This is a genomic window from Fructobacillus ficulneus, from assembly GCF_001047075.2.
GTDB classification, from domain to species: domain Bacteria; phylum Bacillota; class Bacilli; order Lactobacillales; family Lactobacillaceae; genus Fructobacillus; species Fructobacillus ficulneus.
On record NZ_DF967986.1, the window covers coordinates 142,445 to 198,969 of the forward strand.

The following is a 56,525-nucleotide window of genomic DNA, read 5'->3' on the forward strand; positions in this document are numbered from 1 at the left end:
AAAATTAACAGTCGGATTAGCTTGTGCTGAAGTATCAGCAGTGAAGTAATTTAACTTATGGTGATTTGTCATTGATGCCACTAAAGAGCTTGGGAATGACACAACTTTGTTATTAAAGCTTTGAACGGCATTGTTATAGACCTTGCGCTCGTAGGTTACGCGATTATTGACCCCTTCGAGTTGAACCATTAATGTTTGAATTTGATCAGATGACTTTAAATCAGGATAGTTTTCGTTAATCGTTGAAACCATCAAATTGAAAGCCTTATCTTGGCTTTGCATTGCAGCCGTTTTTTGATCTTGATCATTAGCATTGGCATAGCTTTGCTTGGCCTGGTTGTACTGAGTTCGCGCGTCGGCAATTTTACCGTAGATGGCTGATTCTTGTCCTTGAGCACCCTTAACGGCATTGACTAAGTTGGGAATTAAATCCGCACGGTTTTGCAAAGCTGTTTGAATGCCACCGGTAGCAGCATCAACATCTTGCTCTTTGCGTGAAAGGCCATTGGCAGAAGAAATGAAGCCAGCAACTAAAATAATTAGGACGAGGGCAATGGCTCCGCTCACTTGCCAAGCTCGTTTTTTATAAAAGGGAATTGGTTCGTTGATAATTGTCATTGTGGTTATCCTTTACTATTAGTAATGCTATTCTAACGGGAAATTACTGGTCTGACAAGGTAAGTCTTAGAAATCGGACCCACCACCACCAAAGTCACCGCCGCCACCAAAGTCGTCACCACCAAAATCATCACCGCTAAAATCGGACCCGCCGAAGTCACCGCCACCGAAATCATCATGGTCATAATAATCATTGTCGTGGTAACGCGGCCCTGAAAAAAGATCCGATAAAAGCCAGCCGGTGAAAAACCACCCTAAGCCAGATCCTTGGCGACGATTTTGATTTTGGTCTTGATAGGTAAAGCTGTTAGAACCGTCACCGGTTGATTCTTGGTAAGAACGGCGCTTCATTGATCGCCAGACCAGGAAGATAAACAACAAGAGAACTAACAATAAAGTACCACTGATGATGTCACTAGCCGTGCTAGAAGATTGTCCTTGCTTCTGTGCTGTCGTCGGCAAAGTTTGGGATACCTCCTTAAAGAGGCTTTGTAGCCCTTGGTTAATTTGGTTAGGGTCAGAAGACTTTAAGGCTGTTTGGTTGGCCTTTAACAATTGATAAATCTTACCATCAGGTAGGGAGGATTCCGCTCCTGTGCCAGTTACCACTCGGACGTTATTTTGCCCGTTATTTTTAGCAAAAACAATGATGACGCCGTTATCTTCACCTTTTTTACCAGCATGCCAAACCGATCGCAGGGTCAAATCATTGGTGAAATCGCGAATGGATTGGCCATCAGTGTTATTAACTGTTAGGACAGCAACCTGTGGCTGTTCCTTCGTGTTTTTAAAATTTTGCTCTTGCTTTAAAATTAAATCCTTTGTTTGGGACGTAAGGATCTTAGCTGAGTCGGTTACCACAAAATTAGAGCTTGGTTTGATTGTGTTGGGATTTTCAGCGTGGGCAATTTTGAAATTAATGCCTGCTGTGAAGGCAAAGAAGACAGTAATTGCGATTAAAACGGATTGAATTTTAATTTTTTTCATAGGGGCAATTCCTTTAAACCTCTGACCTGATGAGAGTTTCGTTGTTTATGGTGTATGGAACCTTAGTTATTACCAGTGCTGCTTTGCTGAGAGCGGTCTAAGGTTGGCCGTTTATCACGAGAATTATTGAGGATTAATTCGTTAATTAAGTTCACTACATCAGGGTTTTCAGGAAGGTTGGAATGCTGAGCATTTTCTCCGGACACAGTGGTCTGGGTATATTTGGCAACACTCTTTTGGAAAACATACTTACCTGATAAGACAGACTGAACAGGTACGATACCATCATCGGTATAGTCCTCGGAACCGGCTACTGAGTAGACGACTAAGTCACTTGGTAGGTTGTCAGAATTATTAATCATATCGGTCAGCATTGTTGTGCGCTTTGTTGTTGATGTTTCTGAAAAATTAAAGGGTGAACCAAGTGTCATGAGGGTCTTAATGTGGAAGTTGGTTGAATTGTAATAATTCTCAAGGTAATGTGTCCAAATCAATCCACCGTTAGAATGACCAACTGCTGAGAAGTTTCGGAAATAGTACTTTTTTTGTAAGCTAGTCATTACCTTGGAAAGGCTTTCGCCATCGGCCTTAATCGTTGGATAGTTATCCTGGTTTCTTTCAAAACCAACAACGATGAAGGGACGACGGTTTTCACTTGAAAGGTGACCAGAATAACTTAAGGTACCGTCTTCCTTCACTAGGACCTTTAGAACAGAATGGACGTTCTTGCCTCGTTCTTTAGCATTAATGGTAGCAAAGAGGTCATCAAAACGATTGACCGAAGCACTTGAGCCGGGAACGAAAATCACGGGATCGATTTTAGACCGTTGAATTGCTCGGTCATTATGGTGTTCAGACTGCATCCAGGAATGGGCAGAAAAAGCAGTGACAATGGTGATAAAAATGGCTAAGATGAAAATGAATTTTGAGCTTTTAGCCATGATTTTCCTCCTGTGCTAAGAGACTTTTGACAAAGGGCCAGTAGATGCAGATTGCTCCTAATAAGACGATAAATGAAACGAGCAATGACCGCCATGGTGTTTGGCTCGCCAAGAAGCCAAGGAGTAGATGAGGTGATCCGTTGGGAACGGAGAAAACAACTGGTCGAATGAAACCAACTTTAATGGCGACACTGGCAGCTAGAGACCCCCAAAGGGAACTCAAAATCATTGGAACGAGTGTTAATGGACGGAAGAAAAGGGGCAAGCCGTATGCCATGATTTGATTATTATCAAAGAGGGTTGGGATGAGAGTCCACAAGCCAATGCGACGATTTTCTTTGTTACGAGATAACAAGAGAAGAAGAGCGAGGGCTAGCGTGGCCCCAACACCACCAATTAAGGCAGATGATGTTATAACAGAATAAATGTTTTGCGGCTGTGGTAAGGTTGCCATAACCGATTGATATACAGAATTTAAATTAGCATTAACTTGAGCCAAATCTGTTGCGCCAGTCGTTAAATCAAGAGGAATACTGATGCCAAGAACAAATAGAATTGGTGTTAAAACGGCTACGATGGCAAGACTATAGAAGTGAGCGAAAAAATCAGAAGAGAAAAAAGTCGTATAGGTTCCCTGTGAGAGGATGAAGGGCATGTTAGCATGTAGGTATGTGACCGCAATACTGATAAGAGCGGCCCAAATTAGATAACCAAATCCCATGTCAGGTAAGTGATTTTTAGTTATTTTGGTTAAGCCAAGATAAGATAAGTTAACTAGGTAAGCAATTAGCAAAGCTAGACCCATATGCAATGTGAGTTGACCTTGGTTCGAGACTGTTAAAAAGGCCTGCATCAAAACCAAGCCAAAGTTTACGGTTACGGGCAACAAAGTGTCGCGGTCATTATCGAGGTGTTCACCAAGGTATTTTTTTGTCCAAATAGCCACGACAAAGGTCACAACTAAGTAATCTAAGATGTTCGTAATTCCCTGGGTCAGGAATGGAGTCCTCAACGCCTTGGAATGATAACGAAATAGAACAGTTGTGAAAAAAGCATCTGGTGCTAAAAAGAGTTTACTAAAGAGTCGCCAATAGGTGTCAATAATCACTAGAGGTAAAACTTGTTTAAATGAAAGAAAAAGATTTTTAATTGGCGATAAAGATAGCCAAGCGTGATCTAAGCGTTGAAGTTTGTGAAAAACCTTCGTTGCCATGTTAATATTCCTCCTAATACTGCCGAAAACCGGCAGATTACTGAAAAAAAGATATTGTGCTATAATAGTAAAAGTGTTTTACTATACTCTGTTAGTAATATGCCAACAATTATAACACTAACCGAATAAATTTGGGGGCACCACGCAATGTTCAAGCGGTTCATAACCAGGCCTTGGGTAACGTTTATCGTTAAAACCTTGGTCTACTTTTTAATCATTTTAGCCTTGATTTATCTGTACGGCTATTCCGGGGTAACCGGAGGCCACTTCATTTATAACGAATTCTAATATAAGAGGAAGCGACAAATGATTGACAACATTATTACTTATATCGATAACTACGCAGCACAAAATCCCGATAAGTTAGCCTATGATGAGATGGGTAAGCTTAATACTTACGGTGATTTAAAAACCTATTCCGATTCATTGGCTGCTTTTTTGGATGAGCAAGATTTGCCCGAAAAAGCTCCAATCATGGTCTTTGGTGGTCACCAATTTGAAATGGTTGCAGCCTTTATGGGGGCTTTGAAGTCCGGTCACGCCTATGTGCCAGTTGATAAGGACTCAGCCAAGGATCGAATTGACAATATTCTAGAAATTGGTCAACCAGCAGCGGTGATTGCTTTAGATGAATTGCCAATGGCAATTGATTCAGTTCCCGTTTTCCAGGGAGCTGAATTAGACCAAATTTTTAAGGCCAATCGTTCTTACGAAATGACCCATGCGGTTGAAGGTGACGATAATTACTACATTATCTTTACTTCTGGAACAACTGGAAAGCCTAAGGGTGTCCAAATCTCACATAACAATGCCCTTTCATATTTGAACTGGTATTACTCTGATGACTTTAAGTTGGAAGAAAATCAAAACGTTTTGGCCCAAGTCCCTTACTCATTTGATGTTTCCGTAATGGCTTGGGGTGGTGCACTGTTGTCTGGTGGGGTGATGAAAGCCTTACCAAAGGTAGTAGCCGATGACTTTAAGCAGTTGTTTGCCGCTTTGCCAACCTTTGATTTGAACTTGTGGGTTTCAACGCCATCATTTGCAAACGTGGCATTGCTAAGTCCTGATTTTACAGGTGAAAATTATCCTAACCTTAAAAAGTTTGTTTTCTGTGGAGAAGTTTTGACTTCAACAACTTCAAAGAAGTTGCGCGAACGCTTCCCTAATGCAGAAATTTACAACACTTATGGTCCAACCGAAGCGACAGTTGCCGTTTCTGGTTTGCAAATCACCGACGAAGTTTTGGCTAAGTACGATAAGCTTCCAATCGGTTACATGAAGGCAGATATGACTGCTACAATAATGGACCCCGATGGTTTGGCTTTGCCACAAGGCGAAGCTGGTGAATTGGTCTTGTCAGGGCCAGCCGTATCAAAGGGTTACTTGAACAATCCTGAAAAGACTGCTGCAGCCTTCTTGGATGTTGCTGGTCAACCGGGTTACCGAACAGGTGACTTAGGCTTCATGGATGAAGACGGTCTTTTGCACTACAAGGGTCGTGCCGACTTCCAAATTAAGCTTCATGGTTTCCGAATCGAATTGGAAGAAGTTGCTCAACACTTGCAACAATCACAATGGGTCGAACAAGCTGCGGCTGTTCCACGTTATGATGCCGATGGTGAAGTGAAGCAAATGTTGGCTATCGTTGTGCCAAAAGAAAATGATTTTGAAAAGCCAATGGACTTAACGAATGCCATTAAGGCCGACTTAAAGGACATTATCATGGATTACATGATGCCATCACGATTTATTTATCGTGATGCAATGCCTTTGACGCCAAATGGGAAAGTCAACCTCAAGGGCTTGATTGCTGAGGTGAACGGTAATGCCTAATCTCCAACCATATGCTGATCCAACTTATTTTATCTACCTGTTGGTTGCTTTGGTGCCGTTAGCGATTGGTTTGTACTTTGGGAAGCGAATCGTTTGGTATGAAATTTTAGTTTCATTAGCATTTATCTTTTTAATTTTTGATACTGGTCACTATGTTAAACAGGGAATTGCCATTCTGGTTTACAGTATTTGGCAATTCTTGTTAGTTTCTGGATATTCAGCTTATCGTAAAAAAGCCAATGCGGCTTGGGTCTTTTATTTGATGGTGATTTTGTCCATCTTACCAATTACGATGGTTCGCCTTGGTGCAATTGGAATTTACAAACCAGAATTCACATTGCTTGGCTTCCTGGGAATTTCTTATTTGACCTTCCGGTCAACGGGAATGATTATTGAGACTCGTGATGGTGCCATTAAAGAATTTAAACCAGTTATGTTCTTGCGGTTTATGCTCTTTATGCCAACGTTGTCATCAGGTCCAATTGATCGTTATACTCGATTTGCTAAAGATGCTAGTTCTGTCCCAGAACGAGCTAAATACTTAGACTTATTGAACCAAGCTGTCAAATCTTTGTTCCTAGGTTTTGTTTACAAGTTCATCTTGTCTTACTACTTTGGTCAAATTATTTACCCATTCTTCCAACATTTGGCACTCAATGATAATCATCACGGCTTTTCTTGGTGGTTGATTGGGGTTGCCTACTCATATGGAATGTATTTGTTCTTTGACTTTGCGGGTTACTCACGTTTTGCCTTAGCGACATCGTACATTATGGGAATTGATTCACCAATTAACTTTAACCAACCATACAAGGCGAAAAACATTAAAGACTTCTGGAACCGTTGGCACATGTCATTGTCATTTTGGTTCCGAGACTTTGTCTTTATGCGCTTTGTCTTCTTGATGTTGAAGAAGAAGTGGATTAAGAACCGTAACACAGTTTCAACTCTTGGCTATTTTGTTAACATGATGGTCATGGGGCTTTGGCACGGACTAACTTGGTATTACATTGTCTATGCCCTGATGCATGCATCGGGAATGGCAGTCAATGATGCCTGGTTACGCTTCAAAAAGAAGCACCGTGATCAAATTCCACATAATAAATTTACGGAATGGTTTGCCATTGTTGTGACTTTCCACTTCGTGATGCTAACATTTTTGGTTTTCTGTGGTTTCCTAGATACCTTCTGGTTCCACAGCTAATAAAGGAGAAATATAATGGACGTAAAAGCAGGCGTATTAGAAGTTTTGAACAATATCATTGGCGAAGACTTGTCTTCACAAATGGATGAAGATTTATTTGACTCTGGTTTGTTGGACTCAATGGCAACAGTTGAATTGTTGTTGGATTTGGAAGGAAAGTTTGGTATTCAAGCTCCTGTTTCAGAATTCAACCGTGAAGACTGGAACACAGCTAACAAAATCATCGCTAAAGTTGAATCATTGATGGGATAAAACCTCATGACGGATAAGAAAAAATTATGGCAGATCTTTGGTCCAGTGCTGGTGGCCCTGGCACTTGTCGGCCTGGTCTTTTTTCTGCCTTTTTCGCTGGGTAACTACAACCAGCAAGACTTAAAACAAGCATCGGTTTCATTTTCTGCAAACATCGTTAAGGGTGAGGCAGTTAAGAATGCGGCCTTTAACGATAAAAAAGTAAATTATATTCCATTCTTTGGTTCATCAGAACTTTCACGAATTGACTCACTACACCCATCTGTTTTGGCGGAAAAGTACAAGCGTTCATACCGTCCGTTTATGTTGGGAAAAGCCGGTTCGGAAACGATGATTCATTTCTTAGATATGCAAGAAATGCCAAAGTCTCTTAATCACAAAAAGGCTGTCTTCGTAATTTCACCACAGTGGTTTACGAAAACAGGATCAACTGCAGCTTTTTCAGTTTTCTACTCACCTTTGCAGGTGGTGGACTGGTTGTTGAATATGGATCAACCAAGTCAAACTGACCAATTCATGGCCCAGTCATTGTTGAAGCAAAGTTTGGTACGTGATAAGCCAATGTTTAACCGGATGTTGCATAATGTCGAGGATGGCAATGGCCCAAGTAAGGCCGATAAGTCAGCTTTGCGTTTGCAACGACGAGCATTGGTCCGTCAAGATGAACTCTTTTCAAACGTTAAGGCAGTTAATAACTATAGCCGCGTTTTGAAAGCGGCTAAGTCTTTGCCAAATCAATACAACCATCAAACGTTGGATCAATTAGGATATAACGAAGGGGCGGCTAACACTAAGTCGAACCGTTTCCACATCAAGAACTCTTTCTATAACACACGTGTTAAGGCTGAAGTGAAGTCATTGAAGAACTCTCAGGTTGACTATGATTATCGTCAGTCTGTGGAATATTCATATCTTCAAACGGTTTTGGCTAACTTTGCTAAGGAACATACGGATGTAGAATTTGTTATTACTCCGGTTAACCAGCGCTGGGCAAAGTATACTGGCTTGTCAGATACGATGTACTACCAAGCAGTTGACAAAATTAAGTACCAACTTCAAAGCCAAGGATTTAATAATATTGCTGACTTGTCTCACCGTGGTGGTGAACAATACTTCATGCAAGATACGATTCACCTTGGTTGGCGTGGTTGGTTGGCCCTTGATCAGTATTTGAACCCATTCTTGTCAGGTTCATACAAGGATAACGATTATACGATTAATAACCGTTTCTTGTCTGAAGATTGGCAAAACTTCAAACCGCAGGACCAAGCACCACAAACATTTTCATAAGAAGTAACTGGTTAGCGACATTCTGTGTCGCTAACCAGTTTTTTTGTTAAAATAAAGCTATGATAATCGGAATTGGTAATGACATGGAATCGATTAGCCGAATTGAAGGAGTTTTAAAACGGCGACCTAATTTCTTGTCAACAATCTTAACCCCAGCTGAAATGGCAGCAGCTGAAGAACGAACAGGTAGGCACTACCTGGAATTTGTGGCGGGTCGATTTTCGGCCAAAGAGGCGTATTCCAAAGCTCTTGGGACTGGAATTGGCAAGACTGTCTCATGGAAAAATATGACTTTACTCAATAACAAGGCAGGCCAGCCATTGATGCGTGTTGATGGTCAAAAAAATCGCATACTTGTTGCGATTACTCACAGTGGTGACTTTGTTAGCACAATTGTGGTAATTGAAAAGAAGCCTTGGTACCAGCGCGTCTTCAGAACTTTTATTTAAAGAAAAGAGAAGTAAGATGGTTAAAAATGATTTGTTTTTTAAACGCGGTGCAGCCTTTTTTCGGTCGGAATCGGCCCTAGTACATAATGCTAAAACTATCATGGAACACGCCCATGCTACACGGCTAATTGCAGTTATTAAGGCAAACGCCTACGGCCACGGTGCGGTTTGGGCGGCTAATGTTTTGTCAAAAAAATTAGCAGTTCATGATTTTGCAGTGGCGACTTTAGATGAGGGAATCACAGTACGTGAACAGTTATCAAGCCAACAAAATCAAATTTTATTATTAGGTGTTCAAAATCCGGCAATGGCTGATGTAATGGCCCAGCATGAATTATCAGTGGCAGTGGGATCGATGGACTGGCTTTTAACGGCTAAAAATCAGCTAGATCAAGTAGATAGCATTCAGCCACTAAAAATACACTTAGCCATCGATACAGGTATGGGACGAATGGGTGCTCGAACTAAGGAAGACTTATCTTCAATGTACGAGTTTGTATTGTCTGATTCAAAGTTTGAATTTGCCGGAGTCTTTACGCATTTTGCGACTGCAGATGATAATAACCAGGCTTATTATGATCAACAAAAGGCTGATTTCTTGGGAATGGTTAAGTCAGTTGGAATAGACGAAAGATATTGGCATTTAGCTAATTCCGGGTCGGCTCTTTACCATCAAAATGAAATTTATACGGACACGATTCGTGTCGGTGCGGCCCTTTACGGGTTTAATTCGGCTCACCCAGATAGGGAGACGATGGTTCCATTGCAGCCAGTGGGGGCTTTCCAGGGAAAGATTTGGTCGGTTCACAAACTATTGGCAGGACAAGCAGTTTCATATGGAGCGACATATGTTGCCTCTGAAGACCAGTGGATTGGAACAGTTCCGGTTGGCTATGCAGATGGCTATCACCGGAACCTTTCTGGAATGACAGTTTTAATCAATGGTCAGAGGCAAAAAGTTTTGGGAAGAGTTACAATGGACCAAATCATTGTTTCTTTGCCTGGACCGGTTGCACTGAATACTAATGTGACCCTATTCGGCACTGACGGCCAAGAAAAGATTAGTCTTGAGACTTTGGCTGACTACGGACAGACCATTCCACATGAAATCTTGACAGAAATTGGAACGAGAATTCCTAGAGTTGATGTAGAATAAGGTCAGCAAGAAATTAAGTAGTAAAACGGGCGATATTGCCCATACATAAGAGGATAAACATGACAGCAGATTACGAAAACGTTCGCCGCGGCGATGTTTTTTATGCCGACTTAAAACAAGGAATCGGTTCAGAACAATCCGGTTTAAGACCAGTTTTGGTTGTTCAAAATGATATTGGCAATCAAAATGCACCGACAACTATTGTTGTTGCAATCACTTCGAAGCTAGCTAAGCCAAAGTTACCAACACATATTGTCTTACCAGCTGAAGTGAGTGGAATTAAGCGTGATTCCATCATCCTAGCAGAACAAATTCGGACAATTGATAAGCATCGTCTGCGTGATCGGATTGCCCACATAGATCAGCATTCTGCTCTTTTAAAGGGTGTTGCTAAGGCATTGAAGATCAGTGTTGGCTTAGGATAAAATTGATGATTAGCTTTAATATGTCCTTAATCTGTTGTTGCTAAAGTAATCGTATTGATACACTGAGTAAAAAAGACGATGCGTCTAAAGGAGAAGGTAAATGGCCAAAGCAATTAAAATTTTATTAATTGAAGATGATCAAAACCTGGCTGATAATATCGTCGGTTTTTTGGAAGATTTTGCTGATGTAACAGCTGTCACTGACGGTTTAGATGGTGAATACGAAGGGAAAGAAGTCCCTTATGATTTGATTATTTCTGATTTAATGCTTCCGGGTGAAAACGGTTTAGAGATTATTAAACATTTGCGTGAAGATAAGGTTGATACACCAGTTTTAATACTGACAGCTAAAGCTTCATTAGATGATAAAATTGAAGGCTTTAACGTTGGAGCAGATGACTATTTGACTAAGCCCTTTCACCGTGAAGAACTCTTGGTTCGTGTCAAGGCTCTTTTGCGTCGAACTGGCGTTTATTCGGAAGATAATACCATCACAGTTGGTGAACTCACGATTAACTTAGAAAATCGTGGCGTTCAAGTCCACGGTCAAAGTGTTAAGTTGGTTGGTAAAGAGTTTGATATTTTAACCTACTTGGGACAAAATAAAAACATCATTGTGACCCGTGATCAAATTTTTGACCGAGTATGGGGAATCGATTCAGATACAACGATCAACGTTGTTAATATTTATTTGAATAATTTACGACGGAAACTGGAATCCGTTGGGCAGGGAGGATTAATTAAGACACTCCGTAACATCGGCTTTATTCTTGAGGTGCCGGATGCCAAGACTGATTAATCGTAAACAACAAATTGATAATTTTTCGACCTTAGCCCTTGGTTTATTAGTAATTTTCGGTTTTTTAGCTGGAGTTATTTTTTGGGTTTATACCTTTACTATCTACAACAGTTCAGACCGCGTTATCAATCAATACGTTGAGTACTACCAACAAAATAATTGGCTTAATGATAACGGCTTAAAAATTCAAAAAAGTTCAAATGGCGGTGATTTTCGTCGAATGCCTGAAGATTATCGAGGTAACTTTGTTTATTTTGATGACAAGGGAAAACAAATTGAAAATGCTAATCCCAATAACGGGTCTAAGACTGTTGTCACTCGGCGATTAGGGGTGAAATTTGATAAGAGCGACTTGGACATTGCACCACGAACCATTCATGTTAATAAAACCTATCTGCGGGTAGTTGCAGTAAAGTTCAAAGCCAATACTGTTCTTGTACCGGATGGTCAGGGGTTGAAACCGGCGACTTATGGCTACGTCTATGTCGATGTAACGGATACGGTTTTGAATTTGAAAAAGTTCCAAGATGTGATGTTATGGTCCTTTGTATCAGCGTTCATTTTCGCGCTGTTCTTTGCCTTTTTCATTGCTCGTCAAAGTATGAAGCCAATCTTAAAGGCTTGGGACCAACAGCAGGACTTTGTCAATAATGCCGCTCACGAATTAAGGACGCCAATGTCAGTTATTCAGGGGAAGCTGGAAACAATGTTAACGAAGCCTGCAGACTCAATTCGAGATCAGTCCGAAGCAATTATATTGTCACTGTCCGAAGTTCGTCGGCTAAATTCGTTAACGAACAATATGTTAACTCTGGCAAAAACAGGGTCAAACATGACTACGATTGAAAAAGAAAAAACGGATTTGAACAAATTTTTGCCCCAAATCATGTCACCATATATTGAAATGGGTGAAATTTCAGATAAGAACGTCCAAATCAAAAATCTTGTTAAACAACCTGTTTTTCTTGACCAAAAACGTATTCATCAATTGTTAGTTTTGCTAATGGATAATGCCCTGAAGTATTCTGATGAGGGAGCTAGTGTCTTAGTGACGGCCGTTGTCGAAAAACGCCGGTTAATATTATCCGTAGCGGACACGGGCCGTGGCATTTCTGCCGATGCAAAAAAGCATATCTTTGACCGTTTTTATCGTGAGGATAAGACCGGAAACCGTGAAACTGGTGGAACTGGCCTTGGGCTGTCAATTGCTGAGTGGATAGTCGCTGCTCATAATGGTAAGATTACCGTAAGTGACAATGAACCACACGGAACAATTTTTAAGATTTCTTTGCCATTGTAGGTTTTGAAGACTAAAAATACAGTAGGAAGGTAAAGCGACAAATGATTTTTAGAAGAAGGCATGCCTTAGCAATTATCATGGCCATGGCTTTTACAATTGGAGCTATCCTTGTTTGGGCTGGGTCATTACCAAATTCGTGGTATCAGGACAAACTGTCACAAGCCACACATACTAATGCAGCTGGGACAGCAACTGTTGCGGCGACAGCCTATAAAAGTTCTGACCAAGCGATTGCGGCCTATAATCAAGTGAAAGATTCTGTTGTTACAGTTCAGAACTTGCAAAAGTCAGCCTCATTGGATGATGGGGTTTCTGCTTTTGATAATCAAAACAAAGATAAGCAACAAACTGATTATCAAACGGCTTCTCAAGGTTCGGGAGTTGTTGTTAAGATTAATAATGGCACTGCAAATGTCGTGACTAATAATCACGTCATTGAGGGGTCTGATAGTATTCAAGTCGTTGATGCTAATGGCCAAAAAGCAGAGGCAAAAGTGATTAAGGTTGATGCTGCTAAAGATTTAGCGCTGATTCAGGTTAAATCAACAGCCTTTAAGCAGGTTGCTAAATTTGCAGATAGTAGCACTCTTAAATCCGGACAACAAATTATGGCGCTTGGTTCCCCACTAGGAACGGCCTATGCATCAACTATGACAAAGGGGATAATTTCTGCCCCAAGTCGTAACTTGACGGCTGCTCAAACCAATAACCAAAGTATTCAAGTTATTCAAACGGATGCTGCCATTAACCCAGGTAATTCGGGTGGCGCATTGATTAACCTAGACGGTGAAGTGGTTGGAATCAGTTCGGCAAAGATTTCGGCTAGTGCTGCCGATACGACGATTGAGGGAATGGGTTTTGCCATTCCATCTAATACCGTGGCAGCCTTTCTTAAATAAAATCAAATGAAAAGACGAGCTATTCAGCTCGCCTTTTTTGTTAGAATGTAATTAGGATTTACTTTAAGGTATTGGCATACCAATCTTCAACTTGCTTTGGAGCCAAACGTTCTCCATGGCCAATTTGGTCTACTTTTTCACCATCAATAAATAGGACAAATGATGGAATGCCACGAAGACCATACTTTTTAGCAACTTCTAAGTTGTCATCGCGGTTGGCATCAATCCAACCAGCACTTTTAGTAACTTCGTCTTTGATGTTTTGCACAAATGGCTTGATAACTTTGCAGTCACCACACCAGTCTGCTGACAAGAACATGAGCTGTCGGCCGGGTTGGTCAATAAAGCTTTGAATCTCTTCATCTGTGTGTTTTTCTTCGTGGTACATGATTGACCTCCAATCTTTTGACTTAGTATAGCATATTCGACTCAAAAATAAAATTGGACTAGTTGTAATTTTAGGACAGTAAAGGATAAAAGATAATGACATTGATTCATAATTTCTACAAAGATTACCAACCAATCGTCTCACAAGAACGAATAAAGTCAGAAGCATTATTTCAACAAGGCGAACCAGCTGGACGACGGGTCTCTTATCAATCATTGGTAAACCACAGCCAGGACCAAGAAGGATTTAAGACCTTGGTTGAATATGCTGATGAGATGCAAAAGCAAAGTCAACAACCCGTGCTCTTTCATTTACGGGCTGGGGATGTTACCCCCACTAATTTAGTTCAAACAATGACGATGTTTAGAGAACACGGACTAGAAAACTTACTAATTATTTCTGGTGATCAGATGCGGCTGGCAGATGGTTATTCATCAGCCATCTCATTATTAGAGGCAGTTCAGGTGGCTGAGATTACTGGTTTTGATTTGGCAGCGACGCTCGACGTCAACCAGGTCAAGACGCAGGGATTAAAGGCAGTTGTTCAACAGGCGTTAGCCAAGGAGGGGGCCGGGGCAAAAGTTCTGATAACGCAGGTCTTTTTCCACATTGAAGACTTCTTACTTGTTCAAGATGCACTCCGAGAAGCCCAGTCGAAAGTATCATTAGTAGCGGGTATTATGGAGAACCCGAATCCGAAACAACTGGCTTGGGTAAAAAATGTTTTACACGGTGAGGTACCAGAGGAATGGTTACAAGATCCTGTCCAGGAGACGAACCGCTTAGTTGCGGCTTTAACAGCCCATCAAGCCGCGGGAATTCATTACTTCGCTCAACCGAAAAATTAAAAACGTGAGCATAAGTGACCAATTCGCTCGACAAATTTGTTACTTATGCTATTTTTCTTTTTTTATTAGGTCTTTCGGTGTACAATTGATTGATTATTACAGACGACGGAGAACACTTATGTTACGAAATTTGAAGCGGATTTTAATTGGTAAACCGCTGAAAACACTGGAAGCATCTGACCAAGCCTTATCAAAATCAAAGGCACTGGCTTTGCTGTCTTCTGATGCTCTTTCTTCAGTAGCTTACGGGACGGAGTCGATTACGGCCGTTTTGTTGGCTGGTGGGGCAGTAGCCCTCTGGTTACAGCTACCGATTGCATTGTTAATATTATTCTTATTGGCTGCGATTGTTTTGTCATACCGGCAAATCATCCATGCCTATCCAAATGGTGGAGGGGCCTACACGGTGGCTAGCACCAATTGGGGGCCCAAGGTTGGCTTGGTAGCTGGGGGATCACTCTTAGTTGACTATATGCTAACGGTGGCTGTTTCGGCTTCCGCTGCTGCTGATGCCATTACTGCGGCCGTCCCATCATTACTATCGTTGGCTGTTCCAATTTCTATTATCATTATTTGTATTTTGACCACGATGAACCTGCGCGGATTGCGTGAATCAGCCAACTTCTTGATGGTGCCCGTTTACTTCTTTATCGTGGTGATGGCAATTACGGTCTTTTACGGTCTCTATCAAGCGGCGACTGGTGCGATTCCGATGCACGCAGCAGCTAAAATCGGAACTGATTTTTCAGGCTTGACGATCATCTTCTTCTTGCGGGCCTTTTCATCTGGTTCATCTTCATTGACCGGAGTGGAAGCAATTTCCAATGCCGTACCAAACTTTAAGGCACCAAAGGAGAAGCACGCCGCCAGTACCTTGACGATGATGGCTTTGATTTTAGCAACTTTCTTTATGGGGATTACTTTCCTTTCTTATTGGTATGGAATTCGACCAAACGGCCATTCAACAGTCTTGTCGCAAATTGCCGCAATTACTTATGGTGGTCATGGCTTTTTCTTTTACCTCGTCCAAGTTGCGACTGCTTTGATTTTGGCTGTGGCTGCTAATACCGGCTTTTCCGCCTTTCCCGTTTTGGCCGTTAACTTGGCCAAGGATAAGTACTTACCACACCTCTTTATGGACCAAGGTGATCGGTTGGGCTATTCCAATGGAATTTTGTCGCTTTCAATGGGAGCTATCATTTTAACGATGATTTTCCATGGCTCGACGGATGCTTTGATTCCTTTATATGCTGTTGGTGTCTTCGTACCTTTTACCTTGTCACAATCAGGGATGATTATTCACTGGTCTCGTTTACGACCAAAGTTTTGGTGGGCCAAGGCCACGATTAACTTTATTGGGGCCTTTATGTCTGCTAGCTTGGTGGTAGTTTTGTTTGCTACCCGTTTGGCTCACGTCTGGCCTTACTTGATTATTATGCCAATCGTCATTACGATTTTCTTGAAAATTAAGCAGCACTATACGTCCATTTCCAAGCAGCTTCGCTTGCAAGCTTTGGATAAGGTTGATCATGAACGACAACGCTATGAAGGGTCAACAGCGATTGTTTTGGTATCTAACCTGACCCAGGTGACGGCCGAAGCGATTGATTACGCCGATTCGATTGCCGACCAGGTCGTGGCGATGCACGTTTCCTTTGATATTAATCCAGAAAAGGAAGCAAAGATTGCTAAGCAATTTGCCGACAATTTCCCGGATGTGCGCTACGTTGATGTTCATTCGGCTTATCGATCAATCGCTAAGCCAGTGATTGGTTTTGTCACTAAGGTCTCCAAGCAGTCTGAAAAAATTAACTACTCAACGACGGTTATTTTGCCTCAGTTCGTACCGAAGAAGCCTTGGCAGCATATTCTGCATAACCAATCTTCTCTGAGGTTGAAGGCCGCCTTGTCGGCGATGGATAACATCTCAATTTCAACTTACTATTACCATTTATCAGAATAAGTAAAAAGCGTCGACCTCATAGAGGTCGGCGCTTTTGATTTGTCATTATAAATTTAGAAGGTTTCGGCGGGAATTTGGTCAAGTTTGCCTTGCCAGTCAACTTCCGGATACTTGCGCGCCAGAGTTGTTGCCAGAACGCGCTTAGCTAAGTTGCCGTTACGAGTAAAGACGGGGCCGTGGAAGTATGAACCGAAGACGTTGTGGTAAATCACACCCTCGGTCTTGTCCATACCGTTGTTCCCTTGACCGGTCGTCACGTTACCAAGGGCCTTTTCATCCTTACCAAGGAAGGTTCGACCTTGATGGTTTTCAAAGCCGTGGTATTCTTCACCAGTCTCGTTGTTTTTGATAACGATATCACCGGTCAAGCGGCTACCCTTGAGTGTCTTGACTTCTTCGGCGGTCATGTTGGTGGTGTAGTGGTCCATCACCCCGATGCCGTCGACCTTTGATCCGTCGGCCATTTCCATGTAGTGGCCTAACAATTGGAAACCACCACAGACGGCGAGAAGGGGACCGTCGTTTTCGATGTAAGTCTTGAGGTTGTCAGCCTTGGCCTTTAAGTCATGAGCCACGATGGTCTCTTCATAATCTTGACCACCGCCGAAAAGGACGAAGTCATACTTTTCAGGGTCGAAGTCATCACCGAGGGAAACCAGCTGGTCGTCGATTTCCACACCGATTTGCTTGGCGTAGTAGCGGAGAGCGATGATGTTACCGTAATCGCCATAAGTGTTCATTAAGTCACCATATAGGTGGGCTAGGTTCAATTGATAGTCAGCCATTAATATTCCTCCTTAATGTAACCTTTATTCTTCAAGACAGCGCGAATTTGGAGCATGGCGGTATAGGTCGCTGCCAGGTAAACCTTTTTAGTTGGGGCTTCTTCAATCGCCTTTAAGATATCTTCCGTCTTTTGATAAGTTCCGGCCAAATCAAAGCCAGCCATCTTCAAACGAACGGTGACATCCTTGTAGCGTTGACCGCCGGTGGAAATGGATTGGAGGTTTGAGTCGTGCAATCGTTCAAATTCGGCATCCCAAATCCAAGAAGTATCAATCCCATCCGCGTAGTTAGCGTTGAGCATGGTAATCAAGGTAAAGGGATTCTTCTCCGTTTGCATCATGTCGATGACGGAGTTAGTACCAACCGGATTTTTAATCAACAAGATGGTAACAGCCTTATCACCAACCTTAATGGTTTCTTGGCGGCCAAAGACCTGCTTGTCTTCTTCAAAAGCGGTTTTGATTTGCTCGGGGCTAACACCAAAGACTCGGCCAACTGTATAAGCAGTTAGGGCGTTATAGATGTTGTAGAGGCCACCGATACTAATTTGGAAGGGATGACCATCGATTGAAAAGCTTGATGACGTTGGGGTCAATTCACCCAAGTCAGTCACGGCGTAATCCAACTTGGGGCGTTTGAAGCCGTCTGTTGTTGAGAAGTATTGGCCGAGGTTGGCGTAGGTGATGAAGTTATAGTGCAGAACGGAGTTGTCTGTAGGTGACAGGATTCCATCGGTGTTAGTTGGGGCCTTGAGGTCCTGGTAGTCGGCCGGTTGAACGTGGTCAAAGCCGTAGTAAATGCGGTCGTTGTCATAGCGACCACGGGCGAAGATTGGTGAGTCGGCATTGGTAATGACCTTAGCGTCTGGTGCGACATTAATGCCGTCAATAATCTTGTCGTAGGTGCTGTAGATTTCACCATAGCGGTCGAGTTGGTCGCGGAAGAGGTTCGTTAAGACAAAGTACTTGGGTTCGATTGCTTTAGCAAGGCCTAAGACATTGGCTTCATCAACCTCCAAGACGGCGACGGGTTTCTTACCATTTGGTGAAGGCTTAACTTTGGTAGTTAGGAGTGTGCCTACAATCCCTTGGACCATGTTTGATCCGGAAGGGTTAGTGACCACTGAATACCCACCGGCCTTCAAAACTCGGGTGATCAGGGCGGTGGTCAGGGTTTTTCCATTGGTTCCCGTGACAATCACCAAATCAAATTCTTTTTCGATGGTGTGTAAAACTTCCGGGTCGATACGGACGGCTAATTTGCCGGGTAAAGAAGTTCCTCCGCGTTTTAAGACTGAGCGTAGGATAAAGTGACTACTTTGGGCCGTTAATTTGGCCAAATGACTTTTTAATGACATAAAAAAGTCCCCCTTTTTCTAAACCCCTATTTTACCATGTGTTTTGTTAATTTTCCCTAAAATGGTCTAGGTAGTCGAGTTATAGGTTAAAAATTGTTATAATAAACTTAACTCAACCAAGGAATAAAGTGAGGCAAAGAAGTGGCACAACTGTACTTTGAATACGGCGCAATGGGCTCAGGTAAATCAATCGAGATTTTAAAAGTTGCTCATAATTACGAAACTCAAGGCAAAAAGGTCTTGTTGCTAACCCCATTGATTGACGACCGCGATGGCGTGGGGGTAATTGCCTCACGAATTGGTTTGAAAAGACCGGCCACAGTGGTCAGTGAAACTGATAATTTATTTACGATGATTGAAACTGCTAAAAATGAAAAGCTAGCAGCAATTTTAGTCGATGAAGCTCAGTTTTTAACAAAAGACCAAGTTGATCAGTTAGCCCAGGTTGTTGATGACCTGAATTTGCCAGTCATGACCTTCGGTTTGAAGCAAGATGCTTTTAACCATCTCTTTGTCGGCTCACAGCGGTTGTTAGAAATTGCTGATAAATTAGAAGAAATGAAAACAATCTGTTCATTTTGCGGGAAAAAAGCGATAACCCAATTGCGGATTGCGAACGGCCAACCCCAGTACACGGGTGCCCAGGTGCAAATTGGCGGGGATGAATCTTACCTGCCAACGTGCCGGTACCACTGGCACCACCCAATTTTAACTATGATACCACAGCCTTAAGGAGACATTATGGATCCAATTTTTTCACAACTACAAGCGGTTGTTGACCGTTATGACGAACTTAACCAGATGCTGGCTGATCCAGATGTGATGGGAGATTCCAGACATTATATGGAACTCTCAAAGGAAGCCGGTGGTATTCGTGAAACGGTGGAAACCTTTAAACATTACCAGCAAGTTGTTGACGGCTTGTTAGAGGCAGAAGAACTTTTGGGTGATGCCGAAATGGGTGATTTGGCCAAGGAAGACGTTGCTGCTCTGCGCCCAGAAAAGGCGGCCCTTGAGGACCAACTGAAAGTTTTGATGTTACCAACGGATAAAAATGATGATAAGAATATCATTATGGAAATTCGTGGGGCAGCCGGTGGGGATGAATCTTCCCTCTTTGCTGCGGACTTATTAAACATGTACCGTCGTTATGCCGAAAATCAAGGCTGGTCATTGCAAATTGTTGATGAAACCACGACTGAAGTCGGTGGGTACAAAGAAGTCGTCGTGATGATTGTCGGCAATAACGTCTTCTCCAAATTAAAGTTTGAATCGGGGGCTCACCGGGTTCAGCGAGTACCGTCTACTGAAACACAGGGACGGGTTCATACTTCGACTGCAACTGTGGGGGTCATGCCTGAATTTGAAGAAGTCGATGCCGATAGTTTGATTGATCCAAAGGATGTTCGTGAAGATGTTTACCGGTCTTCTGGGGCTGGGGGTCAGCACGTTAACAAGACCTCATCAGCCATCCGCTTGACCCACGAACCAACTGGCATCACGGTCGCCATGCAAGACGAACGGTCTCAGCAACAAAACCGGGCTCGAGCGTGGAAAATTTTGAATGCCCGTGTTTACGACCATTTTGCTCAAGAAAACGAGGCCGAATACGCGCAACAACGGAAAACGGCTGTTGGGTCTGGGGCCCGATCAGAACGGATTAGGACCTATAACTATCCGCAAAACCGGGTGACTGATCATCGAATTGGTCTGACCTTGAATAAGCTGGACCGGATTATCGCTGGAGACTTGGGTGAAATTATTGACGCTTTGGTTTTGGCCGAACAAACAGCCAAGTTGGCTGATTTAACTGATTAATTATGGTAAACACTAATCAAGGAAAACGCCCGTCACAAAATAATGGCCGACCAGGAATTAAGATTTCTTTGCTGGAAGCACGGAAGTGGGCCATTAGCGAATTAACAACCGCTGGCTTTGAAATAGAAGAAGCGACGGATAATGTTGATTTCTTATTGACCGGGGCCTTAAACGTTAATTACGGCATGTTGCGGGCTAATTTGTCCCGGCAAATGCATCCCTGGTTGGCCGAACGTTGGCCAACTTGGATTGCTGGTCTGCTAAAGTCGGTGCCTGCCCAGTACCTTTTGGGCCAAGCCCCCTTCTACGGTGAGGAATTCTATGTTGATGACCGGGTTTTGATTCCGCGGCCGGAGACGGAATTATTGGTGGAATGGATTCTGTCAGATTTAAAAAATGAAGCTGCAGCTAACCATCACGAACTTGGGCCAACAGTCCTAGACATTGGCACTGGATCTGGAGCGATTATCTTGACCTTGGCCAAGCAGTGGCCCAACCTACGCGGAATCGGGGCCGACTTATCTCAGGATGCCTTGGTAGTTGCTCAAAAGAACCGCGACAAGTTTGATTTGGCGGGTCGAGTTGGTTTGGTTGAATCAGACCTCTTTACTGCCCTTGAAGGACAACGGTTTGACGTGATTGTTTCCAACCCACCTTATATTCGTCCTGATGCCCAGTCTGAAATGGATGTGTCCGTTCAGACCTATGAGCCTGAAATGGCCCTGTACGCAGATGACAACGGCCTGGCCCTGTACAAACAAATGGCCCAGGGATTGGCTGACCACCTTAATCCGGGTGGGGGAGCCTACTTTGAAATTGGTTATGACCAGGGACCAGCCCTGGTGGCCGTTTTCCAAGCGGCTCTTCCGGATGCAGACGTAACATTAAAACAAGACCTAGCTGGTTTAGATCGAATGATTCAGGTACGATTAAAAAATGAAAACAACTGATTTAAAAAATACACCAAGTGATATTAGCCAAGCGGCTGACCTAATTAAGGACGGCGAAGTCGTGGCCTTCCCGACGGAAACAGTTTATGGTTTAGGCGCTGATGCAACTAATGATGAAGCGGTTCAAGCCGTCTTTACCGCTAAGGGTCGACCAGCCGATAATCCATTGATTATGACGGTTGGTGACGCCAGTCAAATTGAGCCCTATGTCCAAGTCAACCATGCTGCCCGGCAATTGATGAATACTTTTTGGCCGGGATCATTGACGATGATTCTGCCCATTAAGCCAGATATGGTTTCAATGCTGGTAACCGGTGGTTTACAAACGGCAGCGGTTCGGATGCCGGCTAATGATGCCACTCGGGCCATGATTCGTCAGGCTGGAGTGCCAATTGTGGGCCCGTCGGCTAACCTATCTGGTAAACCATCACCCACCACCGCTGCTCACGTTCACCACGATATGGACGGTAAAATTGCGGCAGTTTTGGATGATGGGCCAACTCAAGTCGGAGTTGAATCCACGGTCCTTGATTTGACGGCAGACCAACCGACCATTTTGCGGACGGGGGCGATTTTGCCGAAGATGATTAGTGTTGTCTTAGGTAAGCCGGTCATTGATGGAACCAGTGAAAAAGCTTTGGCTGCAGACCAAGTGCCCAAGGCACCTGGAATGAAGTATCGGCATTATGCACCTGATAAGGAAGTTGTCATCTTTGATCCATTAGATTGGCAGGACCTGCAAGGTCAACTTCAAGTAGGGGATGCTGTGATGGCTCAGGACCAACTTTTAGGGAATCTCGGAAATCAAGTGCCATCGTGGTCATTAGGAACGGATTTAACCTCGGCTAGTGAAAACCTATTTGCTGGGTTACGGTACTTTGACGACCAGGAAGCCACTGTTAAGATTTATGTCCAGGCGATGCCAGATATCGATTTGGGTCGAGCATATAATAACCGACTCGGTAAGGCCAGCGCTGGTCAGCATTTTACGTTGTAATAAAAGAGATTAACCTTGCTATTTTGTAAGCGCTTTGATAAACTAAATTTGAATAAAAGACTTTTCCAAAAGGAGAATTATTATGGCAGAAACACAAGAGTTTAACATCATTTCCGAAACAGGGATTCATGCCCGTCCAGCAACACTTTTGGTTCAGGCAGCTTCTAAGTTTGTTTCAGAAGTTACCTTGTCATACCAAGGTAAAGAAGTTAACTTGAAGTCAATCATGGGTGTTATGTCACTTGGTGTCGGTCATGGTGCTGACGTAACGATCAAGGCCGATGGTGATGATGCCAAAGAAGCTTTGGCCGCTGTTGCTAAGGTGATGAAGGATGAAGGATTGGCTAAGTAAAGCTGATTTTCGTCAATGTGATTAAATTTTATTTTTCTAGTCGCTTATTGCGGCTTTTTTTGTTTAAAACAAGAATATTTTCTAGTAAAATGTAAGAAAAAGGAACCGGTTGGAGACTGTTTGTCAGGACTTGACCATTCATTGGGGGTTTTATGAAAATTTTATTGATTGATACAAGTAACCAACCCTTGTTTGTGGGTCTAGCTGACGGTGATGAAATCGTGGAAAGTTTTGCCACTGACAAAGTTAAGAATCATTCGATTGATTTGTTACCGGCGATTAAAAATGCTTTAGCCAGCCAAGGGTGGACGTTACAAGATTTGGATCGAATTGCGATTGCCAAAGGGCCCGGTTCATTTACTGGATTACGAATTGGCGTGACGGTCGGAAAAGTCTTGGCTGATACTTTGCAAAAGCCATTAGTGGCCATTTCATCTTTACATAGTCTTGCTAAACAAGTCCAAACTGCCAAAGACCAAAAACTGGTAGTTGCAGAAAACGCAGAACTGAACCAACATCCTTGTCAGCTTAATCAAAATACTGTTATTTTAGCCCTCTTTGATGCTCGCAATAATAATGTCTTTGCGGGGGCATATCTAGCGGACACAACAGTCTTGGCTGATGGCCATTATCCTCTTGAAGAGGTTTTGGACTTGGTAAACCAAGTTGCTGAGCCGGTTGTTGTAGTTGGCGATGGGGCACATTTTACCGATCAGATTAACGAAGCCTTAGCCAACCAAGCGGTCACAATTTTGGATCATAATCAATCGTTGCCAAATGGCCGAGGCCTCTTGGACTTGGCGAAAGAAGCAGAAGTGGTTAGCAATATTGCTGATTTGACGCCTTCTTACTTACGGAAAACTCAAGCCGAGCTAAATTGGGAACAAAATCATCAAGAGGGGCAGGATAAACCCTATGTTTTTGAAGTTTAAAAAAAATAAAAAAGAACCATTAGTTGCTCAAACCTTGATTGATTTTCCTAGTGAAGTATTTGTGGCTGGGGGAGAAGAATTAAATTTAAGAGAAGCAACAATCGCTGATATACCAGGTTTAGTTGCGATTGAGGAAGCTGTTTATAATGGTTATGCCCCTTGGATTTCGCGCGATTTTTACCATGAATTGACACAGGAAAAGGACCGCCTTTATTTAGTCGCACAGAAAAAAGACCAAGTTATCGCCTTTATCGCCTTAGTCAGGCGAGACCTAGCGGCTGATTTACATATTGCTAATTTGGCCGTCTTACCGATTTGGCAAGGGCGGTCAATTGGCTCATATTTGATTAACACGGCGAAGGCAATTGCTCGTGAAGTTGGTCTGGGCTCAATTTCCCTCGAAGCACGACGGTCCAATGATGGCGCTTTGTCCCTTTATGATCGGCAAGGATTTATGGTAGTCGATGTGATTGCCAACTATTATGTTGATAATCGGGAAGATGCGATTTCGATGGTGTTAGACCTTGAACATTAGACATGCGACAATTGAAGATGCTGAAAATATTCATCGATTAGCCGTGGCGGCTTTTGGTCAAGATCAGGTGCCACTCGCGTTGATTAACCAGCAACTGCAGGCGGGTCGAGTTGTTTATTTGATGGCCGATGATTTGTCTGCCTTCCTTTCATACCGCACGGTGATTGACGAGACCGATATGGCCTTTATTGCGGTCAGTCCTGACCATCAAGGTCAAGGAGCTGGCCAACAACTATTGTCAGCTTTTTTTGCTGAGGTCCAGCCAGGTAAAATCTTTTTAGAAGTTGCTGAAAATAACCACGTTGCCCGGCATCTGTATGAAAAGAACGGTTTTCAAATTTATGCCAGGCGTGAAAATTACTATCATGACGGTCAAACCGCCATTTTAATGGAGAAAATACTATGACGACCTTAATCGCCTTTGAATCGAGTGCCGATGAAACTTCAGTGGCCATTGTGAAAGATGGTCGGACAGTCTTGAGTAATGCTGTTGCCACTCAAATTAACTCTCACCAACGCTTTGGTGGCATTGTTCCCGAAGTTGCCTCACGCCATCACTTGGAATGGATTACGAAAACATTGGATATTGCTTTGGCCGATGCCGATATTGCGGTTGAAGATATCGATGCCGTGGCGGTGACCTATGGACCGGGCTTAGTTGGTTCATTACTAGTTGGTTTGATGGGTGCTAAGACTTTTGCTTTAGCCCATGATTTGCCTTTGATTCCAGTTAATCATTTAGCCGGCCATATCGCGGCTGCTAACTTTAATCAGCCAATTATCTATCCGGCCCTGGCTTTGATGGTATCCGGGGGACACACCGAATTAGTCCTGATGAACCATGCCAATGATTTTCAAATTTTGGGTGAAACTTTTGATGATGCTGCTGGGGAATCATATGATAAGGTTGGTCGACTTTTAGATTTACCATATCCTGCTGGAAAGGCAATCGATGAGATGGCTCAAAAAGGCCAAGTAACGATTGCTTTTCCTCAGGCAATGGCTAAAGAAGCTGGTTATAATTTTTCATTTTCAGGTCTGAAGTCCGCAGTGATTAACCAAGTTCATAATGCTGAACAACGTGATGAAACGATTAATCCAGAAGATTTGGCTGCGTCTTTCCAAGCGGCGGTCATCAAGGCCTTGGTAGAACGGACGGGGCGGGCCTTACGTGATTTTCCCGTGAAATCATTTGTCTTAGCAGGTGGGGTTGCCGCAAACTCCGGTTTGCGATCGGCCTTAGCAGAATTGCTGGAAGACTTTCCAGAGACTGAATTTATTCCTGTCCCTAAGCAATATACGGGCGACAATGCTGCCATGATTGGGGCAGCTGGCTATTGGAATTTTCAGGATGGCATCTTTGCTGATTTGGACCTCAATACTAACCCGGGCTTAGACTTTCCCTTAGCTAATCTTGATTGATTTATTTTGTTGATTTTGTGAAAACTGAGCGAATTAACTAGTAAACCCTAAAACTATGCTATAATAAAAATAATTTAATTCACAAGGCGAATGGAGAAGTTATGGACGAACAAGCGAAAATTCCTAGAGCAACCGCTAAGCGGTTGCCAATTTATTACCGTTATTTAACTTTTTTAAACGATGCTGGCACTAATCGGATTTCTTCAGCTGAATTGGCGGAAGCAACGAAGTTTGATGCGGCAACTATTCGCCGTGATTTTTCTTACTTTGGTGCTTTGGGTAAACGAGGCTATGGCTATGATGTTGAAGCTCTCCTCGAATTTTTCGCCAAGGTCCTAGACCAAAATTCATTGATTAATGTTGCTTTGATTGGTGTTGGTCATCTTGGTCAAGCTCTCTTAAACTTTAATTTTCATCAATCATCAAACATGCGGATTGCTGCAGCTTTTGATATTAATGAAAACCGCGGCCGCATCCTTTCTGGTGTGCCAATTTATGATATGAGTGAACTGGAAGAACAAATTAAAGCCCAACGGATTAACATTGCTATCTTGACGGTTCCCCAAGAAGTTGCACAAGAGATTACGGATACGCTGGTAGCTGCTGGAGTGAAGGGGATTATGAACTTCACGCCGTTGCGTGTTTCTGTGCCAAAGGGTGTTCGCGTTCAAAATGTTGATTTGACGAATGAACTGCAGACTTTGGTTTACTTTATTCAAAATTACGCTTCGATTACGACGGGAAAGTGAAACGATGACGGTCCTAGATTTAACTGATACACAACAGGTTGAAAGATACCAAGATTTTGTCAAAACCAATCCTCGTGGCCAAGTTACCCAAGATCCACTATGGGGTGATTTGAAAGCCAATTGGGGCCATTTGTACCTTTACCATGAAGATGAAGCAGGTCGAATTGATGCGGCCATGGCGCTATTGACGATTGAGGCCGTACCAGGTAAACTCTTGGCCTATTGTCCCAAGGGACCGGTTGTTGACCCGCAACGAATTGACCTGGTTAAGGCCATGGTTCAGGAAGCTTTGGAAAACTTACCAGAAAATGTTTTCTTAGTGCGAATGGATCCGGAAGTTCTTTATAGTCAAGAACTTGACCAAGCCTACAAAACAGCCGGATTTGTGACACGAAACGTGCAGATTGAAAACATGCACGGCAATATTCAACCCCGTAAAAACGTGGTTCTTTACTATGATGGCCGCGGTGATGGGGCAGAGCCAATTACCGATGAAGCTTCTTTGATGAAACACTTTAAGAGTGACTATCGTAACCAGGTTCGTCGAGCCATTAAGGATGGCGTTACGGTAACTAGTGGTCAAAGTAAGGAAGACATCGATGCTTTCTTTGCGACTTATACGATGATGGCTCAGGCTCAAGGAATTACCCACCGTCCGATTGACTACTTCTATCGAATGCAAGAACTATGGGCTGGTTCTGACTATTTCCGCGTCTTTTTAGCCCATTATGACGGCCAAGTGATTGCGGCCGGAATTGGTTTTGCCTACGGCGAAAAGATTTGGTATATGTACGCTGGGTCAAACCGACAGTACGCTAAGCACTATGGGCCTTATTTGGTTCAATGGGAAATGCTCAAGTGGGGCTTGTCAATGAATAAGGTTGCCTACGACTTTGGTGGCGTTGGTGATTTTGACCATAGTGATGGTTTGTATAAGTTTAAACACGGCTTTGCCTACCATGACCCCCACGTTGAATATATTGGGGAATTGGATTGGGTTGTTGACCAATCCGGTTATGAAAAATATTTAGAACAATTTGCCTAGTCGACAAGAGTAGCCACTAGCAGTTGCTGGTCGACTAGCAAGGAGACATTGAAAGGCAGTGCATGACGATTAAAATGATTGCTTCAGATATGGACGGAACGTTTTTATCTGGGGAAGACTCTTATAATGAAGAACGGTTTGCCAAAGATTTGGCACAGTTAAAAGAAAAAGGAATTCGCTTCGTGGCGGCTTCAGGCCGACAAGTAGCAAATTTGAAAAAATTATTTGAACCAATGAAAGCCCATGGACTTTTTGATCAAATTGATTTTGTTAGTTCCAATGGTTCGGTCGTGACAGCGGCAGGACAAGAATTATATGCTGTTTATTTATCAGCGGACCAAATTCGGAAAGTAATTGACTGGAATGCCCTAAACCCAAAATCAGCGGATAACGTGATTGTGCTGGCGGGTGTTAATGGAACCTATATTTCCAACCATGTTAGTCCTGAATTTAAAGATATGTTGTCAATGTTTTATCCCAACGTGACTCAAGTTGAAAAACTTCTCGAAATTGATGACAAGATTTTAGGCGTTTCCTTTGTTTGGCCACACGAAGAGGTCCAGGAACATGTTGCTGAAATTGAAAAGCTTTTTGGTCACGAAATTCATGTGACGGGTTCTGGCTTTGGTTCAGTTGATGTTTTGCCAAAGAATGTTGATAAGGCTGCTGCCTTAGAAGTCTTGCAGGATTACTATAATGTTGGTGACCACGAACTAATGGTTTTTGGTGATAATACAAACGATTTAGAGATGCTGACTAAGTACGATAATGCTTATTTGATGCCGAATGCGTCAAAAATTATGCATGAGGCCAATGCTCACCATCAGTTAGCAGTGAAGGCAAATGTTAATGACGGCGTTCTAGCAACTATCGAAGAAAAATTTGACCTAAACTAAAAGGAACGACTCGGTTGAGTCGTTCCTTTTAGTTTGTTTCCTTAGTAGGCATTCCGAAGCGGTTAACGATGATGGCGAAGATGACACCAACGAAAGTATCGAGAATCCGTAAGAAAACATAATCGATGGTTGCATCCATAGGAATGTTTAAGGCAATTAGTAAGAGGGCTGCCAGGCCACCGATGATTCCCTGACTGCAATTCATCATGTTCAAAATCACGATGGTACCGATGACACAGAGGGGAATGACGAAAGTTGCCGTCCACGAATTGTGGTGGGTTGTTTCGCGCAAGATGTAGTAGAGCAATGAAAAAAATCCGCCGACACTGTTCGAAGCTAGTCGGATTTTAGCAAAGTGCAAAGTGTTGTCCCAACTCTCCCGCAGTGCAAAGACTGCGGCAATTGCGGGAACTGAAGCTGAACGGTCAGTAAAATGATAGGCCATTAAGATCAACATCACGACAATGGCAGTTTTCACCGTCCGCATGCCAACGTGGATCTGTAATTTTTTCATGATGAACTCCTGTTTTCTTATTCCTATTAAGAGTATCATAGAAAGTAAAGATTACACATAATTGTAATAAAAAAGTGAGGAAAAAATGATTAAAAATGAAGTCTTGAATCAGTTGCACGATCACCAGTCAGTTCGGTCCTTTACAGACCAACCAGTAACCGATGAAGAGGTTGAAAGCATTTTTTCTGCCGCCTTTGCGGGACCAAACATGCAAAACTTCCAGCCGGTAACTTTTATTGAAATCACTGACCAGGATTTGAAAAAAAGAGTGACCGAGAAGGTTCACATGAAGTATATTGAGTCAGCTACCCGGTACTTCGTAGTAGCGGTGGATTGGCACAAGGTTCTATTGAACCAAGATGCTGAAACTCGTAAGGTTATTGAAAATCGGATTGAACATTACCAATACCTTGAAGGCGGCATTGTCTCTGCTTCCATTGCTTTGGGACGGGCCCAAGTCGCGGCCGAATCAATGGGCATTGGTTCAGTAACGATGGCTGGAGCTATGGGAGCCTTTGAACTCTATGAAGAGGAATTAGACCTTCCAAAGTATGTTAAGCCCATCATGGGCTTCTCATTGGGGTATCCGGCTCAACTGCCAGGAGTTAGACCAAAGCTTCCATTGGAAGGATCCATTATGACTGATAAGTATGATGATGACCAAATGAAGGCTGCTATTCGTGATTACGATCACACGATGACGGAGTACTTTGCAGGGCGTGATATTGATAGCAATTGGACTAAGCACAACGCTGACCTCTTTAACAAAATTCCGGCTAACCCGGCCTTATCACAGTATCCTAAGGATAAGGGCTTTAATTTGAAATAAGGATTTTCATCACCTAAATCGTCTTGATTGCGAATGGCAATCGGGGCGATTTTTAATTTGTTAAATTTTAAAATAGTTGACATCGGGTATGAAAATGCTATACTAAAGTCAGATTAGCACTCTTGCTATATGAGTGCTAAAAACAGAAAAACGGAGGTAATGTTTCATGTTAAAGCCCTTAGGAGACCGAGTAATTGTTCGCGTCGCTGCGCAAGGTGAAAAAGAAATTGGTGGAATTGTTTTGGCCGCTAATACTCAAGAAAAGCCATTGACTGGTGAAGTTGTTGCGACAGGGTCGGGACGGATCACAGATGCTGGTCAAACCTTGGAATTAACGGTTAAAACTGGCGATCAGGTTTTGTTTGATAAGTTTGCTGGCCAAGAATTGTCTTACCAAGGACAAGACTACTTAGCCCTACATGAAAAAGACATTATTGCGATTGTTGACTAAGCAAAGGAATTAACTTTGTTTTGTCGGTTAAATATTATTAAAATTATGATCAAAGGAGTTTTGGAATGGCCAAGGAATTAAAGTTTGCTGAAGATGCTCGCGCTAAGATGAAGGTCGGTGTCGACAAATTGGCTGATACAGTTAAGACAACGATTGGACCTAAGGGTCGCAATGTTGTCTTGGAAGAATCATATGGATCACCTACGATTACCAATGATGGGGTCACAATTGCCAAGGCAATTGAATTAGAAGATCATTTTGAAAACATGGGTGCCAAGTTGGTTGCCGAAGTGGCCTCAAAGACTAACGATATCGCCGGTGATGGAACCACAACTGCCACTGTTTTGACCCAAGCGATTGTTGGTGAAGGCTTGAAGAACGTTACGGCCGGTGCCAACCCAGTTGGTATTCGTACTGGAATTGAAAAGGCCACTGCTGCCGCAGTTGCTAAGCTGCACGAAATGTCCCACACGGTTTCAACTAAGGATGAAATTGCTCAAATCGCTTCAATCTCAGCCGCCAACGAAGAGGTAGGGGAGCTGATTGCTGAAGCAATGGAAAAGGTCGGTAATGACGGCGTTATTACCATTGAAGAATCAAAGGGGATTGAAACAACCTTGAACGTTGTTGAAGGAATGCAATTTGACCGTGGCTACATGTCACAGTACATGGTGACCGACAACGAAAAGATGGAAGCCAACCTCGATAATCCTTATATCTTGATTACAGATAAGAAAATTGGTAATATCCAGGATATCTTGCCGGTCTTGCAACAAGTGGTTGAACAAGGTCGGTCAATGTTGATTATTGCCGATGACATTACTGGGGAAGCTTTACCAACATTAGTTTTGAACAACATGCGCGGTACCTTCAACGTTGTGGCTGTTAAGGCTCCTGGCTTTGGTGACCGCCGCAAGGCCATGTTGGAAGATATTGCCATCTTAACGGGTGGAACGGTGATTACCGACGACCTTGGTTTGAACTTGAAGGACATGACCATTGATCAATTGGGTCAAGCTAACAAGGTTAATATTTCAAAGGATAACACAACGATTGTCGAAGGCGCTGGGGATAAGGCTGCGGTTCAAGACCGAGTTGATTTGATTAAGCAACAAATTGCTGACACGACTTCTGACTTTGACAAGGAAAAGTTGCAAGAACGTTTGGCCAAGATGGCTGGTGGCGTGGCTGTGATTAGTGTTGGTGCCGCAACTGAAACCGAATTGAAGGAACGCAAGTACCGGATTGAAGATGCCTTGAACGCTACTCGTGCTGCCGTTGAAGAAGGGTTCGTTGCCGGTGGTGGAACGGCCCTGGTTAACGCCATGACTGCTGCTGCCACTGTTGAAGCAACTGGGGATGTGGCAACTGGTGTGAAGACAGTTGTTGCTGCCCTGGAAGCACCTGTTCGTCAAATCGCTGAAAACGCTGGTTTGGAAGGCTCAGTGATTGTTAACAAGTTGAAGGAACAGCCTGAGGGCGTTGGTTATAACGCTAAGAGTGATGAATGGGTTGATATGATTCAAGCTGGAATCGTTGATCCAACTAAGGTAACCCGGTCAGCTTTGCAAAATGCTGCTTCTGTTTCTGCTTTGCTCTTAACAACCGAAGCGGTTGTGGCAGAATTGCCAAAGGAAGATAACAGCATGGCAGGGGCGGGTGCACCTGGTATGCCGGGAATGATGTAAATCACTGGTAAAATAATGTTTTAAAAAAATAGAGGTAGTCCAATTTGGGATTACTTCTTTTTTGGTTGTGCTAAAATAAGAGCATGGAGGCTTGATATGACATTTTATAGCGTTGATTACCTATCCAAACAAAACACTTTAACAAATACGATTGTGACCTTACTACTGGCTCTTACTTTTGTTCTATTGGCAGCGGGATTAGTGGCCACTTTTCGTCACCGGTTCAATACCCGGTACCGGGATTTGACCATCATTGCTTTTTTGATGTTTTTATTTTTTGCCGGAGTTCAGTTCACGAATTTACAAAGTACGAATACTAAGAATGCCCAACAAACACAGATGAGTAATTTTGTGAAATCTTATGTTCGTAACGAAAAAATTAAAAATGACGGTGTGTCCTTCAATTCGACTTCCCTTGTTGATGGCATGATTGCTAAAGAGGGTAGCAAGTATTATCAAATAGGTTTGGCCAAGGATGGTCAGTCCTACTCACGGACGCAAGTTTACTTGATTAACGCGAAGGTCGAGGTCAAAGAATGAGTATCTATTATCCAATTATCTTAAAATTAGGAATTGGTCTCTTAGCCCTAATTGTTCAAATTAATATTTCCGGGAAGGGGAATTTGGCGCCATCAAATGCCTTGGACCAAGTTCAAAATTATGTCTTGGGTGGTATTATTGGTGGAACGATTTATTCAGAGACGATTACCGTTTTTCAGTTTATTTTGGTCTTAATCATTTGGACCTTCTTAGTAATGTTGCTTAAATTTTTAAAGGAACATAACCATATCGCTAAAAAAATCATTGATGGAACACCTTCGATTGTGATTGAACGCGGAAAGGTTAATGTTGATGCGGTTGTGATGGCTGGTCAATCCGCCTCTGATTTAATGTTTAAGCTCCGTGAACAGGATATTTATGATATTTCCAAAGTTAAGCGTGGCGTCCTGGAACAAAACGGACAGCTAACAGTAATTGAGTACGGCGATCAAAATCCAAAGTACCCCATTATTTATGATGGTCAAGCCAACATGGATGTCTTGGATGCGATTGACCAAGATGAAGATTGGTTGGAAGACCAGGTTGTGGCTGCCGGTTACTCAGGCGTTTATGACATTTTCATTGGTGAGTACATCCAGGGAGAAATTCGCTTAACCCCGTATAATCAAAATTCAAGTAACAAGCGGGGCAAATAGCCCCAGAAGGGACACCTCTTGCAAGTAGAAAAAATCGTGAATCGTTTACGGGCGAGCAATATCTGGCAATTTTTAATGCCGGTCTTACTTGGCCCAGCATATTCGTGGTGGCGGTACCACCGGTTTTCATTTGTGAACAGTCTGGCTTTGGTGATAGCTGTAATCCTTTTAAAGGTTATCTGGACTTGGATTTGGACTAAAAAATCTATTGCTGACCGGCCCTTGACTCAGATTAACTGGTTGATTGATTTATTACTACCATACCTGTTAGTAGTCATCCAAATTTGGTTGAATACTGGCTTTCAAATTACTGGTGGGTTCTTGGTCGTTTGGTTTGGTGTTGCTTGGCCAATGATGTTACTGGCTTTAGCTATCCACCTAGCACCGGATGTCCGAAAATTCCGTTCTGAGGATTATAATTCCGAGGAAATGGGTCAGGTTCAAAGGCGGGCCGTGATTACACGACCGGTGTTCTTGGCTCTACCGGTTTTGGCCTATGGTGAAATCCTATTGTTGACTCTTTCTGGCTATATGCCACTACTAGCTTGGTCTTTAGTGGTCTTATTCCCACTGGTATTTGCACAGGCACTGGCAGTCGGGCTAGAATCTGATTTAGATAAATCGGCTGATTTGCCAATTCGCAATGTTTTTTTAACGGGAGCGGCCTTGATTTTAGTGCTCTTAGTAGCGGGTTAAGATTGGAAAATATCGGTAAACGAGTAAAAGCTTAATTTACGAGAGATAAAATTCACGTAAATTGGCTTTTTTTTTGAATACTTTTTTAATACTGACGGTGTATTGTCTTAAATAGGCAATGAATATGTCATTAGTTAACAAATTGTAAAAGAAACGATTTATCATTTGCTGAAGAATAATGCATAATGGACCTGTATCAACTGACAATAATAGGAGTAAAAAAATGCCACAAAAGATTAAGGCATCAATTGCTTATGGTGTTGGTAAGGGCTTTTCACAAGCCGAAGAAATTATCATTGATGATCCTAAGGGTGCAGAAGTCTTAATCGATATTCAAGCCTCAGGACTTTGTCATTCAGATTTGCACTTGGTAGAAGATGACGACGATTTATTCTCATTCCCAGCCGTCATTGGTCACGAAGTTTCAGGAATTGTTGAAGCTGTTGGTCCAAATGTTTCTGGTTTTAAAGTTGGTGACCACGTTGTTGCCTCTTTGGAACAAGTCTGTGGTCATTGTGCCAACTGCTTGAACGGTCAACCACAATCATGTACTCAGCAATATGAATGTGTTCGTGCTGAAGATGAAGCTCCCCGTTTGAGCTTCCCTGATGGCCGTGCCATTACTCAAGCATTTGGTGTTGGTGGTTTTGCTGAAAAGGCATTGATCCATGAAAACCAATTGGCCGTGGTCAATAATGAAATTCCATTTGACCAAGCTGCATGTATCGGTTGTGCTACGATTACTGGTGCCGGTGCTGCAATTAACTCAGCCAAGGTACGTCCTGGTGACTCAGTCGCTGTGATTGGAACTGGTGGTATCGGTTTGAACATGATTGCTGGTGCTAACATTGCTGGTGCAAGCAAGATTATCGCTATCGACGTTTTTGACAACAAGTTGGAGTTTGCCAAGAAGTTTGGTGCAACCCATACTATCAACTCAAAGACAGAAGACCCAATCGCTGCTGTTCGTGAAATCACGAATGGTGGGGTTGATGAAGCCTTTGAAGCCATTGGCTTCCCAGCCACAATGAAGCAAGCTTGGGATATGTTGGGTGTCGGTGGAACGGCTTATATGATTGGCTTGGCTAAGCCTGATGCAACCGTTGAACTTGAAATCAACCCAGTTGACCTACTTGTTCACCAACGTGGCTTTAAGGGTGTTTGGATGGGTTCAACGAACATCAAACACGATATTCCAATGTATGCAGACTTGGCTGTTGAAGGTCGCTTGAACATGCATGACTTGATTAGCCAACACATCCACTTGAACGACATTAACAAGGGCTACGAACAATTGGTTCGTGGTGAAGTTATTCGTTCTGTGATTACAACATTTTAATTTATAAATCAAAAAATAACTAGTATTCAAATCGTTCTTCTGCTGTCAGTAGAGGGGGGATGGTGAATGCTAGTTTTTTAATTTGCAGATGAATATAATAAAAGCTTACTGTTAACATAAAAAAAGTCCTAGACCGTGTGATGGGGTCTAGAACTTTTGCTTTACATAAATTGGTCAAGGTTTTCAACCGATTGAACTTGGTAGCGCTTGCGTTCAAGTTTCGTAATAATTTTACGTAAAACGGGTGAATCAATTGTTAAGGGTAGGGTGTAGAGAATTGATTTTGGTGCCGTCTTTTCAATTTGAATTGACAGAACAGATTCAATGTTAGTATACCGGGTGATAACCTTGGTAATTTGTTGGAGATTTCCCCGCTCTTCTTGCTTAGTTTTAACGGCTAAGGATACACCGCCCTTTTGGAGGGACCAAGACTGGGAAAGCAAATCCATTAATGATGAATGGGTTAAGACACCAACGAAATGGTGGGCATCATCAACGACTGCGATATATGGTAGGTCACGAATTGCGAAGAATAACTCGTAAAAGTCGGCCGAGTTGGAAATAAACTTGGTTGAGTTTCGCATCACGGATGTTGCTTTTTTACTGGTATCCCCATTACGGCTCACGTATTCATAGACGTGTTGACGGTAGATATTTCCTCGGAAAAGGTGGCCAGTTGAATCAAGAATTGGAATTGTCCGAATGTGGTCTGATTCTTTACTTTCAAAAAGGTTGTAAACTTCTTGAATCGTTGTATCTTCGCTGATAGTTAGCAATTGATTTTTAGGAATGATCAATGACTTTGGGAACATGAATTGCCTACCTTTATAAAAGTTGTCTCTTTGGTCTATCCTAACATATTTTCAAGAAAACTTGCGTGTTATAATGAAAGGAATAGTATATTAAATCAGATTGTTTGAAAGGAAACACCGATGAAATTTATTTTTGGTCTAGGAAACATAGGAGCGAGCTACGATCAAACCAGGCATAATATCGGTTTTATGGCTTTAGACCACTTTGCGGCCAGCCATAATGCTAGCTTTGTGCCAACTAAGTTGTTTGCTTCAGCTGCCAAGGTCCAAATCAATGGTGAAATCGTTTGGTTGGTCAAGCCAAGCACGTTCATGAATGACTCAGGTCAAGCCGTCCGGGCCTTTTTGGATTTTTATGGTGGAGATGTCGATGATATCTTGGTCTTGGCAGATGATATGGACTCGAACTTTGGTAAAATCCGTTTTCGGGCCAAGGGCTCAGCCGGAGGTCACAACGGGTTAAAGTCCATCATGGCCCACACTAAGAGTCAAGAATTTTTGCGACTCAAATTTGGGATTGGTCATCCTGACCATGACCACCAATCAGTGGTTAACTATGTCTTGGGTAAGTTTTCTAAAGAGGATTTGGCTTTTTGGGATGATGCCTTTGATAAAGTCGATCAAGCAATGGTTGATTGGATTGGTGGTGCAACGCCAGCCGAACTTAGCAACCAATATAATGGGTGAAAGATTACGTTAGCAAATTTTTTAGCACAAAAAGAAGTTATTCAAAATATTAATCGTCAACAAGAAGCCGGTCAACGCCAGCTTTTTTTGGGTATTAACGGTGCAGCGAAGGCAGCTTCCTTGGCCGCCTTATACGCGGATAAGCCTCAGCCAATCTTAGTATTGACTGACACTCAAGGTCACTTGGATGACTTAGCAACTGATTTGTCGGGCTTAGTCGCTGAAAATGATCTTTATAGTTTTTCGGCCGAAGAAGCCTTAGCCACTGAGTTAGCCATTTCTTCGAATTCATTAATTACGGACCGAGTGATGGCCTTAACCGCTTTGAGTCAAGGTCAACCCGGCATTTATTTGGCTAATTTGGCTGCCTTTACCCGCTTTGAACCAACAGTTGAAGACTTTTTAGCTAGTCAGCTGGATTTAAAGGTCGGGGAAAGTTATGACTTTGCTAAATTAAAGGCAGCCTTGTTAACCTTGGGCTACCACCTGGTATCCCGAGTTGAAAGCCCAGGAGACTTTGCCCAACGCGGATCAATTATTGATTTTTTCCCACCAATGAATGACCAACCCTACCGGCTTGATTTTTTTGATGATGAATTAGATGTGGTTAAGACCTTTGACCCGGCTACTCAAAAGAGTGCTGCCAACTTAAGCGAGGTCCAGGTTTTACCAGCGACAGACTTTGTGATTGATGCCGACCGGTACCAAAAAGGTAAAGACCAGCTTGAAACAACATTCAAGGAATACCGCCAGGGGCTAGCGGGTGTTGAAAAGAAGCATGCGACAGAAGGGTTCGACCAGACTCAACAGGCATTAAATGAAGGTCGGCGGGATCAGACAATTTTGCCCTATGCTCAAACCTTTTATCCGGAAAAAACGACGGTCCTCGATTACCTACCAGCAACAGGGCTGTTGGTAGTTGATGAATACGCCCGTATTCAGGAAAGTGAATTATCACAAAAAAACCTTGATGAAGATTGGCGAGACCAGCAGGTCAAAAACTACCAGTTATTGCCAACGATGGGGCTTCAGGCTGAATTGGGAGAGATTCTCAGCCGAGTTAAGCAAGCGGAACTCTATATTGCCAATTTCCAGCGTGGCCTAAATCGGTTAACTTTTCAGCACTTAACCGAGATTACTTCACGACCAGCCAACCAGTATTATGGTCAAATTCCGGCTATCTTACCTGACTTACAATTTGGACAAGACCGAGGTTTAACGGTGGTCATGTTGATTGCAGAGCAAACTCGGGCCGAAAACTTCGTGGCAGCATTGGCTGACCACGACTTACAGGTACCGATTAACCGCGAAATTCACCCTAACCAGGTCCAAGTTGTGATTGGATCACTCGGTGCCGGTTTTGAATGGCCGAAGGAGCACTTAACGGTCTTGACCGAACGGGAACTCTTTGACCAAGCACGGAAGCCGGTTGCTCGGCGAACTCGTAAAATTGCCAATGCCGAACGGTTGAAGTCTTATAACGAACTTCAAGTTGGCGACTACGTTGTTCATTTGAACCATGGAATTGGTCAGTACCAGGGCTTGGAAAGCCTGGAAGCCGATGGTGGCAAACAGGATTACTTGGTGATTGCCTACCAAAAGAATGCCAAGATTTTCTTGCCGGTTACCCAGTTGAACTTGATTCAAAAGTATATTGGCGGGTCTGATGCAGGTAAGAAGCCGAGAATCAATAAGCTTGGTGGAACGGAATGGCACAAGACTAAGGCTCAAGTCCAAAGTAAGATTGAAGACATTGCCGATGACTTGCTCGACTTGTACGCCCAACGAGAAGCTAAGCAGGGCTATGCTTTTCCACCGGATGATACTGCTCAATTAAAGTTTGATACGGCCTTTGCCTATCCGGAAACACCGGACCAAATCCGCAGTATCGAAGAAATCAAAGCGGATATGCAAAAAATTCGGCCAATGGACCGACTTTTGGTGGGGGATGTTGGTTTTGGTAAAACTGAAGTGGCCTTACGAGCCATTTTTAAGGCTGCTCATGCGGGGAAGCAGGTCGCCTTCTTAGCGCCAACGACCATCTTGGTTCAGCAGCATTATGAGACACTAGTCGAACGGTTCGCTGATTTTCCAGCGATTCGAATCGGCCATTTGTCCCGTTTTCAAACGGCAGCGGAAAATAAAAAAACCATCCAGGCTCTAAAGGACCACGAAATTGATATCGTGGTCGGCACCCACCGCCTCCTTAGTGCCGATGTTGAATTTGCTGATTTAGGCCTTTTGGTCATTGACGAAGAACAACGATTTGGGGTCAAGCACAAAGAGAAGCTGAAGCAAATCCGAACGGATGTTGATGTTTTGACCTTAACGGCAACACCAATCCCAAGAACGCTGAACATGGCGATGGTTGGGGCCCGGGACCTATCCGTGATTGAAACGCCACCGTTGAACCGGTATCCAATCCAAACCTATGTGGTTGAACTGGATTGGACCCTGGTCCGGGATGTGATTAGTAAGGAACTAGCCCGCAACGGGCAGGTCTTTTATTTGCATAACCGGGTGGCTGACTTGGAACGGATTGCCGATCAAATCCAAGATCTTGTGCCAGAAGCGCGAGTGGCTGTTATTCACGGTCAGATGTCGGAAGTGCAACTTGAAAGCATTCTCTATGCCTTTTTGAATCAAGAATTTGATGTCTTAGTGACGACAACCATTATTGAAACAGGGGTCGATATTCCCAATGCCAATACCTTGATTGTTGATAACGCCGACCACATGGGACTATCCCAGCTTTACCAACTTCGAGGCCGAGTTGGTCGGTCAGCACGGTTGGCCTACGCCTACTTTACCTATCCCTTTACGCGAACACCGAGTGAAGAGGGGCAAAAGCGGTTGGAAGCCATCCGTGACTTTACCGAATTGGGGTCCGGCTTTAAGATTGCCATGCGTGACCTTTCAATTCGGGGAGCTGGTGATTTGTTGGGAAAGCAGCAACACGGCTTCATTGATTCCGTTGGGTACGACCTCTATACTCAAATGTTGAAGGAAGCAGTGGCTCGCAAGCAGGGCGAAGATGTTCCAGACTCTACTAATACTGAACGAACGGACGCCGAATTGATTCTAGGTGTCTTGGCCTTTTTGCCAGACGACTATGTTGAGGATTCTGCTGAAAAGATTGAGCTATACCGTCAAATTCGACAGGCACAAAGTGATGAAGACTTTGAAAATGTTGAAAGCGATTTGATTGACCGCTTCGGTGACTTTCCAGATGAAGTTGGCCGACTCCTCTTGGTTTCAAGAATCAAAAATTTGGCTGATCAAGCCGAAGTTAGTCAAATCAGACGACAGAAAAACAAAGTCACAATTCGCTTTGCCGAGTCAATGACCAGCAGGCTAGCGGGTGAAACAATTTTTGCTGCTTTGCAAGACGTCCCTTATAAGGCTGTCGTTGATGGCAAGCAGGCAGAATTGGCTGTGACCTTGACCATTGATTTGAAGGAAGAATCAGCTTACTGGTTAAACAACCTCCGTAATTTTCTCTTAGTTATTTTAGACCTCACAAAAAAGGATGAAACAGATGCGAATTGATAAATTTTTGAAGTTATCACGGATTATTAAGCGCCGAGCAGTCGCTAAGGACTTAGCAGACCAAGGACGAATCGAAATTAACGATAAGCGGGCCAAGTCTGCCGCTAATGTCAGCACCAACGATTTGATTACGATTCACTTTGGTAATAAGACGATTGTTGTTAAGGTGTTGAAGCTAGCCGAAATTGTCAAAAAGGACGAGGCAGCCGAAATGTATGAACTAGTTTCCGAAAGTTATGAGCAGGATAAGGAAAATGAATAGGGATTGTTACGATAAAGTTAAATTTATTTAAAGCTTTGCGATTGAGTCTTGCATGTCTTGTGAACATATGACAAAATAAAAGTCATGAGGAGTAAGACGATGGCAGAAAATAGTCGACGACAATCTAATATTCGACCATTGAACCCGCGGATTGCTCAACAAATCGTGGCTTCGGATGCCAAGCGTGAGGCAGGTCACAAGCATTTCAAACGGGCCCATCGTTTACGACGGAAGCGCATCATTGGGGCCGGTCTTGCTGTGGCTTGTGTCTTCTTGGTCCAACTTGTTTTGGGTCAAGTCCGCTTGCACGCAGCTAATCAAACGCTCAATAAAACTGAATTAACTTTGCAAAAAACGCAAAAGGATAACCAAGATTTGCGTAAAAAGTCGGAGCAACTAAAAGACCCGGCTTACTTACAACAAATTTTGCGTGATAAGTATGGGTACTCTCGCAAGGGTGAGATTATTTATAATTTACCAAATCAATCCTGATGATTGCTTGAGCCACCAATTTGGTGGCTTTTTATGTGGACCGGACTAAGAATGACTAATAAAATTGCACACACAATCAAAAATGAGACTTGGCCTGAAAAAGTTGTTTTGGCGGTATCGGGCGGGCTTGATTCAACAGTGCTGCTGGCCGCCTTTCACCAATTTGCACCCACAGTCAGCGTTGTTGTGGCCCATGTGAACTATCAGCTGAGACCTGAAGCTGATGGGGATGCAGCCTTTGTTGAGAAAATGTCTGAAAAATATGGCCTGCCCTTTTACCAAAAAACGGTTAGTACTAAAAGCCAGACTGGCGTCGAAGAATGGGCTCGGCAAGTACGTTACCAATTTTTTGACGAAATTGCTCAAAAAACAGGGGCAACCCAAGTCGTCTTAGCCCAGCACCAAGATGACCAAGTCGAAACGTTATTACTGCAACTCATTCGGGGTGGGGTTAACCAGCCCAAAATCGGTATGGTAGCGAATACTGGTTACTATCGTCGGCCATTTTTAGGGTTAACCAAAGCAGACTTAAAGGCGTATGCAATAAGCGCGAATCTTAATTGGCGGGAAGATTCAACGAATGCAGACCCGACCTATACGGGCCGAAATAAATTACGAAACGAAATTATTCCAGCTTTAGCGACCATTAACGCCAAAGCTGTCAGCCACTTGGCGGAATTTGCTCAAGTCGAACAGCAAAAACAAAGGCTATTGTCGGAACAGGTGGAAACTTATTTGCCCAGCTTTAAGGAAGATTATCAAAGTGTGCCATCGTCTTGGTGGCAACAAATCCTCAATGCTTATTTACGGAAAGCCGGAGCTTATCAAGTAAAGAACCGGTCGATTGATGATTTTTTGGAACTTCTGCATAACCAACAAAAACCGAATGGCCAGGTTAACCTGGGGAATGGTTTTGTCTTGGTCAAGGAATACCAAAAAATTAAACTTTTAAATGAACAAAATGCCCAAAAAATTCAAAAAAATGGCCGAAAGGCTAAAGGACTTGTGTTAAAATTAGACCAATGGCAATTTTTTGACCAAGGAAAACTCCAGTGGGCAAGTCAAAAGCCGGGACAAGCTGATCAAATCTTAGTATTACCAGATGATATAACTGGTGATTTGGAACTGATTCAGGCTCAACCGGCGGATAAAGTTCCACTGCGAGTTGGCAGCAAAACAGTCAGAAGGCTGTTGATTGATCAAAAAATACCGGTCGCAAACCGAGCTAAAACATGGTTGTTGAAAGACCAAAATGATCATGTTTTGGCTGTCTGGTTAGGCCAATCGTCCTGGTATTGCCCAGGGGATTGGCACCGTCCGAAGATAGCTAAGCAATGGGTAGTATGGCGAATTGAGGAAAATCAGTGAATAACGATATTGAAGAAGTGCTGTTTAATCAAGAACAGATTAACGAAGCGGCCGTGCGGTTGGGCCAAACGATTACCAAGGATTACGCAGGTCGTAAGCCTTTGGTGCTGTCCGTGTTAAAGGGTGCCTACCTGTGGACAGCGGATGTCATTCGTGAAATTGACCTCTACGTTGATTTAGAATTTATTAAAATTTCTTCTTATCATGGTGGGGTTACTTCATCCAATGATATTCAATTGGTTACTGACATTCAATCTGACGTGAAGAACCGCGATGTCTTGATTTTAGAAGATATTGTTGATACTGGTCAGTCTTTGCAATATTTGAAGGACTTGTTGAAAGACCGGGGGGCAAATTCTGTGCAGGTCGCAACTTTCTTGGATAAAAAAGAGGGCCGGAAAGTTGAAATTGAAGCTGATTATGTTGGCTTTGATGTCCGCAATGAATTTGTTGTTGGTTATGGACTAGATTATGCTGGTGTCTACCGCAACTTGCCTTACGTTGGCATTTTGAAAAAAGATATTTATAGTTAAACGTAGTTTAATTTTCGAAAACTATAATAATTGCAGAAATTTTAAACAAGAATGAGGATTTCCGATGAAAAAAAATAATGGTGGTTTCTTCCGAAGCTCCTTTCTCTATGTCATCATTTTCTTGGCAGTTATTGCTGGAATATACTCCTTAGTTGGTGGATCAGGAAGTGGCAGCAAGTCACTGTCATCATCTGAATTTGTTCAGCAATTGTCTGATAAAGAAATTGATTCATTTACGATTCAGCCTGGCAACGACGTCTATACTGTTTCTGGAACATATAAGTCAAGCCACAAAGCTGACTCAAGTAAGAGTCAGGGCATTAATGGCCTGCTTTCAGGTAAGACAGAAACGACAAAGTTTAGTACTTCTGTCTTGCAAAATGATTCTTCTTTGAAGCAAATCACGGATTTGGCCAAGAAGACTAATACTGATATGACAACTAAGGGTGCTGCATCATCTGGCTTCTGGTTGAACTTGATTATTTCAGTTGTACCTTTGCTCTTGATTGTTGGTGTCTTCTACTTGATGATGTCACAATCTAGTGGTAAGGGTGGCCAAGGCGGCATGATGGGATCCTTTGGAAAGTCAAAGGCTAAGCCATCTGACCCCAAGGATAACAAGGTTCGCTTTGAAAACGTTGCCGGTTCTGATGAGGAAAAAGAAGAATTGGTCGAAGTTGTTGAATTCTTGAAGGCCCCAAAGAAGTTCGTTGATATGGGTGCCCGGATTCCAAAGGGTGTCTTGCTTGAGGGACCTCCCGGAACTGGTAAGACATTGTTGGCCAAGGCCGTTGCTGGTGAAGCATCTGTGCCATTCTTCTCAATGTCTGGATCAGACTTCGTGGAAATGTTTGTTGGAGTTGGGGCATCACGTGTCCGCGACTTATTCGAACAAGCCAAGAAGGCTGCTCCTGCCATCATCTTTATTGATGAAATTGATGCCGTTGGTCGCCGTCGTGGCTCTGGTGTCGGTGGTGGTAACGATGAACGTGAACAAACTTTGAACCAAATCTTGATCGAAATGGATGGATTTGAAAACTCAGAGGGTGTTATCATTTTGGCATCAACTAACCGTTCTGACGTTTTGGACCCAGCTTTGCTTCGTTCTGGTCGTTTTGACCGAAAGATTTTGGTTGGTTCACCAGACGTTAAGGGCCGTGAAGCTATCTTGAAGGTTCACGCTAAGAACAAGCCATTAGCACCGGAAGTTGATTTGCAAGCAATTGCTCATCAAACTCCAGGTTATGTCGGGGCCGATTTGGAAAACTTATTGAACGAAGCAGCCTTGTTGGCCGCCCGTCGAGATAAGAAGTTAATTGATTCAGCTGATTTGGATGAAGCTGAGGACCGAATTTTCCAAGGACCTGCTAAGGCTAACCGGGCCATGTCCGAGTTGGAACGGAAGACAACCGCCTTCCACGAAGCTGGTCACGCCTTAGTTGGTTTGGTTCGCTCGAATGCATCCGTTGTTCGAAAGGTTACTATCGTTCCTCGTGGTCGCATTGGTGGTTATGCCTTGATGACGCCAAAGACTGACCGTTATAATATTCGTTACTCCGAAGCTAAGGAACAATTAGCTGGTTTGATGGGTGGACGAGCTGCCGAGTTGGCAACATTTAATGAGGCCTCTTCAGGGGCAGCTAATGATTTCCAACAAGCAACGAATTTGGCTCGCCAAATGGTAACTGCTTATGGGATGTCTGAAAAGTTGGGTATGGTTCAATTAGAAGGAAATGCTTCTGTTGGCTATAGCGAACAAGGTGGTTCTCAGGGTTACTCTGATGAAACTGCTGCATTGATTGATGAAGAAGTTCGTCGCTTTACGCGCGAAGCCTTCGAAGATGCAACTAAGATTTTGACTGAAAACAAGGAAAAGCTGGCACAAATTGCCAACGCCTTGCTCGAAGTTGAATCATTGGACGAAAAGCAAATTAAGGACATCTACGAAACTGGTCACTTCACTAAAAAAGGTGAAGAGGGCGAGGAAGACGCTAAGTCATACGATGAAACTAAGGCAGCTTTGAACCATAAAGAAGACGAAGTTGAAGAAGCTGAAGAGAAGGGTGCAGAAAACCCAACGAAGCCACTTGATCAAGATAATGACCAAGCGGAAGCAGCTGATGATACACCGGATTCTGATAAATAAGTTTGATAAAAAGTTGGCTTAGGCCGGCTTTTTCTTTTACAATAATAAAAGATGAATTAAAAGGAAAAAGGAACATATGGCAGATCAACTAATCAAAGTAATTACCAAGGATAAGGCTTTCCGAGCCTTTGCCATTGATGGCACACAATTAGTGGCTAAGGCTGCTGAAGCCCACAATGCCTCACGAATTGCGACCGTCGTCTTGGGTCGGGCTTTGTTAGCGACAGAAATCTTAGCTCAAGCAATTTTGAAGGGCGAGGAACGGCTTGGCGTTCAAATGGATGGCCGTGGGCCAATCGGTAAGGTCGTGACTGAAGCTAACGCCCATGGGGCTGTTCGTGGATATGTCACCAACCCACAGCTGGAACCAATCGTTAATGATGAAGACCAATTAAATATTGCTGGAGCTGTTGGAAACCATGGCTCTTTCCAGGTGACCAAGTTAGCACCCTACTCAAAGCCATATATTGGTCAATCAATTATTGTTTCGGGTGAAATTGGTGATGATTTTACCTATTACTTGACTCAATCAGAACAAATCCCATCCGTAATTGGTGTCGGTGTGACAATGAACGCTGACGGGACTGTTGCCCAAGCTGGTGGATTTTTAGTCCAAGCCTTACCTGGCACTACTGATGCTCAGTTAGATGATTTGGACCAAAAGCTTAAGCAAATGAAACCTCTTGCTGAATTGTTGGCAGAGAAGAAGGGACCATTGGTTATTTTGGACAACTTGATTGGCCAAGGAAACTATACATCATTGGATTCGGTCTCTGTTGGTTTGGCAGCCGAACCAGCCAAGGATGCCTATGCCGAAATGTTGGCGACATTGCCTTCCCATGAAGTCCAGGCAATGATTGACGAAGACGGCGGGGCCGAGGTAGTTGGTCGGTTCTCAGGGAAAAAACACTACTTTGAAGCAGCTGAATTAGAAAAGATTTTAAAAACAGTATTGGAACGTGAGGCTCGGGCAGAAGAAGGTGATGAGACAGACCAAGACCAAGATGACTCAAAGGACAACAAATAAGTCTTAAAAGGGCGAAACCAAGCGGTTTGCCCCTTTTGTCTAGGCCAAGCATTTGTTATACTAAAACAAGATAAATAAGCGAATTTTCGCCAACAGGAAGGTAGATACACATGGCTGAAGAAAAAGCCTTAAATGATCAAATGGTTGCCCGCCGTCAAAAGATGAAGGGCCTCGTTGATGATTTAAGTATTGATCCATTTGGACATCGGTTTGATCGGGATGCATTAGCAGCTGATCTCCATGCTAAGTATGATCAAAAGACCCAAGAAGAACTAGAGGCAGCACCAGTGAAGGTTGTTGTTGCTGGTCGTTTGGTGGCTAAACGTGGCGCAGGAAAAGTTATCTTTGCTGACTTGCGCGACCGTTCTGGAGAAGTTCAAATCTATGCTCGTCGCGACGACTTGGGTGAAAATTACCCGATCATCAAGCGTGCTGATTTGGGTGACTTTTTGGGAATTGAAGGAACGATGATGAAGACTGAGGCTGGGGAATTAACCATCTTGGTTTCTCATCTTACTCATTTGTCAAAGGCTTTGCGCCCAATGCCTGACAAGTTCCACGGAATTGCTGATGTCGAAACGAAGTACCGTAAGCGCTACTTGGATTTGATTGCTAACAAGGATTCTTTGGCTCGGTTCCAAAACCGGTCAAAGATTGTTTCTGCTATCCGTGCTTACATGGATGGGCATGACTTCTTGGAAGTTGAAACACCAATCTTGCAAACACAAGCTGGTGGAGCTGCAGCTAAGCCATTTATTACACACCACAATGCTTTGAACATTGATATGTACATGCGAATTGCCACTGAGCTTTATTTGAAGCGCTTAGTGGTTGGTGGAATGGAACGAGTTTATGAAATCGGTCGGATTTTCCGAAATGAAGGAATGGACCCTAAGCACAATCCTGAATTTACCACGATGGAATCTTATGCTGCCTACTGGGACTTCACTGATGTGATGGATGAAACAGAGGGCATCATTCGAGCAGCTGCTGTTGTTGTCCACCCTGACTTGAAGTTGTCTTATCAAGGGACAGCCATTGATTTGAGCCAAGCATTTGCGCGCAAGCATATGGTTGATTTGATTAAGGAAAAGACTGGCGTTGATTTCTGGCAAGAAATGTCAATCGAAGAAGCCCGCCAATTAGCTGATGACCACCACGTTAAGTACGAGCCTTACTGGCAAGTTGGTCACATCATCAACGAATTCTTTGAACAATTCGTTGAAGATACGCTTGAACAGCCAACCTTTGTTTACGGTCACCCGGTTGAAGTTTCACCATTGGCCAAGAAGAACGCGGATGATCCTCGTTTTACTGACCGATTTGAACTTTATATCATGGGGGCAGAGTACGGAAATGCCTTTACGGAATTGAATGATCCAATCGACCAACGGGCCCGTTTCGAAGCACAGGCAGCTGAACGCGATAACGGTAACGATGAGGCCGAAGCAATCGATGAAGACTTCTTAGAGGCCTTGGAATACGGTATGCCGCCTACAGGTGGTTTGGGAATCGGAATTGACCGGTTGGTGATGCTCTTAACGGATGCAGCCTCAATTCGCGATGTTGTTTTGTTCCCAACGATGCGCCCATAATTTAATCAAATTAATTAAAAAAGTGTTGACGTGCTGAGCCAGCTATTGTATACTTATCTAGTTGAGCAAAGCACATCATTCCGACTTAGCTCAGTTGGTAGAGCACCTGACTGTTAATCAGGTTGTCGCCGGTTCGAGCCCGGCAGTCGGAGTTTTGAAAGGAAGCAAGAATTTATTCTTGCTTCCTTTTTTTATGCTATTTTACACTTTAAAATCTAATTTTAATTTAATTTTATCCTTTTAATCATTGCTAAAACAGCATGAAACGACTATAGTAAATACAACGTTTAGAGTCACTTTAGTGTGTGAAGAGGTAAGAGGGCAATAAAATGGAAATAGTTGATTCAACTCAATCGGGGCATCTTGGTTTGGAATATAGTAAGCAACAGCAGTTAACCTTTTGGTCGACAACAGCCGGGTTCTTTTTAGAAAATATTGACGTGATGTTTGTCTCATTGACCCTATCGTCGATGATAGCTGCCTTTCACATTAGCAACTTTGCGGGGGGCTTGGTGGCAACCATTTATACCTTTGGTAGTCTCTTAGGTGGTTTGGTTTTCGGTATGGTTGCTGATCGAATTGGTCGAGCTAAGGTTTTCGTTTGGACACTCTTTATCGTGGCCTTTGCAACTGTTGGTATGTTTTTTGCTAATAATATTGAAACGGTTTATCTCTTTCGTTTTATCGTTGGAATCGGAATTGGAGCCGAATATGGAACCGGGGTAGCTTTAGTTGCTGAATCGTTTTCTGGAAAAGAAATGGGTCGGCTGATGGCTTTAATTCAGGTTGGCTGTGAAGCCGGATCTGCAACAGCAGCTTTAATTGCTGCAGTTATTATTCCGGTCCTTGGTTGGCATGCAGTTTTCTTATTCGGTCTTTTGCCAGTTGTCTTTGCTTTTTTGATTCGCATCCATTTGCGCGATAGTAGCAGTTTTGCTGAGCAAAAGCAGAGACGTGCGGAGCGAAAAGAATCTGCAAGCGAACGTCTGCCAATTATAGCTGTTTTTAAAACGCCGCAGTTAGCTCTACAGACCGTTGGTTTGAGTTTAATGATGATGGTCCAGGCAGGTGGTTATTATGGTTTGATGAACTGGTTACCCAAGATTTTGCAAAAGAAACTGGGAATTTCGACTTCATCATCATTACTTTGGATGATTGCTACCTTATTCGGTATATCAGTTGGTATGTATGTCTTTGGTATTTTGTTTGATAAGTTGGGCGCCCGTAAGTCATTTGGAATTTACTTGTTGGTTGGAGCTGCCTCAGTCTACGCTTTGCTCTTTGCCCGAGATGGTTTGACATTGCTATTAACATTAGTATTTGTTGGCTTCTTTACTAGTGGGACCTATGGTGGTTTTGGAGTTGTCACGTCACGCCTATATGGAACTGAGGCACGAGCAACGGCAAATTCAGTTGTTTCTTCGGTTGGAAAAGTACTTGGTGGTTTTTTCCCGACAATTATTGGGTTGATGATGGACAAGACATCCTTGTCAGTTGTTATGATGTTTTTCTCTGGAATTTACCTCTTTTCCTTTGTGGTCATGCTCTTAATGCCGGCATTTAAAAATCAAAAATTACAGACAAAATAAGGTGATAACCAGGATCAGGTCCTGGTTTTTTCTTTGTCTTGCAAATTATTCACTTTCTTTACGATTTGCTGAAAATTTGTCATAAATTTAATCTTGTCAAGGTTAGAAAATCCGGCTATGATAGTCAATAGTGATTTGTCAATCCCGACAACACTGGAGAAATAAATGGCGACCGTGATCGTCAATTTTGAAAGGAAGTTTTTTTAGTATGGCAGATATTACCTTTGCGCAAAAAAATGAAGCTTTGCGCCACAAGCACTTTAGTAAGAATCAGAAGTTGACCCTCTGGTCAACGACTGCAGGATTTGGTTTGGAGAACATGGACGTGATGTTCATTTCCTTCGCCCTTTCCTCAATCATCGCCTCATTGCACATCAGTAACTTTGCTGGTGGTTTGTTGGCAACAGTCTTTTCCTTAGGGTCATTGGCAGGAGGCCTATCCTTTGGACTCTTGGCTGACCGGTTTGGCCGGGCCCACATCTTTACTTGGACTTTGGTGATTGTGGCCTTCGCCACAGCCGGAATGTACTTTGCCCATAACATTTGGACTTTGTATGCTCTCCGCTTTATCGTTGGTGCCGGAACTGGGGCTGAATATAGTGCTGGTGTGACAATGGTTGCCGAAGCTTTTGAAGGCAAGAAGATTGGCCGCTTGATGTCAATCGTACAAATCGGTGGCCAGGGTGGATCAATCATTGCCGCCTTAGCAGCTGCCTACATGATTCCTCACTTCGGTTGGAACTCATTGTTCTTAGTTGGTTTGATTCCAGTCATCTTCGCCTTCATCATTCGTTTGAACTTGAAGGATAGTGACGAATTCGAACAAGCTAAAGAAGCACGTGAAGCTAAAATTGTTGAAACACCAAAGGTCCCAATGGCTGAAGTCTTTAAGACACCGGCCTTGGCCTTGCAAACAATTGGTTTAATCTTGATGATGATGGTGCAAACTGGTGGTTACTATGGTTTGATGAACTGGTTGCCAAAGATTATGCAAAAGCAATTGCACCTTTCAGTTTCATCTTCATCAATGTGGATGATTGCCACAATCGTGGGAATGTCTTTGGGAATGTATGCCTTTGGAACAATTTTGGATAACTTTGGTCCACGTCGCGCCTTTGGAATTTTCTTATTGGTCGCTGCGGCAGCAGTTTACCTCTTGCCAATGGCTAACAACGCCTTCAGCTTATTGTTGATTACCATGATGGTTGGATTCTTCTCAAATGGTATGTACGGTGGTTACGGTGTGATTGTTTCACGCTTGTACGGGGTTGATATTCGAGTAACAGCGAACTCAGTTGTTTCATGTACTGGAAAGCTTTTGGGTGGCTTCTTCCCACCATTGGTTGGTCTAATGATGGATAAGACTTCATTACCAGTTGTGATGATGTTCTTTTCAGCCATTTACCTCTTCTCATTTGTGATCATGATGTTGATCCCAGCCTTGAAGAAATTAGAAGCTTAATAAATTAACGATAAAGAAAAAAGACGTTCACGGCGTCTTTTTTCTTTGTTTTTAATTCATGTTGATAAAGAGTGGTCATTGACAAGGTTATCACCGGGTGAGAACCATTGTTTTATTTAACAACGGCAAAACCACCAGTCCAACCAATTTGTTCACGGGCAGCAAGGGTTAATTGTAAGAACCCTAAGGCTTCTAGTTCTTGTGCGCGGCTAAGGGAACCTGCATCAAGAACGGTGAGGTCGCTGCCAGTCAGGGCTTTTGTTAGCAAGTCTTTGCCGGTTTGGTCGTCGCCGGCAGTTAAGACGGTCGTTTGGTTAGGTCCTACCTTACCAGTTGCTAAAGTGGCGGCAAAGGTTGTATTGAAAGCCTTTAGAACCTTAGTATCTGGTAAGAGTTCTTGAAGCAGACTAGTGGCTGAACTGGCAGCAGGAACTTCCAAACTGTCAAAGGTTTGAAAATTAACTGGGTTAGTAGTTTCAAAGACGGTCTTACCAGTCAGTGCTGTCTTGTATTTCTCAGCGATGCTGGTCAAGGCCGCGTAGGGAACGGCTAAAACAACTAGGTCTGCTAGGTCAGTTGCTGGTGTTTCTGATGTGACGTAGGCCACTTCATTGCCTGCTTTTTCGAATTGGGATCCGATGGCTGATCCCATGTTGCCTTTACCAAATATTGTGATTTTCATGTGATTCTCCTTTGCTGCCTATTTGCCGTCATTTTAATCTTAAAAGGTGACCAAGTCAAAAAGAGATTGCCGAGCTTTTATTAAAAAACAATTGACACTTTCTTTAGAAAATGGCATAATATAATAGTTGTTTTGAACAACTAGTTATTCCGACTTAGCTCAGTTGGTAGAGCACCTGACTGTTAATCAGGTTGTCGCCGGTTCGAGCCCGGCAGTCGGAGTTACTTCGCCGATGTAGCTCAGTTGGTAGAGCGCGGGTATCGTAAACCTGAGGTCGAAGGTTCGAAACCTTTCGTCGGCATCAAAAAAAACGTTACGAATTCATTATTGGATTCGTGACGTTTTTTGTTTACTATTCAGGGGATTGAAAAATAAAAAAGGAAGACTTTAAGGTCTTCCCGACAGATCGAAGCTAGTTAGTTGGCTGAGCATGGAGAGAGTGAGTGGGGTTATTCATAATTGATATGGACATCGGAAACATGTTTAGCAAACTAACTAGTTAGGTTCATTAGAAAGGCCTTCGACAACCCTTCTGTCTATAATATAGCACCGAAAAAGGTGATACAGAGTGGATAATATTCTGATTTGGAATATTCTTAAAATAAGAGTAATTGTTGAATGTATTTCCGTGCAAAAGGAGTAAAAGATTAGTTAATTTTACGTTGGTTTCCAGTCAGATAAAGGAATCTTGAACTTTAGCAGTAATTTTAGTATTCTAAACTGAATTAAACAAGTGAAGGTAAGAAATATGTGGCAAGCAAAAAAGTTTGATGACTTAACTAATCGAGAGCTTTGGGGTATTTATCGAGCCCGGATGAGCGTCTTTGTTGAAGAGCAGAAAATCATGTACCAGGATGTGGATGAAGTTGATTTGCAAGCAATCCATGTTTTTTATGAAAAGGATGGTCAAATTTTGGCTTATGGACGGGCTTTTGCCAAGGACGATAGCGTTCTTTCATTTGGTCGCGTTCTAACGGTCCAGGAAGCCCGTGGTCAGGGATTGGGGAAGGAATTAGTTCAACAGCTCTTAGCTGCGTTAACGGCCCATTTTGGCCAGGAAACGATTGAAATCGAAGCTCAAGAACATGCTGTTGGTCTCTATGAACGTTTTGGCTTTCAACCGGTAGGTGAAGTCTTCTTAGAAGTTGGCGTTCGCCACCTGAAGATGGTGAAAGCTAATCAGAAAAGTTGAACTAAATAAAAAAACCAGGTCAATTGACCTGGTTTTTTATGTTGACTATGCGGCTGGCGGGAGTCGAACCCGCACGTCCTAAAGCGGACACAGGATCCTTAATCCTGCGCGTCTGCCAATTCCGCCACAGCCGCAACTTATTACAACTATCAAAGTTTATCGAGAAAACAGGCGTTTGTCAAGAAGTTTTCTATATTGTTCATTTTATTCGGTTTTATGGTTCATTTTTGATAAAATAGAGAAAGAACGGAGAATATCGATGAAGCTATTTAATTGGTCGAACAAAAAAGACCAGCAAGACAATGAAATCCAGACGCAGGTAGATTTCCTGCAAGCTGAAAATGATCAGCTCTTGGACCAGGTTGAGTCCTTAAAGCTCGACCTCAGTGAAGCCCAAACCGAAATTACGCACTTGCGTGAAACGATTCACCGGTCGCAATTTCAGCGAGGTTTAGTTAAAACGGGAATAGGACTCGCTATTTTATTTATTTCCTATGGCCTATTAATCCTCCTTGGTGAGCAAAATTCAAACTTACCATGGCTTTTATTGATTGAAGCCGCCTTTATCTTTATGATGTTAAATCGGGGTGGGGACAAATGAGTGGAAAGCTACGACGGCCATTTGTTTTAGCCAACTGGAAAATTAATATGGCTCCTGATGAAGTTGGCCCATATTTGCAGACAGTTTTGCCAGCCCTGGCCGATGAAAGCCGGGTTGAAGTGGGAATTGCTGCCCAAGACCTTTACCTTGGTCAAATGCTTGCTGCTACTCAAGCTAGTCCATTGACGATTGTTGGTGAGAATACCCATTGGGAAGACCAAGGCGCCTTTACCGGTGAAACATCACCGAAGGCCTTGGCCCAAATGGGGGTCGAATACGTGTTAATCGGCCATTTTGAACGGCGGAAGTTCTTTAATGAGACGGATGAGACCGTTAATTTGAAAACGTTGGCTGCATTGCGGAATGGGCTAAAACCAATTGTGGACCTAGATGAAGATTTAAGTGCCTATAGTCATTTGGCCCCTGACCAAGTGATTTTGAGTCAGTTAGAAGCGGCTTTACGGGGCGTGACTGCTGACCAATTAGCCGAAATCACCGTCGCCTATGAACCAACCTGGGCCATTGGGTCCGGTGAGGCGGCTTCGGCCGACCAAGCCCAAGAAGCAGCAGCCTTGATTCGCCAAAGCTTGACCAACTTATATGGACAAGACTTGGCACAGAAAATTCGTATTTTGTATGGCGGATCAGTCACACCTGATAATGCCCCGGCTTTTTTCTGCCAGAAAGACATTGATGGTATTCTGGTTGGTAAGGCTGCTTTGGACCCTCATAAATTCTTAAAATTAGTTAACCAGGCTCAAGATTGAAAATTTTCTCAGACAATTGGTACAATCAGTTGGCTAAGTTACAAAGAGGGCTAGATTCGTATTCAATTTAACGAATAAGGGTGTTATAATTTACTTGGTTTTATAATTTATCGACCATAACAAAAGGAGAGCATAAAATATGTCTTTGATTTCAGATATCATCGCACGTGAAGTTCTTGATTCACGTGGAAACCCAACAGTTGAAGCAGAAGTAATCACTGAAGTTGGTGGCTTTGGCCGCGGAATCGTACCTTCAGGTGCATCAACTGGTGAACACGAAGCTGTTGAATTGCGTGATGGCGACAAGAACCGTTTTGGTGGTAAGGGTACTACTAAGGCCGTTGCTAACGTTAACGACGCAATCGCTAAGGCTTTGGTTGGTAAGTTTGACGTAACTGACCAACGTGCCATTGACCAAGCCATGATCGACTTGGACGGTACTCCTAACAAGGGTAAGTTGGGTGCAAACGCCATCTTAGCCGTTTCTATCGCTGTTGCTCGTGCAGCTGCTGATGAATTAGGTGTTCCATTGTTCTCATACATCGGTGGAATGAACTCATACGTGATGCCTACTCCAATGATGAACGTTATCAACGGTGGTGCTCACTCAGACAACAAGGTTGATTTCCAAGAATTCATGATCATGCCTGTTGGTGCCCCTTCAATCAAGGAAGCTGTTCGTTACGGTTCAGAAACTTTCCACGAATTGAAGAAGTTGTTGGCTGCTGACGGTAAGGCTACTTCAGTTGGTGACGAAGGTGGATTTGCTCCTGACTTCGCCAACAACGAAGAACCATTGCAATACTTGTTGAAGGCTATCGAAGCTGCTGGTTACAAGCCTGGTAAGGACATCGCTATTGCTGTCGATGTTGCCTCATCAGAATTGTGGGATGCTGACAAGTCAAAGTACGTTTTGCGTTGGTCAACTAAGGAAGAATTCTCAACTCCTGACTTTATCAAGTACTTGGAAGATTTGGCAGACCGTTACCCAATTATTTCAATCGAAGATCCTATCGATGAAAACAACTGGGAAGACTGGGCTGAAATCACTAAGGAATTGGGTAAGAAGGTTCAATTGGTTGGTGACGACTTCTTCGTTACAAACACTGAATACTTGGCCAAGGGTATCCGTATGGGTGCCGCTAACTCAATCTTGATCAAGGTTAACCAAATCGGTACATTGTCAGAAACAATGGATGCTATCGAAATGGCTAAGGAAGCTGGTTACACTGCCATCGTTTCTCACCGTTCAGGTGAAACAGAAGATACTACTATTTCTGACTTGGTTGTTGCAACTAACGCTGGTCAAATCAAGACTGGTTCATTGTCACGTACTGACCGTATCGCAAAGTACAACCAATTGATCCGGATCGAAGAATTGCTTGCTGAAACTGCTAAGTACAAGGGTGTTAACTCATTCTACAACTTGTCAGCTGATGCACGTGCAGCTATCCAAGCTAAGTAATTTTTAAATTAAAGACGCCTTCGGGCGTTTTTTTGTGCTCTTTTACGTATAATAATTGGTAAGCAAAGCTACTTAGGAGGACATGACAAATGAAGACGCGGTGTCGGTGGGTGCATGACCTGCCAGAAGATGACTTAATGGTGGCCTACCATGACCAAGAATTTGGCCAGCCTGTGCATAACAATCAAAAACTTTTTGAGTTATTAACCTTGGAACTTTTTCAGTCCGGCCTGAGCTGGCGGACGGTCTTGAATAAGCGAGCTAACTTCCAAGCGGCCTTTGCCGATTTCGATGTTGATCAAGTCGCGACCTTTGATGACCAAGACCGCGACCGACTTTTAGCAGACGCGGGAATTATCCGCAACCGAATGAAGATTGATGCGACAATCAATAATGCCAAGGTGATTAAGGCCTTGGCGGAGTCTGGGACAAGCTTTGCTGATTTGGTCTGGGAGCTAACTGACGGTGAAACTGTTACCGTTGGTGCTGGGCCTGCGGAAAAGGTTCCTGCTCAAAATCAGTTATCCCAAGACTTTAGTAAGAAATTGAAGAAAGCTGGTTTTAAGTTTGTTGGTCCGGTAACGATGGAATCCTTTTTGGAAGCAGTCGGTGTGCAAAATGCTCATGACTTAGACTGTGACTTCCGTTAAGAGTGTACGGGCGTTCCAGCCTAACCAAGATTAATTTAGAAAACAAAAAAGACCTAACAAGTAATTGTTAGGTCTTTTAACGTTATTTCTTAGTGCGCGATCCGGGAGTCGAACCCGGATTGCAAGAACCGGAATCTTACGTGCTATCCATTACACTAACCGCGCGAACTAGATAATTATAACCTACTTTGCTGGAATTTCCAAGTAAGTTTCGCCAATTTTTTTAAAGATTATTTTACCGGCAAAACGATTGGTGAGGTCTTCTTCAAAGCGATCGATTGCCTCTGGAGCGACTGCTACTTCGTGATGGACGGCGGTATCAAAGTTAGTTGCAAAGAGAGGATAACCTTCTTGGTTAAGCCAATAAGTTAATTGGTCGTTGTTTTGATAATCAATGGTAATTTCGATTTTTTCCCGCCAAAGTCGTTCGACGAGACCAACGGCATCAAGGCCTTGAGCAACCGTTCCAGCATAGGCGCGGATTAAGCCACCGGCTCCAAGTTTAATTCCACCAAAATACCTGGTT

At 43.2% G+C, this 56,525-nt stretch carries 59 protein-coding genes and 5 tRNA genes (1 of these 64 cut by a window edge); 51 read left to right on the forward strand and 13 right to left on the reverse strand.

Annotated features, from left to right (window positions below; all coding sequences use genetic code 11):
* The 4 genes from AOQ29_RS01290 to AOQ29_RS01305 form a co-directional block, all read right to left on the reverse strand.
* Positions 1-618: LemA family protein (locus AOQ29_RS01290; RefSeq protein ID WP_061992748.1), on the reverse strand; the 618-nt coding region annotated here is incomplete at its 3' end.
* Between the two features lie 66 nt (positions 619-684).
* Positions 685-1,605 (reverse strand): TPM domain-containing protein, encoded by a 921-nt coding sequence (locus AOQ29_RS01295; RefSeq protein ID WP_061992749.1) that lies wholly within the window; start codon positions 1,603-1,605, stop codon positions 685-687.
* Between the two features lie 62 nt (positions 1,606-1,667).
* Entirely contained in the window at positions 1,668-2,546 is an 879-nt protein-coding gene (locus tag AOQ29_RS01300) for an alpha/beta hydrolase (RefSeq protein WP_061992750.1), read from the reverse strand.
* A complete protein-coding gene (locus AOQ29_RS01305) occupies positions 2,539-3,759 on the reverse strand; it encodes a PTS sugar transporter subunit IIC (protein WP_061992751.1) in 1,221 nt (406 codons plus the stop codon). The genes AOQ29_RS01300 and AOQ29_RS01305 overlap by 8 nt, the downstream gene beginning before the upstream one ends.
* Before the next feature lie 147 nt (positions 3,760-3,906).
* Here AOQ29_RS01305 and AOQ29_RS01310 point away from each other — a divergent pair, with 147 nt between their 5' ends.
* The 11 genes from AOQ29_RS01310 to AOQ29_RS01360 all read left to right on the forward strand — a co-directional run bounded on the left by AOQ29_RS01310 (position 3,907) and on the right by AOQ29_RS01360 (position 13,369).
* The gene (locus AOQ29_RS01310; RefSeq protein WP_083989207.1) at positions 3,907-4,047 is read left to right on the forward strand and encodes a teichoic acid D-Ala incorporation-associated protein DltX; all 141 of its coding nucleotides are present in this window, start codon (positions 3,907-3,909) and stop codon (positions 4,045-4,047) included.
* A gap of 18 nt (positions 4,048-4,065) precedes the next feature.
* Complete coding sequence (gene dltA / locus AOQ29_RS01315) at positions 4,066-5,595, forward strand: D-alanine--poly(phosphoribitol) ligase subunit DltA (RefSeq protein ID WP_061992752.1); 1,530 nt, start codon at positions 4,066-4,068, stop codon at positions 5,593-5,595.
* Positions 5,588-6,799, forward strand: coding sequence for a D-alanyl-lipoteichoic acid biosynthesis protein DltB (gene dltB, locus AOQ29_RS01320; RefSeq protein WP_061992753.1), 1,212 nt, complete (start codon positions 5,588-5,590; stop codon positions 6,797-6,799). Before dltA ends, dltB begins: the two co-directional genes overlap by 8 nt.
* 15 nt (positions 6,800-6,814) lie before the next feature.
* Entirely contained in the window at positions 6,815-7,051 is a 237-nt protein-coding gene (dltC, locus tag AOQ29_RS01325) for a D-alanine--poly(phosphoribitol) ligase subunit DltC (protein WP_061992754.1), read from the forward strand.
* 6 nt (positions 7,052-7,057) lie between these two features.
* Positions 7,058-8,341, forward strand: coding sequence for a D-alanyl-lipoteichoic acid biosynthesis protein DltD (dltD, locus tag AOQ29_RS01330; protein WP_061992755.1), 1,284 nt, complete (start codon positions 7,058-7,060; stop codon positions 8,339-8,341).
* A 59-nt stretch (positions 8,342-8,400) separates the two neighbouring features.
* On the forward strand, positions 8,401-8,790 hold the full coding sequence (gene acpS / locus AOQ29_RS01335; RefSeq protein WP_061992756.1) for a holo-ACP synthase: 390 nt from the start codon (positions 8,401-8,403) through the stop codon (positions 8,788-8,790).
* Positions 8,791-8,806: 16 nt separating this feature from the next.
* Positions 8,807-9,946, forward strand: a complete 1,140-nt coding sequence (gene alr, locus AOQ29_RS01340; protein WP_061992757.1) for an alanine racemase — start codon at positions 8,807-8,809, stop codon at positions 9,944-9,946.
* A gap of 59 nt (positions 9,947-10,005) precedes the next feature.
* Entirely contained in the window at positions 10,006-10,371 is a 366-nt protein-coding gene (locus tag AOQ29_RS01345; protein ID WP_061992758.1) for a type II toxin-antitoxin system PemK/MazF family toxin, read from the forward strand.
* A 100-nt stretch (positions 10,372-10,471) separates the two neighbouring features.
* Positions 10,472-11,170 (forward strand): response regulator transcription factor, encoded by a 699-nt coding sequence (locus AOQ29_RS01350; RefSeq protein ID WP_061992759.1) that lies wholly within the window; start codon positions 10,472-10,474, stop codon positions 11,168-11,170.
* The gene (locus tag AOQ29_RS01355) at positions 11,154-12,470 is read left to right on the forward strand and encodes a sensor histidine kinase (RefSeq protein WP_061992760.1); all 1,317 of its coding nucleotides are present in this window, start codon (positions 11,154-11,156) and stop codon (positions 12,468-12,470) included. Before AOQ29_RS01350 ends, AOQ29_RS01355 begins: the two co-directional genes overlap by 17 nt.
* Positions 12,471-12,511: 41 nt before the next feature.
* The gene (locus AOQ29_RS01360) at positions 12,512-13,369 is read left to right on the forward strand and encodes a S1C family serine protease (protein ID WP_061992761.1); all 858 of its coding nucleotides are present in this window, start codon (positions 12,512-12,514) and stop codon (positions 13,367-13,369) included.
* 58 nt (positions 13,370-13,427) lie between these two features.
* On the opposite strand, the gene AOQ29_RS01365 is transcribed toward AOQ29_RS01360, so the two are convergent.
* Entirely contained in the window at positions 13,428-13,757 is a 330-nt protein-coding gene (locus AOQ29_RS01365; protein ID WP_061992762.1) for a thioredoxin family protein, read from the reverse strand.
* A gap of 95 nt (positions 13,758-13,852) precedes the next feature.
* Between AOQ29_RS01365 and AOQ29_RS01370 the strand changes: the two genes are divergently transcribed.
* Positions 13,853-14,605 (forward strand): methylenetetrahydrofolate reductase, encoded by a 753-nt coding sequence (locus tag AOQ29_RS01370; RefSeq protein ID WP_061992763.1) that lies wholly within the window; start codon positions 13,853-13,855, stop codon positions 14,603-14,605.
* 118 nt (positions 14,606-14,723) lie between these two features.
* A complete protein-coding gene (locus AOQ29_RS01375; protein ID WP_061992764.1) occupies positions 14,724-16,568 on the forward strand; it encodes an APC family permease in 1,845 nt (614 codons plus the stop codon).
* A 53-nt stretch (positions 16,569-16,621) separates the two neighbouring features.
* Here the strand turns inward: AOQ29_RS01375 and AOQ29_RS01380 are convergent, their stop codons facing one another.
* Positions 16,622-17,353, reverse strand: coding sequence for a type 1 glutamine amidotransferase (locus tag AOQ29_RS01380; RefSeq protein ID WP_061992765.1), 732 nt, complete (start codon positions 17,351-17,353; stop codon positions 16,622-16,624).
* Positions 17,353-18,711 carry a Mur ligase family protein gene (locus AOQ29_RS01385; protein ID WP_061992766.1) on the reverse strand — a complete coding sequence of 453 codons (1,359 nt, stop codon included), beginning with the start codon at positions 18,709-18,711 and terminating at the stop codon, positions 17,353-17,355. The genes AOQ29_RS01380 and AOQ29_RS01385 overlap by 1 nt, the downstream gene beginning before the upstream one ends.
* 141 nt (positions 18,712-18,852) lie before the next feature.
* Between AOQ29_RS01385 and AOQ29_RS01390 the strand changes: the two genes are divergently transcribed.
* The 12 genes from AOQ29_RS01390 to AOQ29_RS01445 all read left to right on the forward strand — a co-directional run bounded on the left by AOQ29_RS01390 (position 18,853) and on the right by AOQ29_RS01445 (position 28,407).
* Positions 18,853-19,443 carry a thymidine kinase gene (locus tag AOQ29_RS01390; RefSeq protein ID WP_061992767.1) on the forward strand — a complete coding sequence of 197 codons (591 nt, stop codon included), beginning with the start codon at positions 18,853-18,855 and terminating at the stop codon, positions 19,441-19,443.
* Between the two features lie 9 nt (positions 19,444-19,452).
* Positions 19,453-20,529 (forward strand): peptide chain release factor 1, encoded by a 1,077-nt coding sequence (prfA, locus tag AOQ29_RS01395; RefSeq protein WP_061992768.1) that lies wholly within the window; start codon positions 19,453-19,455, stop codon positions 20,527-20,529.
* Positions 20,530-20,531: 2 nt separating this feature from the next.
* Positions 20,532-21,479: a peptide chain release factor N(5)-glutamine methyltransferase gene (gene prmC, locus AOQ29_RS01400; RefSeq protein ID WP_061992769.1), complete on the forward strand. Its 948-nt coding sequence runs from the start codon at positions 20,532-20,534 to the stop codon at positions 21,477-21,479.
* Positions 21,466-22,476 carry an L-threonylcarbamoyladenylate synthase gene (locus tag AOQ29_RS01405; protein WP_061992770.1) on the forward strand — a complete coding sequence of 337 codons (1,011 nt, stop codon included), beginning with the start codon at positions 21,466-21,468 and terminating at the stop codon, positions 22,474-22,476. Before prmC ends, AOQ29_RS01405 begins: the two co-directional genes overlap by 14 nt.
* 82 nt (positions 22,477-22,558) lie before the next feature.
* The gene (locus AOQ29_RS01410; RefSeq protein ID WP_061992771.1) at positions 22,559-22,828 is read left to right on the forward strand and encodes a phosphocarrier protein HPr; all 270 of its coding nucleotides are present in this window, start codon (positions 22,559-22,561) and stop codon (positions 22,826-22,828) included.
* 152 nt (positions 22,829-22,980) lie between these two features.
* The gene (gene tsaB, locus AOQ29_RS01415; RefSeq protein ID WP_061992772.1) at positions 22,981-23,760 is read left to right on the forward strand and encodes a tRNA (adenosine(37)-N6)-threonylcarbamoyltransferase complex dimerization subunit type 1 TsaB; all 780 of its coding nucleotides are present in this window, start codon (positions 22,981-22,983) and stop codon (positions 23,758-23,760) included.
* Positions 23,744-24,295, forward strand: a complete 552-nt coding sequence (gene rimI / locus AOQ29_RS01420; RefSeq protein WP_061992773.1) for a ribosomal protein S18-alanine N-acetyltransferase — start codon at positions 23,744-23,746, stop codon at positions 24,293-24,295. Before tsaB ends, rimI begins: the two co-directional genes overlap by 17 nt.
* A complete protein-coding gene (locus AOQ29_RS01425) occupies positions 24,285-24,701 on the forward strand; it encodes a GNAT family N-acetyltransferase (protein WP_061992774.1) in 417 nt (138 codons plus the stop codon). Before rimI ends, AOQ29_RS01425 begins: the two co-directional genes overlap by 11 nt.
* A complete protein-coding gene (gene tsaD, locus AOQ29_RS01430) occupies positions 24,698-25,717 on the forward strand; it encodes a tRNA (adenosine(37)-N6)-threonylcarbamoyltransferase complex transferase subunit TsaD (RefSeq protein ID WP_061992775.1) in 1,020 nt (339 codons plus the stop codon). Before AOQ29_RS01425 ends, tsaD begins: the two co-directional genes overlap by 4 nt.
* 101 nt (positions 25,718-25,818) lie before the next feature.
* The gene (locus AOQ29_RS01435) at positions 25,819-26,466 is read left to right on the forward strand and encodes a redox-sensing transcriptional repressor Rex (protein ID WP_061992776.1); all 648 of its coding nucleotides are present in this window, start codon (positions 25,819-25,821) and stop codon (positions 26,464-26,466) included.
* A 4-nt stretch (positions 26,467-26,470) separates the two neighbouring features.
* Complete coding sequence (locus AOQ29_RS01440; RefSeq protein ID WP_061992777.1) at positions 26,471-27,511, forward strand: lipid II:glycine glycyltransferase FemX; 1,041 nt, start codon at positions 26,471-26,473, stop codon at positions 27,509-27,511.
* 62 nt (positions 27,512-27,573) lie between these two features.
* Positions 27,574-28,407, forward strand: coding sequence for an HAD-IIB family hydrolase (locus AOQ29_RS01445; protein WP_061992778.1), 834 nt, complete (start codon positions 27,574-27,576; stop codon positions 28,405-28,407).
* Positions 28,408-28,435: 28 nt separating this feature from the next.
* Here AOQ29_RS01445 and AOQ29_RS01450 read toward each other — a convergent pair whose 3' ends face one another.
* Positions 28,436-28,921 carry an FUSC family protein gene (locus AOQ29_RS01450; RefSeq protein WP_061992779.1) on the reverse strand — a complete coding sequence of 162 codons (486 nt, stop codon included), beginning with the start codon at positions 28,919-28,921 and terminating at the stop codon, positions 28,436-28,438.
* An 88-nt stretch (positions 28,922-29,009) separates the two neighbouring features.
* Here AOQ29_RS01450 and AOQ29_RS01455 point away from each other — a divergent pair, with 88 nt between their 5' ends.
* From AOQ29_RS01455 to AOQ29_RS01485, 7 genes are all read left to right on the forward strand, one after another.
* Complete coding sequence (locus AOQ29_RS01455; protein ID WP_061992819.1) at positions 29,010-29,750, forward strand: nitroreductase family protein; 741 nt, start codon at positions 29,010-29,012, stop codon at positions 29,748-29,750.
* 166 nt (positions 29,751-29,916) lie between these two features.
* On the forward strand, positions 29,917-30,201 hold the full coding sequence (groES, locus tag AOQ29_RS01460; RefSeq protein ID WP_061992780.1) for a co-chaperone GroES: 285 nt from the start codon (positions 29,917-29,919) through the stop codon (positions 30,199-30,201).
* Between the two features lie 65 nt (positions 30,202-30,266).
* Positions 30,267-31,889, forward strand: a complete 1,623-nt coding sequence (gene groL / locus AOQ29_RS01465; protein ID WP_061992781.1) for a chaperonin GroEL — start codon at positions 30,267-30,269, stop codon at positions 31,887-31,889.
* Positions 31,890-31,985: 96 nt separating this feature from the next.
* Positions 31,986-32,429, forward strand: a complete 444-nt coding sequence (locus tag AOQ29_RS01470) for a DUF3290 family protein (RefSeq protein ID WP_061992782.1) — start codon at positions 31,986-31,988, stop codon at positions 32,427-32,429.
* Positions 32,426-33,085 carry a DUF421 domain-containing protein gene (locus AOQ29_RS01475; RefSeq protein ID WP_061992783.1) on the forward strand — a complete coding sequence of 220 codons (660 nt, stop codon included), beginning with the start codon at positions 32,426-32,428 and terminating at the stop codon, positions 33,083-33,085. Before AOQ29_RS01470 ends, AOQ29_RS01475 begins: the two co-directional genes overlap by 4 nt.
* A gap of 18 nt (positions 33,086-33,103) precedes the next feature.
* Positions 33,104-33,781, forward strand: a complete 678-nt coding sequence (locus tag AOQ29_RS01480) for a hypothetical protein (RefSeq protein ID WP_114674975.1) — start codon at positions 33,104-33,106, stop codon at positions 33,779-33,781.
* Between the two features lie 223 nt (positions 33,782-34,004).
* Positions 34,005-35,120 carry a zinc-binding dehydrogenase gene (locus AOQ29_RS01485; RefSeq protein WP_061992785.1) on the forward strand — a complete coding sequence of 372 codons (1,116 nt, stop codon included), beginning with the start codon at positions 34,005-34,007 and terminating at the stop codon, positions 35,118-35,120.
* Positions 35,121-35,281: 161 nt separating this feature from the next.
* On the opposite strand, the gene cbpA is transcribed toward AOQ29_RS01485, so the two are convergent.
* The gene (gene cbpA, locus AOQ29_RS01490; protein ID WP_061992786.1) at positions 35,282-35,932 is read right to left on the reverse strand and encodes a cyclic di-AMP binding protein CbpA; all 651 of its coding nucleotides are present in this window, start codon (positions 35,930-35,932) and stop codon (positions 35,282-35,284) included.
* A 120-nt stretch (positions 35,933-36,052) separates the two neighbouring features.
* Between cbpA and pth the strand changes: the two genes are divergently transcribed.
* The 12 genes from pth (at position 36,053) to AOQ29_RS01550 (ending at position 50,642) form a co-directional block, all read left to right on the forward strand.
* Complete coding sequence (gene pth / locus AOQ29_RS01495) at positions 36,053-36,619, forward strand: aminoacyl-tRNA hydrolase (protein ID WP_061992787.1); 567 nt, start codon at positions 36,053-36,055, stop codon at positions 36,617-36,619.
* A gap of 3 nt (positions 36,620-36,622) precedes the next feature.
* Positions 36,623-40,168, forward strand: coding sequence for a transcription-repair coupling factor (mfd, locus tag AOQ29_RS01500; protein ID WP_061992788.1), 3,546 nt, complete (start codon positions 36,623-36,625; stop codon positions 40,166-40,168).
* Positions 40,158-40,430 carry an RNA-binding S4 domain-containing protein gene (locus AOQ29_RS01505; RefSeq protein WP_061992789.1) on the forward strand — a complete coding sequence of 91 codons (273 nt, stop codon included), beginning with the start codon at positions 40,158-40,160 and terminating at the stop codon, positions 40,428-40,430. The genes mfd and AOQ29_RS01505 overlap by 11 nt, the downstream gene beginning before the upstream one ends.
* A 99-nt stretch (positions 40,431-40,529) precedes the next feature.
* Entirely contained in the window at positions 40,530-40,922 is a 393-nt protein-coding gene (locus AOQ29_RS01510) for an FtsB family cell division protein (RefSeq protein ID WP_061992790.1), read from the forward strand.
* A 51-nt stretch (positions 40,923-40,973) separates the two neighbouring features.
* Positions 40,974-42,290: a tRNA lysidine(34) synthetase TilS gene (gene tilS / locus AOQ29_RS01515; protein WP_158530736.1), complete on the forward strand. Its 1,317-nt coding sequence runs from the start codon at positions 40,974-40,976 to the stop codon at positions 42,288-42,290.
* The gene (gene hpt / locus AOQ29_RS01520; RefSeq protein WP_061992792.1) at positions 42,287-42,823 is read left to right on the forward strand and encodes a hypoxanthine phosphoribosyltransferase; all 537 of its coding nucleotides are present in this window, start codon (positions 42,287-42,289) and stop codon (positions 42,821-42,823) included. The genes tilS and hpt overlap by 4 nt, the downstream gene beginning before the upstream one ends.
* A 64-nt stretch (positions 42,824-42,887) precedes the next feature.
* Positions 42,888-44,969: an ATP-dependent zinc metalloprotease FtsH gene (ftsH, locus tag AOQ29_RS01525; protein WP_061992793.1), complete on the forward strand. Its 2,082-nt coding sequence runs from the start codon at positions 42,888-42,890 to the stop codon at positions 44,967-44,969.
* 76 nt (positions 44,970-45,045) lie between these two features.
* Positions 45,046-45,996 (forward strand): Hsp33 family molecular chaperone HslO, encoded by a 951-nt coding sequence (gene hslO / locus AOQ29_RS01530; protein ID WP_061992794.1) that lies wholly within the window; start codon positions 45,046-45,048, stop codon positions 45,994-45,996.
* Positions 45,997-46,106: 110 nt separating this feature from the next.
* Positions 46,107-47,591, forward strand: coding sequence for a lysine--tRNA ligase (gene lysS / locus AOQ29_RS01535; protein WP_061992795.1), 1,485 nt, complete (start codon positions 46,107-46,109; stop codon positions 47,589-47,591).
* Between the two features lie 79 nt (positions 47,592-47,670).
* A tRNA-Asn gene (locus AOQ29_RS01540) sits at positions 47,671-47,743 on the forward strand.
* Positions 47,744-47,920: 177 nt separating this feature from the next.
* Positions 47,921-49,180: an MFS transporter gene (locus AOQ29_RS01545; RefSeq protein WP_061992796.1), complete on the forward strand. Its 1,260-nt coding sequence runs from the start codon at positions 47,921-47,923 to the stop codon at positions 49,178-49,180.
* Positions 49,181-49,388: 208 nt separating this feature from the next.
* On the forward strand, positions 49,389-50,642 hold the full coding sequence (locus AOQ29_RS01550; protein ID WP_061992797.1) for an MFS transporter: 1,254 nt from the start codon (positions 49,389-49,391) through the stop codon (positions 50,640-50,642).
* Positions 50,643-50,754: 112 nt separating this feature from the next.
* Here the strand turns inward: AOQ29_RS01550 and AOQ29_RS01555 are convergent, their stop codons facing one another.
* Positions 50,755-51,324, reverse strand: a complete 570-nt coding sequence (locus AOQ29_RS01555) for an NADPH-dependent F420 reductase (protein WP_061992798.1) — start codon at positions 51,322-51,324, stop codon at positions 50,755-50,757.
* A 148-nt stretch (positions 51,325-51,472) separates the two neighbouring features.
* On the opposite strand from AOQ29_RS01555, the gene AOQ29_RS01560 reads away from it, so the two are divergent.
* The 3 genes from AOQ29_RS01560 (at position 51,473) to AOQ29_RS01570 (ending at position 52,516) form a co-directional block, all read left to right on the forward strand.
* A tRNA-Asn gene (locus AOQ29_RS01560) sits at positions 51,473-51,545 on the forward strand.
* 7 nt (positions 51,546-51,552) lie between these two features.
* Positions 51,553-51,625: transfer RNA gene (locus AOQ29_RS01565), tRNA-Thr, on the forward strand.
* Positions 51,626-52,072: 447 nt separating this feature from the next.
* Positions 52,073-52,516: a GNAT family N-acetyltransferase gene (locus AOQ29_RS01570; protein ID WP_061992799.1), complete on the forward strand. Its 444-nt coding sequence runs from the start codon at positions 52,073-52,075 to the stop codon at positions 52,514-52,516.
* 48 nt (positions 52,517-52,564) lie between these two features.
* Here the strand turns inward: AOQ29_RS01570 and AOQ29_RS01575 are convergent.
* Positions 52,565-52,650 (reverse strand) — tRNA-Leu (locus AOQ29_RS01575).
* A 125-nt stretch (positions 52,651-52,775) separates the two neighbouring features.
* On the opposite strand from AOQ29_RS01575, the gene AOQ29_RS01580 reads away from it, so the two are divergent.
* The 4 genes from AOQ29_RS01580 to AOQ29_RS01595 all read left to right on the forward strand — a co-directional run bounded on the left by AOQ29_RS01580 (position 52,776) and on the right by AOQ29_RS01595 (position 55,999).
* The gene (locus tag AOQ29_RS01580; RefSeq protein ID WP_061992800.1) at positions 52,776-53,117 is read left to right on the forward strand and encodes a hypothetical protein; all 342 of its coding nucleotides are present in this window, start codon (positions 52,776-52,778) and stop codon (positions 53,115-53,117) included.
* Complete coding sequence (tpiA, locus tag AOQ29_RS01585; RefSeq protein ID WP_061992801.1) at positions 53,114-53,884, forward strand: triose-phosphate isomerase; 771 nt, start codon at positions 53,114-53,116, stop codon at positions 53,882-53,884. The genes AOQ29_RS01580 and tpiA overlap by 4 nt, the downstream gene beginning before the upstream one ends.
* 139 nt (positions 53,885-54,023) lie before the next feature.
* Complete coding sequence (eno, locus tag AOQ29_RS01590; RefSeq protein WP_061992802.1) at positions 54,024-55,349, forward strand: phosphopyruvate hydratase; 1,326 nt, start codon at positions 54,024-54,026, stop codon at positions 55,347-55,349.
* Between the two features lie 89 nt (positions 55,350-55,438).
* Entirely contained in the window at positions 55,439-55,999 is a 561-nt protein-coding gene (locus AOQ29_RS01595; RefSeq protein ID WP_242977371.1) for a DNA-3-methyladenine glycosylase I, read from the forward strand.
* Positions 56,000-56,092: 93 nt separating this feature from the next.
* Here the strand turns inward: AOQ29_RS01595 and AOQ29_RS01600 are convergent.
* Positions 56,093-56,164, reverse strand: a tRNA-Arg gene (locus AOQ29_RS01600).
* A gap of 18 nt (positions 56,165-56,182) precedes the next feature.
* A protein-coding gene (locus tag AOQ29_RS01605) for a YigZ family protein (RefSeq protein WP_061992803.1) crosses the window boundary here: on the reverse strand, positions 56,183-56,525 show its 3' portion. The gene runs 293 nt beyond the window's last position; 343 of the gene's 636 nt are visible here — the last part of the coding sequence; its start codon lies off the right edge, out of view; it ends in the stop codon at positions 56,183-56,185.

What these genes read in the sequence shown, in the direction of transcription:
- AOQ29_RS01295 (WP_061992749.1), bottom strand. Translation starts at nt 1,605, where the DNA reads ATGAAAAAAATTAAAATTCAATCCGTTTTAATCGCAATTACTGTCTTC.
- AOQ29_RS01300 (WP_061992750.1), bottom strand. Translation starts at nt 2,546, where the DNA reads ATGGCTAAAAGCTCAAAATTCATTTTCATCTTAGCCATTTTTATCACC.
- AOQ29_RS01305 (WP_061992751.1), bottom strand. Translation starts at nt 3,759, where the DNA reads ATGGCAACGAAGGTTTTTCACAAACTTCAACGCTTAGATCACGCTTGG.
- AOQ29_RS01310 (WP_083989207.1), top strand. Translation starts at nt 3,907, where the DNA reads ATGTTCAAGCGGTTCATAACCAGGCCTTGGGTAACGTTTATCGTTAAA.
- dltA (WP_061992752.1), top strand. Translation starts at nt 4,066, where the DNA reads ATGATTGACAACATTATTACTTATATCGATAACTACGCAGCACAAAAT.
- dltB (WP_061992753.1), top strand. Translation starts at nt 5,588, where the DNA reads ATGCCTAATCTCCAACCATATGCTGATCCAACTTATTTTATCTACCTG.
- dltC (WP_061992754.1), top strand. Translation starts at nt 6,815, where the DNA reads ATGGACGTAAAAGCAGGCGTATTAGAAGTTTTGAACAATATCATTGGC.
- dltD (WP_061992755.1), top strand. Translation starts at nt 7,058, where the DNA reads ATGACGGATAAGAAAAAATTATGGCAGATCTTTGGTCCAGTGCTGGTG.
- acpS (WP_061992756.1), top strand. Translation starts at nt 8,401, where the DNA reads ATGATAATCGGAATTGGTAATGACATGGAATCGATTAGCCGAATTGAA.
- alr (WP_061992757.1), top strand. Translation starts at nt 8,807, where the DNA reads ATGGTTAAAAATGATTTGTTTTTTAAACGCGGTGCAGCCTTTTTTCGG.
- AOQ29_RS01345 (WP_061992758.1), top strand. Translation starts at nt 10,006, where the DNA reads ATGACAGCAGATTACGAAAACGTTCGCCGCGGCGATGTTTTTTATGCC.
- AOQ29_RS01350 (WP_061992759.1), top strand. Translation starts at nt 10,472, where the DNA reads ATGGCCAAAGCAATTAAAATTTTATTAATTGAAGATGATCAAAACCTG.
- AOQ29_RS01355 (WP_061992760.1), top strand. Translation starts at nt 11,154, where the DNA reads ATGCCAAGACTGATTAATCGTAAACAACAAATTGATAATTTTTCGACC.
- AOQ29_RS01360 (WP_061992761.1), top strand. Translation starts at nt 12,512, where the DNA reads ATGATTTTTAGAAGAAGGCATGCCTTAGCAATTATCATGGCCATGGCT.
- AOQ29_RS01365 (WP_061992762.1), bottom strand. Translation starts at nt 13,757, where the DNA reads ATGTACCACGAAGAAAAACACACAGATGAAGAGATTCAAAGCTTTATT.
- AOQ29_RS01370 (WP_061992763.1), top strand. Translation starts at nt 13,853, where the DNA reads ATGACATTGATTCATAATTTCTACAAAGATTACCAACCAATCGTCTCA.
- AOQ29_RS01375 (WP_061992764.1), top strand. Translation starts at nt 14,724, where the DNA reads ATGTTACGAAATTTGAAGCGGATTTTAATTGGTAAACCGCTGAAAACA.
- AOQ29_RS01380 (WP_061992765.1), bottom strand. Translation starts at nt 17,353, where the DNA reads ATGGCTGACTATCAATTGAACCTAGCCCACCTATATGGTGACTTAATG.
- AOQ29_RS01385 (WP_061992766.1), bottom strand. Translation starts at nt 18,711, where the DNA reads ATGTCATTAAAAAGTCATTTGGCCAAATTAACGGCCCAAAGTAGTCAC.
- prfA (WP_061992768.1), top strand. Translation starts at nt 19,453, where the DNA reads ATGGATCCAATTTTTTCACAACTACAAGCGGTTGTTGACCGTTATGAC.
- prmC (WP_061992769.1), top strand. Translation starts at nt 20,532, where the DNA reads ATGGTAAACACTAATCAAGGAAAACGCCCGTCACAAAATAATGGCCGA.
- AOQ29_RS01405 (WP_061992770.1), top strand. Translation starts at nt 21,466, where the DNA reads ATGAAAACAACTGATTTAAAAAATACACCAAGTGATATTAGCCAAGCG.
- AOQ29_RS01410 (WP_061992771.1), top strand. Translation starts at nt 22,559, where the DNA reads ATGGCAGAAACACAAGAGTTTAACATCATTTCCGAAACAGGGATTCAT.
- tsaB (WP_061992772.1), top strand. Translation starts at nt 22,981, where the DNA reads ATGAAAATTTTATTGATTGATACAAGTAACCAACCCTTGTTTGTGGGT.
- rimI (WP_061992773.1), top strand. Translation starts at nt 23,744, where the DNA reads ATGTTTTTGAAGTTTAAAAAAAATAAAAAAGAACCATTAGTTGCTCAA.
- tsaD (WP_061992775.1), top strand. Translation starts at nt 24,698, where the DNA reads ATGACGACCTTAATCGCCTTTGAATCGAGTGCCGATGAAACTTCAGTG.
- AOQ29_RS01435 (WP_061992776.1), top strand. Translation starts at nt 25,819, where the DNA reads ATGGACGAACAAGCGAAAATTCCTAGAGCAACCGCTAAGCGGTTGCCA.
- AOQ29_RS01440 (WP_061992777.1), top strand. Translation starts at nt 26,471, where the DNA reads ATGACGGTCCTAGATTTAACTGATACACAACAGGTTGAAAGATACCAA.
- AOQ29_RS01445 (WP_061992778.1), top strand. Translation starts at nt 27,574, where the DNA reads ATGACGATTAAAATGATTGCTTCAGATATGGACGGAACGTTTTTATCT.
- AOQ29_RS01450 (WP_061992779.1), bottom strand. Translation starts at nt 28,921, where the DNA reads ATGAAAAAATTACAGATCCACGTTGGCATGCGGACGGTGAAAACTGCC.
- groES (WP_061992780.1), top strand. Translation starts at nt 29,917, where the DNA reads ATGTTAAAGCCCTTAGGAGACCGAGTAATTGTTCGCGTCGCTGCGCAA.
- groL (WP_061992781.1), top strand. Translation starts at nt 30,267, where the DNA reads ATGGCCAAGGAATTAAAGTTTGCTGAAGATGCTCGCGCTAAGATGAAG.
- AOQ29_RS01470 (WP_061992782.1), top strand. Translation starts at nt 31,986, where the DNA reads ATGACATTTTATAGCGTTGATTACCTATCCAAACAAAACACTTTAACA.
- AOQ29_RS01475 (WP_061992783.1), top strand. Translation starts at nt 32,426, where the DNA reads ATGAGTATCTATTATCCAATTATCTTAAAATTAGGAATTGGTCTCTTA.
- AOQ29_RS01485 (WP_061992785.1), top strand. Translation starts at nt 34,005, where the DNA reads ATGCCACAAAAGATTAAGGCATCAATTGCTTATGGTGTTGGTAAGGGC.
- cbpA (WP_061992786.1), bottom strand. Translation starts at nt 35,932, where the DNA reads ATGTTCCCAAAGTCATTGATCATTCCTAAAAATCAATTGCTAACTATC.
- pth (WP_061992787.1), top strand. Translation starts at nt 36,053, where the DNA reads ATGAAATTTATTTTTGGTCTAGGAAACATAGGAGCGAGCTACGATCAA.
- AOQ29_RS01505 (WP_061992789.1), top strand. Translation starts at nt 40,158, where the DNA reads ATGCGAATTGATAAATTTTTGAAGTTATCACGGATTATTAAGCGCCGA.
- AOQ29_RS01510 (WP_061992790.1), top strand. Translation starts at nt 40,530, where the DNA reads ATGGCAGAAAATAGTCGACGACAATCTAATATTCGACCATTGAACCCG.
- tilS (WP_158530736.1), top strand. Translation starts at nt 40,974, where the DNA reads ATGACTAATAAAATTGCACACACAATCAAAAATGAGACTTGGCCTGAA.
- ftsH (WP_061992793.1), top strand. Translation starts at nt 42,888, where the DNA reads ATGAAAAAAAATAATGGTGGTTTCTTCCGAAGCTCCTTTCTCTATGTC.
- hslO (WP_061992794.1), top strand. Translation starts at nt 45,046, where the DNA reads ATGGCAGATCAACTAATCAAAGTAATTACCAAGGATAAGGCTTTCCGA.
- lysS (WP_061992795.1), top strand. Translation starts at nt 46,107, where the DNA reads ATGGCTGAAGAAAAAGCCTTAAATGATCAAATGGTTGCCCGCCGTCAA.
- AOQ29_RS01545 (WP_061992796.1), top strand. Translation starts at nt 47,921, where the DNA reads ATGGAAATAGTTGATTCAACTCAATCGGGGCATCTTGGTTTGGAATAT.
- AOQ29_RS01550 (WP_061992797.1), top strand. Translation starts at nt 49,389, where the DNA reads ATGGCAGATATTACCTTTGCGCAAAAAAATGAAGCTTTGCGCCACAAG.
- AOQ29_RS01555 (WP_061992798.1), bottom strand. Translation starts at nt 51,324, where the DNA reads ATGAAAATCACAATATTTGGTAAAGGCAACATGGGATCAGCCATCGGA.
- AOQ29_RS01570 (WP_061992799.1), top strand. Translation starts at nt 52,073, where the DNA reads ATGTGGCAAGCAAAAAAGTTTGATGACTTAACTAATCGAGAGCTTTGG.
- AOQ29_RS01580 (WP_061992800.1), top strand. Translation starts at nt 52,776, where the DNA reads ATGAAGCTATTTAATTGGTCGAACAAAAAAGACCAGCAAGACAATGAA.
- tpiA (WP_061992801.1), top strand. Translation starts at nt 53,114, where the DNA reads ATGAGTGGAAAGCTACGACGGCCATTTGTTTTAGCCAACTGGAAAATT.
- eno (WP_061992802.1), top strand. Translation starts at nt 54,024, where the DNA reads ATGTCTTTGATTTCAGATATCATCGCACGTGAAGTTCTTGATTCACGT.
- AOQ29_RS01595 (WP_242977371.1), top strand. Translation starts at nt 55,439, where the DNA reads ATGAAGACGCGGTGTCGGTGGGTGCATGACCTGCCAGAAGATGACTTA.